The organism is Corynebacterium sp. MC3 (genome assembly GCF_900099485.1).
In the GTDB taxonomy this organism is placed as follows: domain Bacteria; phylum Actinomycetota; class Actinomycetes; order Mycobacteriales; family Mycobacteriaceae; genus Corynebacterium; species Corynebacterium pseudogenitalium.
Genome location: NZ_LT622809.1, coordinates 1 through 57,671 on the forward strand (window position 1 = coordinate 1; position 57,671 = coordinate 57,671).

The following is a 57,671-nucleotide window of genomic DNA, read 5'->3' on the forward strand; positions in this document are numbered from 1 at the left end:
GCCGCCGGGGAGGTACCACTGACCTGATCGCATCTGCTCCATCGAATACATACCAGCCAGGGTACCGGGGTGTGTAGCCCCTACGGCCCTGCCTGCCGCTCGGCTTACCGCCCCCGCCCGTCGAAAAAGTTCCCCCGAGAACCGTGATGCGGGGAACGATCTTCATGGACAGGCGTCGCGAACTGGGGAAACGGCAGCGTCGGTCGACCGGAGTGGGCTCGAAATCCAAAATGGTTCCCGAGCGCGGGAACTTTTTCAAAGAGTATCGGTGCGAGCCGAGAAGGGACAGAGCATTGAGGGGTTTCGGTTGACAGGGGGACATGTCAGGGGGACAATGAGTACAACACAAAACATGGTGTTGTGATGTGTTGTTGTGTTGCAAAATAGAACCACCCTCCAGGGTGTTTGAGGACCTGGAGGGTGGCGAGGGACACACTACATGAGAGCATTCTGAAGGAGCGGCCAAACTGCTTCAGAAGCGCGGGTGAATCCAACGGTTAGCGCAAGTAACCACACCCACGGGATGCGAAGATTGAATTTCCATCTTCGCATCCCTTTCTCTTTAGTTTTCTGTGTCTCTCAATTTGGGGCTTAAGGGACATTTTGTGTGTTTTTACGGCGTGTCGCGATAAGGGACATTTTGTGTGTGTTTAGCTGCGTCCAGCCCACCCTTTTCTCACGCCTAAGCTGGGGTTCCACTGATGATCAATGCCGGTATCGAGGCTTAAGGGACATTTTGTGTGTAACTAGCCGCGTCCAGCCCACCCTCTTCTCACGCCTAAGCTGGGTTCCACTGATGATCAATGCCGGTATCGAATTCTTTCGGCCCGTCGACCTCTTCCCGTCGACCTACTCCGGTTTACCAACGCAGGTCAGCGCAAAATCGGCAAAATAGCCCCAAAATCATCCAAATCACCGCTGACCTGGGTTGGTCGACGCAATGAGGTCGACCGGAACCCCCGATACCTCTATGCGACCAGAATTGTGCACGTCAAGGGCTTTGCTCGTCCCCCTGGCTATATGCGACCGCCCAACGCACAGGCGGCTGGTTCTAGTCCCCCCGCACACAAACAATCGGACACCCTCTGCCCGGTATGCGCCTGCTCGCGCGCGCAAGCCGCACACTTGGCGAATACCTAGGCCGCGCCGGATGGCCGCCCTCGGACCGCGACGCTGCGGCTGGCGAGGGAGCGGACCAGGGTCAGACCGAGGAGAGCGCCCTTGCCTTGATCTGGTCGAACTCCTGCTGGGTAATCGCTCCCGAGTCGAGAAGGGCCTTCGCCGAGGCGATCTCATCGGTCGGGCTCGATCCGGCGGAGCCGCCGGCGACGGACTTGATGTACTCATCCTGCCGCTGCTGGAGCTCCTGGCGCGCCTCGACCGCGCGGTCGGTCATCCCCCGACCTCGAACAAGCAGGTACGCGAGCATTCCGATGAACGGCAGCGCGAGGATGAACACCACCCACAGCGCCTTCGCGAAGCCGCCGAGGTCCTTGCTGCGGAAGAGATCTCCGAAGATCCACCACAGGGACATGAGCCATGCGAAGAAGATGAAGAACTCGAACATGGCGAGTAGGAATGAGCCGTTGTCGTCGAACATTTGCTGACTTCCTCCTGACTGGATGGACGCTGGCCGAGCGGTCCACGCGGACCCCAGCGCACGACGGTTAGGAACAAGGACGTGCCCGGGCCGTCGCCGAACCATGTTAGCAGCTTTTCCTCACCAAGCGTAGTAGCCGGGTTGCGACGCGCTGACCGGGTTGGGCTGGTGAAGACGGGCCTGGGACTCCACGATTCGTAGCGACCAAGCAACGGATCGAGAGGAGTCCCAGGTGAGTGTTGAGGCTACCGTCCTGTCCGCTGCGATGCTCGGCATCTCGGGGTTGGTGGTGCTTGCCGTCGGTGAGTACGGCGGTGAGCTGGAGCTGTTGGTGGAGACCTCCGAGTCGGTGACCGGGTGCCCGCGGTGCGGGGTGGTCGCGGTGGCCCACGGCCGGCGTGAGCATCTGGTGCGTGACATCCCCTCGGCGGGGCGGCCGGTGCTGCTGGTGTGGCGCAAGCGGCTGTGGCGGTGCGCCGAACCGGCGTGCCCGCAACGTACCCGGTCAGTACACCTAATAAAGCGACGTCAGTACGTTCGCTAATGCTCGAGCTGATCTTTCATCGCTCGTACCTCTTGGCTGCCAGCGTGGTCACTTATTCGCAACCGCCCACCGTGCGTTCTCTACACCCCTCACCGTTGCACTCATGTGAGACATTTGAACGCGCTGTGGCCTTATCCGTCCCCGCGGATTGCTCCTCGCCTGTCATTCCTGAAGGGTGTCAGGAAGTTTGTGTGTGAGGCTCTGATCTAGAAGGAGTTTCACCGATAATGACTACGGTGTCACCGAAGAAAACCATGACCCGGCGAGGGTCAACGAGATCAGCGAGAAGCTGATGGAAAATTCTGAAATCGCCAGCTTGATTAGCGAGCTGTCGAGCTCCGCTGATGATGCAAGCGAGCTGGTCAAAGGCCTGCTGCAAGCATCAATCAACGCTGGCCTTAAGGCGGAGATGGATGCGCACTTGGGCTACGGCCATTCCGACCGCAAAGCGAAATCCCAGGTCGAAACCGCACAGGAGAATAATCACCGTAACGGGTCGTACACCAAGACCGTCAATTCTGGCTACGGCGCAGTTGAGGTGACCGTGCCCAGGGATCGTGCCGGCACGTTTACTCCCCGGATGGTGCCCAAGGGTGCACGTCGGCTCACAGAGCTCGACGACATGATTATCTCGCTCTACGCCGGTGGGATGACCGTGCGCGATATCCAGCATCACCTCGCGACCACCCTTGGGGTGGATATGAGCCCGGATACGATCAGCACCATTACCGATGCGGTGTTAGACGAGGTCATGATCTGGCAAAACCGCCAGCTCGACGAGTTTTACCCGGTGATCTTCCTCGACGCGCTACGCGTGAAAATCCGTGACGGCCACCGCGTGGTCAACAAGGCTTGCTACATGGCGGTTGGTGTCGACATGGACGGCATCAAGCACATCCTGGGACTGTGGATCGCCGACAATGAAGGAGCCGCATTCTGGGCATCGGTGTGTGCGGATCTGGCTAACCGCGGTGTCCAAGACGTGTTCATTGTGTGCTGCGACGGGCTCAAAGGCTTGCCGGAAGCCGTGGAGGCAACCTGGCCGAATTCCATGGTACAGACCTGTATTGTGCACCTGATTCGGGCTGCGAACCGGTGGGTGTCCTACCAGGACCGCAAAGCAGTCTCCCGCGCGCTGCGTGAGGTCTACACAGCCGCTAACGAGGACACCGCACGTGCCAGCCTGGATGCTTTCGAGGCCAGTGAACTGGGCCGGAAATACCCCCAGTCGGTCAAAGTCTGGCGCGACGCCTGGGAGCGGTTCGTGCCGTTTCTGCAGTTTCCGCCGGCGGCACGCCGGGTGCTCTACACCACCAATTCAATCGAGTCGCTGAATGCTGAACTGCGTAAAGCTACCCGCAACAGGGGCCAATTCCCGAACGATACTGCCGCACTAAAGACGCTGTGGCTGATGATCTGCAACATCGAACAAGCGTGCCGCCCAGCGAGCGAAGAAAGCAAAGCGCGACATTGAGTGCAACGGCTATATTGAAGGAGCGAAAGCCACCGGGTGGAAACAAGCCATCAACCAACTAGCCGTGGCTTACCCCGACCGATTCGCGGACTACTTGTAAACCACCCCCCTAGAGCACTCGATCTCGCTGGGGTCCCTGCGCTACCCGCAGACTTCATACCACACACCAGACGTCATTTGGTGTTGGTTTCTCGAAACGGGCGAATGGAACTGTTTTGAAAACCATATCTGGTTGTTGTCCGAGGTCATCCCAGGAAACCAGATAGATTTATACACACAAAATGTCTCTTAAGCCCAATTTGGAGCATGAAGCAACCCATAGGATTCCTCCTTATCAGGCGCCGCCCCATAGGGTCCTTCCGCAGGTGAGGGACGAAATCCCACGGAGAGGCGCAGGTGAATAAACTCCTGCGGACAGTGAAGTACTCACATGAATGGGTACGCACTGCAGGTGAGAGTATAACCCTGAGATTTGAAAAAGCAGGACGATCACCCAAACGCCCAGGCACGCCGAGCCCGCACGAGCACTACACTGCCAACCATGACAGAGACAACGAAAGTAGCCGTAGTAACGGGAGGCTCCGCCGGGATCGGGGAGGCGTGTGCGCGGGCGCTCGCCGCGGACGGTTGGAAGGTGTACGTGGCGGCGCGCCGGGTGGAGCACTGCCAGGCCATCGCAGAAGAGATCGGGGGCGTGGCGGTGCGCCTTGATGTGACGGATGAGGTGAGTGTGGGGGAGTTGGCGTCGATAATTGAGGGGCCGGTTGGGCTGCTGGTGAATAATGCGGGCGGCGCGAAGGGCCTCGACCTGCTTCGCGACGCGAACCCCGCCGACTGGCAGTGGATGTACGAGACGAACGTGCTCGGCACCATGCGGGTGACGAAGGCCCTGTACCCGCACCTGCTGGAGGCGTCCGGTCTGGTGGTGAACATTGGGTCCGTGGCGGCGACTGACGCGTACAAGGGCGGCAGCGGCTATAACGCGGCGAAGTACGGGCTGCGCGGGATCACGCGGGCGCTGCGACGGGAGGAGGCGGAGAACAACATCCGTGTTACGGAGATTGACCCTGGCCGGGTGAAGACGGACTTCTCCCTGAACCGTTTCGCGGGCGATGCCGAGCGTGCGTACGCGGTGTACGAGGGCAAGTTGAACTTGACCGCGGAGGACATCGCGGAGGCGGTGCGCTGGGTGGCGAGTTTGCCGCCGCACGTGAACATCGATACGTTGTCGATTATGCCGACTGACCAGGCTGAACGCTAAGTGTCGGGGGCGTGGCTTAGACTGGCTGCATGATTCTAAGCACTACTAATTCCGTCGATGGGGGCACCATCGCTGAGTACATGCGCATCGTGGGCGGCGAGGCGATCGTCGGCATGAATGTGTTCAAGGATTTCGCGGCGGGCATTCGCAACATTGTGGGTGGTCGCGCCGCCGCGTGGGAGGCCGACGTCGTGCGCGCCCGCGAGGAGGCCCTGAACGAGCTGTGGCATCGCGCCGCGGAGATGGGGGCTGACGCGGTGGTTGGCGTGAAGGTGGACTACGAGTCCATGGGCGCTGACGGCGGCATGATGTTGGTGTCCGCGGTGGGCACTGCGGTCAAGCTTGCTCCGCCGGTGGTGTAATCATGGCGTTTGATGTGGTGATTTCGGGGGAGAGCATTAAGCTCGGTCAGTTTTTGAAGGTGGCCAACCTTGTGGAGTCCGGCGGGCACGCCAAGGAGCTCATCAACGCCGGCGAGGTCAGTGTCAATGGGGAGGTGGTGCGTGCGCGCGGGCACCTGCTTTTCGACGCCGACTCCGTCACCGTCGGCACCCAAACGGCAACCGTGAGCACCGGCGGGGATGACGGCGACTACTTCGATGAGCGCACCGCGAACGACGATTTCGATCCGGAAAAGTGGAGGAACATGTAAATGCCTGCGTTTCAGGGAACACCAGGGATGCCGTACTGGCAGGACTGCTTGACCAAAGACGTGCAGAAGTCCGCGTACTTCTACTCGAAGGTGCTCGGGTGGGAAGTTACGGGCGAGACGTACCGGGTTGCCCGCAAGGACGGGCTGCCGGTGGCGGGCTTCGTGCCGTCGAAGCAGGAGCGGGACCTGTGGGTGACGTACTTCATGGACGCGGACGGCTCGATTGAGTCACGCGTGGAGCCGCTGGGGGGCAAGGTGCTGAGCTCCCAGGAGGTGGACTTCGGTGTGATGACGGTGTGTGCCGACCCATCCGGTGGTCTGTTCGGCTTGATGCGCCCGGCGGGGGAGGACGCCTTCGTTGCCGCTGGTGAGCCGGGTGTTTCGGTGTGGTACGAGTGCGTGGCGCCGGATGAGGCCACCGTGGACTTCTACGGGGAGCTGTTCGATTGGGAGCTGCGCAAAGAAAGCGGCTACTACATTGCGCTGCAGGAGGGCGCGGCGTTCTTGGGCCTGCGTCTGGACCCGCGGCTGCAGCAGCACGGCCTTGCGGCGGTCTGGCACTCCTACTTCGGCGTCAAGGACGTTGATGCGGCATCCCACGCGGTGCGCATGGGTGGCGGCCAGGTGTTGGCTGGCCCGACGCTCAGCCCGTTCGGCCCGATGCTTGGGGCGAAGGACGCCACCGGCGCCAACGTGTACCTGTGTGAGGTGCCGGAGCCGGTCGGTGAGGACGTCAGTGAAGCGGACTCCATCCTGGACCTCTAGGGCGCGAAACGAAGCGGAAGCACTGTGTTGAAGAAGTGGATTGCTGCGCTGCTGGTGTGCGCGCTGATGCCCGCGTTGCAGGGGTTTCACGTGAACCCCGGCTACACGCGGGAGCGCACTGCGCTGGCGGTGGTGCACCCGGACGGCCGGGTGTCGATCTCCCCGGCGGGCGAAGAGCCACGCGCCGCGCTGTCCCTGGCCAAGCTCTACCTGGGGTACTGGGTGCTCTACAACGGCACGAAGGAGGAGAAGGCGCAAGTTGAGGAGATGGTGCGGGTGTCCAACGACGCGATCGCCGAGGCGCTCGACGCTCGCTACCCGCAGGCCATCGACGAGATTGCTGCCGACTTCGAGCTGGAGCGCACGCAGCGCGTCGGCGCGTGGGGTACCACGTTGACGTCGGCGAGGGACGTGGCCACCTTCATCGCGGCGATCCTGTGGGACCCAGCGGCGGAGCCGCTGCTGGAAGGGATGCGTCGGCAGTCGTTGGTAGCCAATGATGGGTTTGGCCAGCAGTTCGGCACCGCGCGTCTGCGCGGCGTGCAGGGTTCCAAGATGGGCTGGGCCAACGAGGCCACCACAGCGACCGCCTCTGTCTCCTGGGGCACCACGCTGGATGAGACGTGGGCGGTGGCGGCGCTGACGAACGGCAGCGCCTACCACAACACCGTGGATGTGCGGCGCGGCATTGTGCAGCGCCACGACGCCACGCCCGCGTCAGCCTTCGGCCACAGCAAGTCCGGAAAGAAACTCCGCGGCATCGAGGACCTTGCGCCGGTGCTGGGCCGGGGTAGCGATTACCCCGGTGGAGACGTACTCTTTCACTTCCGCCCCCTCGACTGAGGGCTGCTCCCACGCGGCGTCGGAGGCGCGTTGCAGCAGCACCTTCGCTTCGCCGACCTCGATCGTTGTAGCAGCGTCAGTGGGGAAGGTGAGCACGTAGGCGTCCGCGCCCGCAGGCAGCAGCCCGCAGGAGGAGCCGGTGCCCCACACGGCAACCATGTCTGCGCCTTCCTGGCGTGCGGCATGCACGGCGGAGGCGACGCCAGTCGGGTCGTCTACGTCGTAGGCGCGGGCACCGGCCTGCTCAGCGCAGGCGGCAACCTCGGGGCGCCAGGCGAACTCGCGGGCATCCGCTGGCCCGTCGTAGCAAGACACCACCCACACGCCGCCCTTTGCGGGCGCCTTCGATGAGGTGAACACCTGGCCCAGCGGGGCGTCCTCGACGGAGACGTCCCCGGTCAACGCCACGCCCGGCATCTGGTGATCCACTGCGGAGCCCAGCATTAGCATCGCGGCGTGCGTAATCCGGTCCGGAAGCAACGCCAGGTACTGCGGGGAGTCCTCGTAGGACGCCTCGATGTAGGACACCAGCTGCGCGAGCTGCTCGGACTCCGGCAGGGTGCGCTCCACGCCACCGACCTGGAACTCCTCGGAACCCTGCTCGTTGAGCGGGTAGTGCGCGCCCTCCGCGCCGGGCTGAAGCGACGATTCCTCTACCATATTTTGACCCTTTCCTCCGGGGCGATCCACATCGGGGAGCCGGGCTCCACGTCGAAGGCCTCGTAAAACTCGTCAACGTTGGAGGCGATGACGTTGCAGCGGAACTCGTTCGGCGAGTGCGGGTCAATCGCCAGCAGCTGCGTCGCCATCTCCGGCCGCGCCTTCGAACGCCACACGCGGGCCCACGCCAGGAAGAGCTCCTTCAGGTTCGGCTCGACGTTGTTGTCGGCGCAGTACAGCTGGTACGCCACTACCGCGATACCAAGGCCGCCCAGGTCGCCGATATTCTCGCCGAGCGTGAACTCGCCGTTGACCCCCGCCACGTCCTGGCCCTCCAGCACAGAAGGCACCAGACCCTGGAACTGCTCCACCAGCTTCGCGGTGCGTTCCTCGAAGTGGGCGCGGTCCTCGTCGGTCCACCAGGAGTTGAGGTTGCCGTGGCCGTCGTAACGCGAGCCCTGGTCGTCGAAACCGTGGCCGATCTCGTGGCCAATCACCGCGCCGATCGCGCCGAAGTTGCGCGCCGGGTCCGCCTCCGGGTCGAAGAACGGCGGCTGCAGGATCGCGGCAGGGAAGGTGATGTCGTTGACCACTGGGTTGTAGAACGCGTTGACGGTCTGCGGGGTGGTCACCCACTCGGAGCGGTCCGAAGGCTTGCCGATCTTGCCCAGCTGGTAGTCATGCTCGAAGGCGGCGCCGCGGCGCACGTTGGCCACCAGCTGCTCACCGGAAGGGTCAAAGGTCAGGCCCTCGTAGCTGCGCCAGGTTTCCGGGTAGCCGATCTTCGCCTGGAACAGGCGCAGCTTCTCCAGGGCGCGCTCGCGGGTGGCGGGTGTCATCCACGGCAGGTTGCTGATGCGCTGCTCGTAGGCGCGCACGAGGTAGTCCACCAGGGAGAGCATCTGCTCCTTCGACTTGGCGGGGAAGTGGCGCGCCACATACTCCTTGCCGATCTCCTCGCCCACCAGCGACTCCACCAGCCCCACGCCGCGCTTCCAGCGGTCGCGCTGCTGCGTCGCGCCGGAGAGCACCGTGCCGTAAAACTCGAAGTTCGCCCGCCCGATCTCCTCGGTGAGCACGCTTGCGCGCGAGCGCAGCACGGTCCACGCCGCCCACAGTTGCCAGTCGGCGAGGGTTTCGGGGCGAAGCATCGTCGCTAAGTCCTCGGTGAAGGAGGGCATCATGTTGATCACGCGGCCGTCGCGAAGCCCGGCGCCGCGCAGCATCGTCACAATTATCGACGGCAACTCCGCCAACTCCACCGGGTTGTAGGTAGCCATCGCGTCCCGGCTGCGCACCACATCCCAGTGGCTGGCCGCCACCTGGGTCTCCAGGTTCATGATGCGCTGCGCCGCCACCTCAGGCGTAAGCCCCAGCAGGTACGCCGGGTCCAAAAACGCCAGCATGCGGGCCACGTGCTTCTGGTAGGTGGCGCGGGTCTCCGCGTGGGCGTCCTCCCGGTAGTAGGCCTCGTCCGGCAGGCCAAGGCCGGATTGGACAAGGTAGGGCACGCTGTCCTCGCCCTGGGAGTCCTTTTCAACCCAAAAGGCCAGGGGGGAGCCGACACCCGTGCGGTCGAGCACGCCCAGGTTGTGGGCGAACTCCTCGATATCTTTCACCGCGATCAGGTCCAGGTCCGGCTGCAGGGGCGCGGTTCCTGCGGCGTTGATGGCGTCGGTGTCCATGAAGGAGGCGAACAGGTCGCTGGTCTCCGAGACGATCGCGTGGACGTCCTCCTCCGCCTTGTCGCGCAGGGCGTAGAAGGAGCCGTCGATGCCGCGGTCGGCCGGGATCTCGTGGGAGTCGACCCACTCGCCGTTTACGTGATGAAAAAGATCATGCATGCCCACAACTCTAACGTGTGCGCCAGACATGCGCGTCGGCGGGACTAGCGGTGGTTGGCGATCCAATTCGCAGCCTCATGCTGCTGCGCCAGCGTGTAGGACCCGTGCGCACCGATCGAGTGGATGATGCTGCTCGTCCGGCCGTCGTTCGCGCGCGCGATGTCAATCACCCAGCGGGGCATCTCGCCGCTGCTCAGGTTGACGTCCATCGCCGGGTCGACGATCTCGCGCTGATCCTCCGCCGGGGCGCACACGATGTCGCCGGTGTTGCAGATCTCCAGCACGCGCTCACCGAGGTCGCCATAGCCGCCCTCGAGCTCACCGAGCGCGCCGCGCACGTGTGGCGACGTCCCCGCAGAGAGCGCCGCGCCGTTGCCGCCTTGGTACGGGGTGGAAAACAGCGCGGCCGAGGCAACGCGTTCCTTCGCGATCGGGCCGCGGTCGTGCGCGATGTTATTGAGCATCCGCGACACAATATCCGCGCCGAGGGAGTAGCCGGTGAAGCTGAATCGCGCGTTCGGGCAGGCGTTCGCGATGCCAGTGACGGCCTTCTTCGTCTCCGCGTAGCCGCGGTTCGACGCCGTCCGGTACTGTGTGGTGGCGAACGGCGCGGCGTCGTACGCGATCCACAGCGGCTGAATCTGCCCGCCCGTAAACAGCTGGGTAAGCACGCCCGTGAGCCACACGTTGCCACCATGCGGCAGGTTGCGCGGTAGCCCCGGCATCGTATTGACGCCCCCGGGGACCGCGATCAAGTACTCCGACTTGCATCCCTGGGACTTCAGCAGGCTCGGCAGCCGGAACGACGGTGCGATCGGCGCCGGCAGCTGCAGCTGTTGTGCAGACGCAGGTGCCGCCGCACCAACCGCGACAAGGGCGGCGGTAGCGACGGCAACAAGGACGGAGCGGAGGGATGAGAAAGCGCGCATGGCGCCTCATCTTAGCTGTTAGACCTCCCGAATCTTCATCGGGCCTGGGGTCCACCACCCTGAACGGGTGACCTCCTCGAGTTGGATCTCCGCGAGCGCTGGCACCTCACCAATGGAGTTCGTGCGCAGCTGGTAGCGCGACAGGGAACCCCAGTCGCGCTGCCAGTCGCCCTTCATATACCCCGGCACCTGGTAGGAGTAGTTCACGGCCTCCGCGGTGGACAGCGCACCGCCGCCCAGGAAGTCCATGAAGCCGGACAGCTGCTGCTTACCCGGTGCGTCAGGCATGATGCGGAACTCCGGAATCTCGGTCACGCCGGCGAAGTGGTTGAACGTGCGCTGGCACGGGTACTGGAAGGCCACCGACCAGTCGAGCAGGCCCGGGGTGTCCGAGTCGAACATCTTGTTCAGCGGCTGCAGCGTCGGGTTGCGCAGCGGGGTGACGGCCATCCAGTCGTCCTCCGCAAGGGAGGCGTCCTCGGCGACGAGGCGCACCACGTTCGCCTCCTCAGGCAGGTCCGCGATGGGGTAGCGCAGGTTGCGCCACTTCGGTGTCGGCCCCTGGTCCAGCATTTCTGCCTCGCCCAGGGTCTTTATCGAGCCGTCGTCGCTGCGCACGCCGTACTCCAGCACCAGCTCGGCACCTTCCTTCTCGACGCCATTAATGTCGTGGTGCGCGATCTTGCCAGCCACGGACGTGACCAGCAGGGGGGCGTCGTCACGCTTCTGTGGCAGCTCGAACCAGGTGGTTTCCAGGTAGGCCGTGCGCGTCGCGCGCTCGTCGTATGTGCCCAGCAGCGGGATGCGGTTGAAGTCCAGGTTGAACGGCAGGCGCACCGTCGACCCGTTGACACCACGCAGCGTGAATGGGCGGTTGCCCTCGACGCTGCGTGCATCCGAGGAGAGCTCAGGCTCCTCGTTTGCATCGGACTGGACGGTCTCGATGGCGGTGTCGTCGCCCGATTTCGTATCCGTGGTGTCGGCGTTGTCGTCCGCGATCGTGGCAGGCACGCCGTCCGGGTAGAACGCGCGGTTCACCCCGGAGTCCAGCGAGCGGCCCAGCGGCACCCCGTCGACAGGGGTGAGGAAGGAATCGTTCGTGTCGGTCTCAAGCAGAATCTCGCTGCCGAGGGCGCAGATGTCACCCTTGAACGTCTTCACGTTGCCCATGCCCACCGAGTAGTTCGGGGTCTGCTCCGCAAACGCCTTCACGAAGGTGAGGCACGAAAACGCCACCATGAGTACCGCGGCGACGGCGATCGGCGCGGCCATCACGCCGCTGTGTATAAGAGACAGGCTCATGATGCGCTGCGCCGCCACAAAGTCATCTTTAAGGACTGTCTCTTGAACACATCAGGATGTATATAAGAGACAGGAATCAGGGCGCGGCCGCAGCCACTGGACGACGCCCACCAAGGCAATCACCAGCGTAATTCCGAGCAAAACAGTGTTCGCCTCGATGCCCTTCACCTGTGGGTTCTTGTCCCACCACGGCACGCCGAAGGAGGACACGTACCACCAGGCGTTCCAGCCCGCCAGACTCAGGGACACCAGGAAGAGCACCGCGGCGATCGCAAAGGAGCGGTTGCGCGCCGACTGCAGCGCAAAGTGAGACAGCACCACCGCGCCGAGTGCTGCGACCACACCGCCGATACCCGCGTAAATACCGAAGTGGTGCGTCCACTTCGTCGGGGTGAACATCAGGAAGAACGTGGACAGCCCGATGATCAGCATCAGGCGCTGCGTCGGCTTCGCAGGCGTGCCTGGGATCGCGCCGTGGCGTGCCATCGAAAACAGGATGAGGACTACGCAGAAGGCGAAGACCAGCATCGGGAAGCGGCGCGACAGCGAGCCGTCGACAGCTTCCTGGAACAGCGTGCCGTAGCGCACCCACTCCGAGTACCAGGACAGCGCCGGGCCGACCTCGCCGCGCACCTTGGTGGCCTCCAACACCGTCGCCAGCGTCTGGTCCTTGAACACCGGCACCATCACGGCGAAGCCCGCCGCCAGAAACGCCGCTATGTACGCGATGCCCGGGGCAATCGCGCGTCGCTTGTTCATGATGCGGAACACCTCAGGCAGGCAGATCAGGAACACGCCCACCGCCGCCAGGCCCGTCGGGCCGCAGGCCCTGTCTCTTCTACACCTCTCACCGAGGATAAGCGGCACCCGTAAACCCCGAACCACCACCGACAGCCCGCGGATGATGAACAGGGAGAAAAGCGGCGGGGGGACCCCCGTCCCCGGGGCGGGCAGGAGGTGGTTCGGGGTGCGGCTACCCATCTAGAGGTCAAAAAAGAGGGGGATAGGAGCCGGGCCGCCACCACCGTGCCCAGCGCCGCCGGGGCCAGCCGCTTCGTCGCGATTGTGCGCTCAAACAGCGCCCACGTCAGCGTCAACCCCATCGCGATAATCGGCTCCGGGCGGGTGCCGTTGTTGTACGGCAGCCAGAACGCCAGGAACACAAACGCTGCAGTCCAGTACGCCATGCGGCGGTCCGCGATGACCGCGCCGAAGCGCGGCAGCAGCTCGCGGGAAATCAGCCACCACACCAAGATGGCGGCCAGCAGCGTCGGCAGGCGCATCCACATCGACGCCGTCGTCACCTTCGCCAACAACGCCAACACGTCATAGAACGGGGAACCGAACGGCGCCTCGGGCACGCCGTACCAGCGGTAATAGTTCGCCATGTAGTCCGAGTCGTTCGAGACCCGCGCCATCGTCAGCAGGAAGCCGTCATCCGAGGTGTTCGCGCCGAACACGTGCCAGAACCCCAGCACCGCCAGCACCACCGCGTCCAGCGGCTTGAACGTGCGCCAACGACGGTTGAACAGCGGGATACGACGCCCATCCAGCTGATCCAGGCGCCACAGCCCCCACAGGCTCACCGCCATCGCGGCCAGCCCCAGCCACATCGCCAGCGACTTCACCAGGGTCGGGCTGGACGTAAAGCGAGAGTTGATCTCGATGTTGGCGGCGAGCCCGGCGTCAATAAGCTGCGCCGACGACTCCTCCTTCAGCTCCGAGTACAACCCACTGAGCTGCGGGCGATAATCATCCTCGAGGACCTCCTCGAAGCTGGTGCCCGGCACCGAAATTTCCGCCTGCTCATCCGTGATGTGCACCCGCAGCTGCTTGTCCGGGCCGATACCCGCCAGCTCGCCGGGGCTCAACTCGAAGAGCACCTTATTAATCGAGCTGACCACCAACCCGCCATCCGGCGCGGACACAAACATGCCACGGTCGGTCGCCTCCTCCGAGGACGCAGGCAGCGTCGACACAATGATGTTCTGGCCTTCACGCAGGTGACGCGTCGCCTCCAGCGGCACCGTCATGTCAATCTCCTGCGGCGCCAGCGAAATCAGCGGGGCATTCACCGACCCCACCGAGCCGCCTTGCGGCCACTGCACTGACGACTGCACCTGCGTCACAGGCAGCAGCGGCGTCAGCAGCAGCAACACGAAGGCGATGAAGCCGGACACGACGGTCGCAGCCACCAGCTGGCGCGGGGCGCGCCGAGGTTGTTGCGCGCCGGGCGTGCTCGCCGCACTCTGTGGGTTCGCAGGGTTCACGGGATTCACGGATGTCTCAGTTGTCACAGGGGCATACTCTACTTCTCAGGCGTGGCGGCATTGCGAACCACCACGACAAACGGACCAATCTGCTTCGCGTCCCACGTCTCGCGGGGGAACGCCTTCGGGTTAAAGAACAGGCCTTCGTAGCGCACGTTCGGCTCGCTCGGGAAGATGTTGTGGCCGATGTGCGTCTTCCACGCCACATCCCGGTTCTCGGTGGCGTCGGCGCGCGGGTCATCGCTCATGGTTCCGCGGAAAATGAATGCCTGCGGCGCCGTCCACTTCGTGTCCTGCATCGCTGCGTCGAGCTTCTCGGGGGCGTCGAAGGAGAGCTTCGCCCACTGCGAAAGCGCCTCGTTGCGCAGGTGGAACTCGCCCAACGGGTTGGCGTAATGGCTGGTGAACGCGTTGAAGCCGTGGTAGGGCTTGAACGCCATGAAGTTGATTTCATCCGTGTACACCACGGTCTCCCCAGGGGTGTAGCCGTGGGACTGGATGAACTCGTCGATCTCGCCGTAGTAGCGGCCCGGGTCCGGCGGGAAGCGGTCGGCGCGCTCGCCGAAGCCGTCCGTATCCGAGTACGCCTGGTCAATGTGCGCCTCGTTGAGTGCCGGGATGCGCTGCACGAACGAGAGCGTGCCCGCAGCCACCACGATGATGAGCACCGCGGTGATCACGCGCTGCGTGCGCTCCTTGAAGTGGCCCGGGTAGTAATAATCGACGCCAGCAGTGCGCAAGTCCGCCACCGCGAAGATACCCACGGTGGAAAACAGCAGCATCAGCAGCACCTCGATGCGGAAGCCCAGCAGGGACGTGCCCAGCAGCGACGCAAACATCGAGACGATCACCCAGGTGTAGCAGACCACCACCATCACAGCTAACGACGCCACCTCAGGCACATGCAGGCGCCCAACCATGAAGATCAGGCCCAACACCGACAGCACGCCGATGATGGACAGGGAGAAGAACGGCAGCGGGATCACCGTGCCCTGGGCGGGCAGGAAGTGGTTCGCGGTGTGGCGCACGTCGAAACCGCCGAAGGCCGACTCGTACAGGTACGGCGCCCAACCAATCGCCGCGATGCACAGCGCACCCACCCCGGAAGCCAAAAGGTGCACGACGGGGCCGCGCGCGAACTTGCGGCGGAACCATAACAGCACCGCGATCACCACAACGGTCAGCGCGGCGATCGCAGTAAACAGGGTGTAGAACATGGCGGAAACGCCCAGGTAGAGCGCCAGCACCACCGTGGCTTGCCAGGAGCCCGTCAGTGCCTTGTACGCGGTGACAGCGGCCGCGGGGGCGAAGAGGGCGACGATCGCCGCGTAGGGCTCGTCAGGAGTCTCGGTGAGCACGATGCCCGTCGATACGAGCGCGATCAGCGTGGATACCGGCAGGGAGCCGCACAGCTTCCGCCAAATCGGTACCAGCGCGCACGCCGCGGCAGCCAGGGATACCAGCGCCCACGGCTGGTATACCTCCCAGCCTTCCATGCCCAGCAGGTGCGCGAGGCGCCCGCCGAGCCAGAACCACCCAATCGGGTAGAAGGTAGGCAGGTCCAGGTAGTTCATGTCCTGGTTGGTGGCCACCTCGGTCATCCGGCTCAAGAACTGGGTACGGAACCCCTGATCCACCTGGATGCCGTCCAGCCACAGGCGTGTCGACGCCAGCGGGATCCCCAGCGCCGTAATCACCAGACCAGCCGGGGCCAGCCCGCAGACAGCCTGGCACAGCACGCGCACCGGCCGCGACAGGCGCTTCCGCACCCACGCCCAGCACGCCAACGCCGCGCACAGAATCACAACGAAAGAGCCGCCCGTGGATAGAGCGCGCGTCACCATCGAGGTATTAAACGCAGGCAGCGACGTGGAGTGCAGCACGTACCACACCGCCAACGTCACCACCGCCGCGCTGGTACCGGCCGCAAGCATGCGCAAGACCGCCGACGTCCATGACACAGCGTCAGGCTCGTAGTCGACGGTCTTGAACTCCAGCGTGGGTTGGATGGATGTATCTGTCATGCACTCAGTTTGGCACATCGCAGCGCATCCACCACGTTCCCCGCCGGGAATTAGAAGTTGAGCTTGCGCATAATCCCTGCCGGGATGTGCTGCAGCACCAATGAAATCGGGCCGAACAGCTTGTGCACAAACACGCTTGGCTCGCCCTTCAACGCAGCCTCAACGGCAGTCTGCGCCACCTCTTCCTTATCGACGGTCAGCGGAGCCTCCTCCAACCCATCCGTCATCTTGGTACGTACCTGGCCTGGGCGAACCACAGTCACCTTCACGCCGGAGTCACGAAGCGCCTCACCCAACTGGAGGTAGAAGGCATCCATGCCAGACTTCGACGCGCCGTACACAAAGTTGGAGCGACGCACGCGCTGGCCCGCAACGGAGCTCATCGCGATGATGGTGCCGTGGCCCTGGCGCTTCATCTCCTGGCCCAACAGCACGCCGACGGACACGAACGCGGTGTAGTTCACCTGCGCCGACTCCACGGCTGCCGCCTGGTCCTGCCACAGCTGCTCCTGGTCACCCAGGGTGCCGAAGGCAACCACGGCGACGTCAACATCGCCACCGGAGAACGCCTGCTTGATCACGTCCGGGTGAGACGCGAAATCGGTCGCGTCGAAGTCCAGGACCTCAACGGAGCCTGCACCTGCGTTGGTGATCTCGGCAACGGCGGCGTCGATACGCGGGGAGCTCTTGCGAGCCGCGAGGGTGACATTCGGATTGCCGCCGCGGGTGACGAACTCGCGCACGATGGCGAGACCGATGTCCGAGGTGCCACCCACGAGCAGAATGTTTTGCGCTTGGCCTACTGCATTCAACATGTGAAAAATCTCCTTCAGGTAGTTCAGCTAGTTCAGCTCGAGGCGGCGGGACATGTCGGAAGCGAAGACGCCGGTCGGGTCGATCTCGCGGCGGGTCTTCAGCCAGCCCTCCAGACCTGGGTACATCTTGTGGAACTTCTCTGCCGACGTACGGGACTCCTTCGCCAGGTAGAGACGGCCGCCGAACTCCATCACCTGGTCATCCAGGCGGTCCAGGAACTCGTTGAGGCCCGGGCGGATCGGGAAGTCCACGCAGACGTTCCAACCCTTCATCGGGTAGGACAGCGGCGCGCGGTTGCCCTCGCCGAACAGCTTGAACACGTTCAGCGCCGTGTAGTGGCCGGAGGACTGGATCTGGTAGATGATGTCCTTGAACGGCTCCACAGCGGTCGTCGGCACCACGAACTGGTACTGCAGGAAGCCCGCGCTGCCGTAGCCGCGGTTCCACTCACCAATCAGGTCGAGCGGCTGGTAGAACTGCGTCAGGTTCTTGATGTCGTTCTTGCTCGGGGCGCCCATCATGTAATAGGCCTCGCCGATGGCGGACAGCGTCAGCTTGTTCATGGTCCACGACGGGAAGATGTCCGGCACCGTCATCAGCTGAGGCGCCTTGAAACGCAGCGGGTCCTTCGCCAGCTTCGGCGCGTACTCCTCCAGCTGCGCCAGCGTCGCCAGCGAGCCACGGGAGATGGTGGAGCGGCCCGTCTTCGGCGGCGCGGAGATGGCGTCGAACCACGCGGAGGAGTAGGTGTAGTTGACCTCGGAACCATCCGAGTGCAGCGCGATCGTCTCATCCAGGGTGCTGGTGCGCTCCGTGTCAGACAGGAAGTACGCGGTCTCCGTTTTGGTCATCTGGATGCGTGCGCGCAGGATGATGCCGGTCAGGCCCATGCCGCCGACCGTCGCCCAGAACAGCGTGCCGTCCGGGTCGTCCGCGCTGCCTTCCGGCTCGAGGTGCAGGACGCGGCCGTCCGCCACCAGCAGCTCCATGGAGACCACGTGGTCGCCGAAGGAACCAGCGGAGTGGTGGTTCTTACCGTGGATGTCCGGACCGATCGCGCCACCGATGGTGACCTGGCGGGTGCCCGGCAGGACCGGAACCCACAGGCCGTACGGCAGGGCCGCCTTCATCAGCTGGTCCAGGTTGACGCCCGAGTCCACGTCGACGATGCCGGTCTCCGGATCAATCGAGTGGATCTTGTTCAGCTCGTTGATGTCGATGACCAGGCCGCCACCGTTCTGTGCTGGGTCGCCGTAGGAGCGGCCCAGACCACGGGCGATGACGCCGCGGCGAGCGTGCTCAGGCAGGCTCTCGTTATCCTGCGCGACCTGTGCGACGGCTTGCTTGATGACCTCCACGTCAGGCGTGGACAGCACATGCGCAGTCGACGGAGCCGTGCGGCCCCAGCCGTAGAGTGACTTAAGATTGGTGTGTAGTTCCATCTCTTTCGCTTCTTCTTGTCGTCGTTGCTTCGCCGAAGTGCGAAGACATTCGGTTCGAGTCTAAATGATGTAAGTCGAAAAACCTATAAAAACATCAAACTAAAGGTCCATAAGCTCCCTGATTTCTGCAGGAAGCTCCTCCTGCGACGTAATTTCCGGCTTCCCCGCAGCCTTATGCTCCCGCAGCAGCTCATAGATGCGCCCACGCGACATCGAATCCACAAACGGCAGCTCCTCCGCGAACAGCCTCACCATGTAATCGGACAGCGGCACCTCGACGCGCTGCGCCGCCTCATGAATCTCCTCATGCTTAGTCATGCTTTTCACCCTACTAGTAGCATTGGACACCATGACTGACACGATTCAATCACTTGTCGACGAGCCCACCATCGACTACAACGCCCTCGACGACACCTTCGGCGGCCAGTGCATCCAAGCCGCCTACATCCTCGCCGCCGCCTCCGTCCCCGACTTCACCACGCGCAAAGCGCTGGCCTGGACCCTCCTCGGCGCCGCCAACCTCGCGACCATTGCCGCCTTCAACGCCTTCGACGAGGACCCACGCAACGACCTCACCGCCGTCCTCGAATCCGAACAGGGCGAAGCCGAATCCATCGCCACCACCTGGTTCACCATCGGCGGCATCGCCGTGGCAGCCGTCGGCGCCTTCGCCGCCGGGGTGCAGGCGCAAAAGAAACTGGCAGGCTGGCTGGGCCGGAGGGGCGTCGCAAAGCCCAACGTGGCGATCGGTACCGTCGCAGCCCTCGCGTACCTCGGGGCGAAACAACTGTGAGCGCGATGAAGCAGCAAGCGCTGCCATTCCTCATCATCGGCATCGGCTGCGCCGTCATCGACTTCGGCATCACCTACACCCTCACCGAAGCCGTTGACCTCCAACGAGACTTCGCGAAAATGATCGGCTGGGTCTTCGGCACCGCCACCGCCTACGTGCTCAACTCGCGCTACGCCTTCAAATCCGAAGTCAGCGCGAAGAAGGCAGGCGCCGTCTTCGCGCTCTACGCCTGTACATTCGCCGTCCAAGTCCTGCTCTACAAGTGGACCGAACCGCCACTCATCGCGCTCGGACTCCACAACCCATGGAAAGACGGCATCAGCTTCGTCATCGCCCAAGGCGTTGCCACCGTGACCAACTTCGTCCTCCAAAGCAAAGTCATCTTTAAGGACGCCTAAAGTCCTCCCGCGCCCCCATCCGCAGCAGACGCAGCCACTGCAGGAAGCCCTTCGGATCCTTCTTCTCCACCAGGAAGAACCACCCGAAGCGCACCACTTCCTGCAGCTTCATCTTCTTCATCCCCTGCTGATTAATGATGTAACCGCGATTCCTATACGTGAAATACCTTTTCGACTCATTATCCGGCCACTGCGCATGCGCCCTGCCACCCATAATCGGGTGGAACTCGCCCGACCCATCCGGGTGCAAATACTTCGTGGTCAGCGCCGTGCCATACCGCAGCCCCGACTGCGACAAACGCCGGTGATACTCCACCTCATCACCCCGAATAAACAGGCGATAATCCGGCACACCAATCCGCTCCATCGCCTCCGCCGAAATCAACGCCCCATTAAATAAGGACGCATAATCCGGCAAGAACGAGCCTTCCAGCTCAGCCGTCGTCCGCTTCCACTCCAAGCCCTGACGCAGGGGAAACGCCAACTTCGCCGGATCCCCAATATTCGCCACGACCGGGCTCACCTCATGCAGCCGGTGCTGCTCCGCCACGCGATACAGCTCCTCCAACACGCCGTGGTCCGCCGGGCGGCCATCGTCGTCCGCGCACCAAATCGCGTCCGCCCCCAACGCCAGCGCCGTCAAAAAGCCATACGCGAACCCGCCAGCACCACCCAGATTCGTCTTCGACGGCAAATACACCGCTCGATCCCCAGCCAACTCCTGCAGCAGTTCCTGAACAGCCTGCTCAGCGCCGTTATCCACCACGATCACCCACTGCACCGGGTGCGTCTGGTTCACCACCTGCTCCAGGGAATGCCGCAGCATCTCGACACGCTTATGCGTCACAATCACCGCCGCCGTCGAACCACTACTTTTCAGGTGTGCCGTTCCAGTTCCAGTCATGCCTCATATTGTGCACCATCGGCGGGGCGGGGTGGTGGTGCGTCGGGGAGCGCGTGGTTTTCGTTCCGGTCGAGGTGTACAAGGAGTGCGACGCTGGTCGCCAGAAATCGGCCGGGCTGGATGAAAATGCGCGACCTGCATCGCACGCTTCTAACCTTGGAGGGGAAACGGGAGGGCAGGCCGCCAAACGGTCATTCGAAAACTGGCAAAAACTGCAAAGTGTAGTAGGTGGATTGTAGTAATCCTCGAAAATTATTGCGAAAAGGGGATTGCTACAATCCTGTTACTCCCATTTGGGTTTCAGAGAAGCTCCGGCCAGCGAAAACCGACCGAAACCGGGCCGAACCAGCCCGGCGCCTACTCCGCCTGGAACCGCGTGACTAGGTCGTCGACGTACTGGCCGGCTTCGGGCCCTTCGTAGGCGCCCACGACCTCGGAGACCAGGCCGGCTTTCCTGATTTCGCCTTTGTCCACCCACAGGGCGGTGTTGCACAACTGTGCCAGGAAGTCGTTGGAGTGGGAGGCGAAGACGAGGATGCCGGAGCGCTCGACGAGTTCGGCCAACCGGACGCGGGCTTTGGCCATGAAGGCGGAGTCAACGGCGCCGATGCCTTCGTCGAGGAGCAGGATTTCGGGTTCGATGGAGGTGACCACGCCCAGGGCTAGGCGAACGCGCATGCCGGTGGAGTAGGTGCGCAGGGGCATGGAGAGGTAGTCGCCGAGTTCGGAGAATTCGGCGATTTCGTCCATCTTGGCTTTCATCTGTTTGCGGGTCTGGCCGAGGAAGAGGCCGCGGATGATGATGTTTTCGTAGCCGGAGATCTCCGGGTCCATGCCGACGCCGAGGTCGAAGACGGGGGCGACGCGGCCGCGGACGTCGGCGACGCCGCGGGTTGGTTCGTAGATGCCGGAGAGCAAACGTAGCAACGTGGATTTGCCGGCGCCGTTGTGGCCGACTAGTCCCACGCGGTCGCCTTCGCGCAGGTGGAGGTTGATGTCCTTGAGTGCTTCGACGACCACGGTGTTGGAGGCATTCTTGCCGATCTTGCCACCGGCGGAGGACATGACTGCCTTTTTGAGTGAGCGGGATTTGGCGTCGAAAATTGGGAAGTCGACGCAGGCGTTGTAGGTGTCGATGGAAACCATGTGTGACTCCTTCTCCTTAGACCCAGTACGGCACGCGGAAGCGCATTTGGCGCATGGCGAGCAGGGCGAGCAGCAGGCCGATGATGGTGCAGACGCCGACGACGATCCAGTGGTAGCCGGCGAGTTCTTGGCCGATCATGGGGGCGCGCACGATCTCGAGGTAGTGGTAGAGGGGGTTGATTTCGGCGAGCATGGCTCGCTTAGCGACGTCGCCGCCTTGCTCCTTGAGCGTGTGGGTGGTCCAGACGATCGGGGTGACGTAGAACAGCAGCTGCACGAGCGCTTCCAGAAGCGGGGCGACGTCGCGGAATCGGGTGGCGATGATGCCGAAGAGCATGGTCACCCACACCCCGTTGACCACGAGGAGCGCCATCGCCGGGATGGCGAGCAGGACTTGCCAGCCGAGGTCAATGCGGAAGGCGATGACCAGGATCACCCAGATGACCAGGTTGTGCGCCAGGAAGAGGAGTTGGCGCCACACGAGTCGGTATACGTGGACCGACAGCGCCGACGGCAGCTGTTTGATCAGACCTTCGTTTTCGATGAAGACTTCCGCGCCGTCTTTGATGCAGCCAGAGATGAATCCCCAGACGATGAAGCCGACGGTGACGTGTGGGAGGAATTCGCGCACGCTGATTTGGAACAGCATGGAGTAGAGCAGCCCGAGGGCGAGCGCCATCACGCCGGTGGCGATGGTGATCCAGAGCGGTCCGAGGGTGGAGCGTCGGTAGCGCTGTTTGATGTCCTGCCAGCCTAGTTGGAGCCAGAGTTCGTGCTGGCCCCATCCGCGGATGAGGTCGCGGAATGCCAGCTTCAGTGTTTTCGACTGTGATTTCGGAGCGTCGTCGTGGTGTGGCTCGGAGGTCATCCTTGCGACGTCGTTTCGGAGCTGGTTTGTATTGTGCACGGTTCATACCCTAGCTTGCGTGTGCGTTGAGCGGTGTTTTGGCAGCATGCTGCGGGTGGGGTGCGCTGCGGTGTTCGGGCGTGCATAATGATTGGAAGTGTTGCCTGGAGGAGGTCGTGGTGTCGTTGCAGTCGTATGACGTTGCTAGTGTGCGTGGGCTGTACACCTCCCTTTCTGACGGCTGGACCTACATGAATGCGCACGACTGCCCGCAGATTCCGGAGCGGGTGTCGGCGGCGGTTGCGCGTTCGTTCCGAATGTCGACGGCGGTTGCGCGCCCGGAGCCGCGGGTCGGCTCGCATGCTCGCCCGACTGTCGGTGTGCCCGAGGGGCAAAGTTTTCTTTTCGACGCCCGCTCCGCCATCGCCGACCTGTGCAACGTTTCGCCCGAGCGTGTGGTGTTGGGGCCGTCGCTTCCGGTGCTGTATTCAGCGTTGGTGTTGGCGATGCGCCCGCTGTTTCGGCACCGTTCGTCGGTGGTGGCGTGCAATGCGGATCGTCCGGTGTTGACGGACGCGTTGGCGCGCTGCGCGGAGGATGCGCAGCTGCGTTGGGCGCAGACTGATCTGGCGACTGGCGATGTGCCTGCCTGGCAGTTCGGTGAGTTGGTGGACGGCTCGACGCGCCTGGTGGCGGTCCCTGCTGCGCATGAGGTGCTGGGGTCTGTGGTCCGCGTGGCGGACATTGCGGACACGGTGCGGGATCGTTCCCGCGCGTGGGTGCTCGCGGACGTCTCGGCGTACGCGCCGTATTACCTGATGGACTTCGATAGTTTCGGCGCGGACATTTTGGGCATTGACGTCGCGGAGCTGGGTGGCCCGCAGGTGGCGGCGCTGGTGTTCCGGGATGAGGCGATGTTCGGAAGGCTGGATATGTCGGCGTTGCAGCTCGACGTATCGACGGGCCTCGCCGGCGGGGTGTCCGCCATCGTCGACCACTACGCGCGCCTGGTGGAGGAGCCGGGGCGCCGCAAGACGCGCCGCAACCGGCTGGAGTTCTCGATGGGGCTGACGCAGCGCTACATGCGCGGCCTGCGCGACGACCTGCACACCTTCCTGGGCACGTTGCCGTCGGTGCACATCGTGGGTGTGTCCGGCGAGGCCGCCGAGGGCTCGCGCATGGAGCACACCCCGCGCCTGGTCTTCGGAGTGCACGGCGTGCCGGCAGAGACGGTGCACCAGCGGCTGTTCGCCAACGGCATCGTATCGACGCCCGCCCCGACCACCCCGCTGCTGCAGGACATGGGTGTCGCCGAGATGGGCGGCGCGGTCGCCGTCGGGCTGGGTCCGTTCAATACGGAAGTGGACATCGAGCAGCTGATCCGCACCGTGGCCTCCCTGGCCTAAGCGGTTTCGACCTCCAGGACTACCTTGCCGGTGTGCTCGCCGGAGTTGAGGTAGGAGTGGGCGCAGCGGGCGTCGATAAGCGGGAAGGTCCGGGAGATGTTCGGTGTGATGTGGCCTGCTTCAATGAGTGGCCACACGTGCTCCACCGTGCTTGCCACGATGGCTGCCTTCATTGGGCGCGGGCGGGCGCGCAGCGTGGTCGCGTGGACGGATTGGCGGCGCGTGAGCATGCGGCCCAGGCTCAGCGTGCCCTTCGGCCCGCCTTGTAGCCCAATGACGACGAGCCTGCCGTCCACCGCCAGCGACTTGATGTTGGCCTCCAGGTAGGAGCCGCCGATGACGTCCAGGATGATGTCCGCCCAGCCGGCGAGCTCCTCCTCGAAGCGCTGCTCCTTGTAATTGATGAGCCTGTCCGCGCCGAGCTGCCTGCAGTACTCGAGCTTCTCGGCGCTCCCCGCGGTCACGGCGACTTCGCAGCCCATGGCTTTGCACAGCTGGATGGCGAAGGAGCCGATGCCGCCCGCCCCGCCGTGGATGAGCACCTTGTCCCCGGACTGCAACCCGGCGACCATCCCTAGGTTCGACCACACCGTGGCGGCCGCCTCCACAACGCCGGCGGTCTCCGTGAGAGTGAGGTTGGTCGGCTTCGGCGTGAGCTGGCCCTCCGGCCACACCTCAATGTGTATAAGAGACCAGGTCCAGGGCAATCCCCAGCATCTCGCCACGCTTATGCGTCCCAACCCCCCCCGCCGCCGAACCAACACTTTTCCGGGGTGCCCCTCCCGCTCCAGTCTCGCCCCCTACTGTGCACCATCCGGGGGGCCCTCGCCCGGCTGGCGGCCGGTCGTGCCCGGGTCGGCGATGGTGCCCGCGCACTCCAACCCCATAATTTCCGACTCACCCTTCGGCGGCGGGTACATCCCCTTCGCCTGCATCAAGTCCCCGCGATTCACACCCGCGGCGTGCACTTTCACCAGTACTTCGCCCTCCTTCAGCTCCGGGAGGGGAACGGTTGTCAGTTCGAGTGCCTGCGGATCCGAGGTATCAGTCTGGACGATGGCCTGCATAGTCTTCGTGTTCTGTGTGTTCTGTGTGCTCATACCGGGCCAGCGTACTGAATTTTCGCGTTCAGCAAGGGGGTGCTGTAGAATCACGCAACATTGGAGACGTGGCAGAGCGGCCGAATGCACTGGTCTTGAAAACCAGCGAGGGTCACACCTCCAGGGGTTCAAATCCCCTCGTCTCCGCAAGTGAAGGCCCCTTACCGGTTGGTGAGGGGCCTTCGTTTTGTTCCCCGTTCGTGGTGTGTGTACTATGGGCGAAGGTCTGGAGACGTGCCAGAGCGGCCGAATGGGGCTCCCTGCTAAGGAGTTGCCCTCTTTGCGGAGGGCCGCAGGTTCAAATCCTGTCGTCTCCGCCACGCGCCCGTGGCTCAACGGATAGAGCATCTGACTACGGATCAGAAGGTTGGGGGTTCGAATCCCTCCGGGCGCACCAGATCAAACCCCAGTCCACTGTGTGGGCTGGGGTTTGTTGCTTCCCTATTTGTTGCACAGGCAGGATGGGGCGACACCAAATTCCCTCCCACGAGGCTCGCGACCTGGGGAAATGCTAAGCCGCCTTCCCGAAATGCTGGAATTTGGTGCGCAACACCTTTCCTCGAACACCAAATTCCCTCCCGCGCTGGAGGCGACCTGGGAAAACGCCGAGCGCCTTCGCGCGAATTGGCGAATCTGGTGCGCGCGCATATGCGGGCCGGTAGCGTCGTGCGTACACACACGCACCGAAAGGAATCGCACTATGCAACTGATGACACTTCGCCAACCCGGCGGAACCACGACCGCCGCGCGCCGCACCGGGGAAACGACCGCAGTCAAGATTGGCTTTCAAGATGTCGGCGAGCTCCTCGCCCAAGAAAACTGGCAGGAGCTTGCCGCGGCAGACGGGGAGCAGGTCACCTTCCAGGACAAGGATCTCGCGCCAGTTGTGCCTCGCCCGGGCAAGGTCATTTGTGTCGGCCTGAACTACGCGAACCACATCAAGGAAATGGGTCGTGAGCTGCCGAAAGTCCCGACGCTGTTCATTAAGTTTGCTGACGCCCTCACCGGCCCCTACGACGATGTGAACGTTCCCGAATGGGCCAGGGGCGCCCTGGACTGGGAGGGGGAGTTGGCGGTTGTGATTGGGAAGAGGGCGCGTCGAGTAGTAGAGGCGGACGCGGCTGATTACATCGCGGGCTACGCGGTGGCCAATGATTACACGATGCGCGACTACCAGTACTCCACTCTGCAGTGGCACCAGGGCAAGTCCCTGGAGAAGTCCGCGGGGTTCGGGCCGTGGCTGACCACTCGCGACGAGTGGGCGGGTGCGGGGCAACTCACGACGCGCCTCAACGGCGAGGTGGTGCAGAACGATTCGACGTCTGACCTGGTGTTCACGCCGGAGTTTCTGATTGAGTACATTTCGCACATTTACCCGCTGAACCCCGGCGACACCATCTTGACTGGTACGCCGGGCGGGGTTGGGCATGCGCGCGACCCGAAGCGTTATGTGGGCGACGGGGACGTCGTCACGATTGAGATTGAGGGGTTGGGGCGCATCTCGAACCGCACTGTGTTCGAGTAGCGCCCGGCGCCCTTACTTCGCTGGGGTGGTGGGGACGACTGGCGCGGTGGTGGTCACTGAGCCGGTCGGCTGCTGGCCCTGGTTGCCGGAGCTGCCGACGGTGATGTCGATGTCCTTGACGTTCGGGATGCAGCTGCGCAGGCCGGCGATCGCCAGCAGGGTCACCACGACGCCGACCAGGCCGCCGCCGACCGCAGTCAGCGTGTTTGCGTCGACGTTGAGGGAGCGGGCGGTGTCGCGGAGTGCGCGGTCAATCGAGTTCTTATCGACGCCCGCAGCCTGAATACCGAGCTGGTTCGACAGTGCAACCGGGATTGCGGCCAGCAGCGGAAGGCCGAGGCCGACCAGGGTTGCGATGCAGCGTGGGTCGGAGATGCCGCCCTCTGCGCCGACGCGTGCGTTCAGGTTCGAGGAGCCGCCATTGCCAGCGCCCTGGCCCTGGCCTTTGTCGCCCTGGCCGCCGCCCTTGGAGGAGCCGCCGCCGGAGCTGAGCGGGATGCCCTGCACGTTCGGGTTCGCGTTATCGGAGACCTTGATGTCTGGGTTGCCGTTGTTGTTGCCGTTGTCCGAAACGTTGACGGTCGGGTTCGCGTTCCCCGTGACCACGACGGTCGCCTTAGCGTTGTCGGAGACCTTGATGTCCGGGTTGCCGTTGTTGTTGCCGTTGTCCGAAACGTTGACGGTCGGGTTCGCGTTGTTGGTCACAACAACGTTCGGGTTGCCGTTGTTCGACGCGTTGTCCGAAACGTTGACGGTCGGGTTCGCGTTGTTGGTCACAACAACGGACGCCTTCGCATTATCCGAGATCTTGATGTCCGGGTTGCCATTATTGGACGCGTTGTTGTTCGCGTTATCGGTGATGTTGACCGTCGGGTTCGCGTTGTTGGTCACAACAACGTTTGGGTTGCCGTTGTTGTTGCCGTTGTCGGAAATGTTCACGGTCGGGTTGGCGTTGCCCGTGATGGTGACGTTGCCGTTGTCGTGGACCTTGGCGTTATCCGTGACAACGACGCTGACCTGCGGGTTACCGTTGTTGGAACCGTTGTCGGAGATGTTGACGGTCGGGTTCGCGTTGCCGGTGACGGTGACATGGCCGTTGTTGTTGCCGTTGTTTTCGATGCGGATCGCGCCGTCTTCAACCTTGACGATGCCCTCGAGCGCGCCCTTCAGGCTGCCGAGCAGCCCGCCGCCCGAGCCGCCCTTGCCGTCCTCGCCAGAGCCGCCGGAGCCACCGCCGCCGAGGAGGCCGCCGAGCAAGTTACCGATAGCGCCGCCGATGCCACCGGTGCCGCCGCCGATCAGGCCGCCCAGGATCGGGCCGAGGACGCCACCGATACCCTTCGCGATTTCCCCGCCAGTGGTCTGCGGGTTGGTGGCATTGATGCGGATGGTGCGCTCGACGGTGGAGGTGCCGTCGCTAATTTTGACTGGCAGGTCGAATACGCCCGGGGTGAAGGTGGCAGGTGCGTTGACCTGCACTTCGCCGTTGAGGTTGGTGAAGGACCAGAGCGGGTACTTCGCGCCGCTGCGCTCAATCGTGACGTTCTCCGGCAGGGTGAGGCCCGGAACCGGCTTCACGCGCTGCTTCTCGAAGTCGACTGAGTAGATCTTGCTGAAGTCCGGCAGGTCGCTTTCCCACTCGGCGGGAGGCATGGTGTCGGTGAGCTTGACCTTCAGGGTGCCGGAGTACGGCTCGCCTTTCTTCGGCGTGATGGTGACCGGAATATCCGCGCTACCAGCCTTGATGGCGTTGTTGAAGGTGATCTTGTTCCACGGCTTCCCGATGGTCAGGTTGCCCTCCGCATCGACGGTCACCGGCCAGCGCGTGGTGCTGTCCCAGTAGGTCGACGCGATCTTGTCGCCGGGCTCGAGCTTGGCGTCCGGCACAGGCACTGTTTCTTTGTTCCAGAAGTTCTCGGCCTCGTAGGTCTTGTCGAAGTCAAACTTCGGCGCCTCAGGGGCTGGGGCTTCCTCGCTTGTCGACGGCCCCTCCGACTCTGCTGGTGCCTCCGGTTCGGAAGACTCGGCTGGTGCCTCCGGCTCGGAGGACTCAGACGGCGCCTCGGACTCAGCCGTGGTGGTTTCCGGCGTGGTGGATTCTGCCGGGGTCGTCTCCGGCGTGGTGGTTTCCTCCGCTGGCTTCTCGTCCTTGACGGCGATCTTCAGCGTGGCTTCGTACGGCTCCCCGGCGATCGGGGTGACCTTGATCGGGATCTCGATGGTCTTTCCGACCTTGCTGCTGAACGCCAAGCCATCGCTCGGGCGCCCAACGGTCAGGACGCCGAGGTCGTCGACGGTGACTTTCCAGCGGTACGTGCCGATCGTCGTCCAGCTGTAGTAGGTCTCTACCTTGTCGCCGGGGTTCAGGGCGAGGTCTTTGAGCTGGACCGTTTTGGCGTCCCAGAAGTTGACCTCTTCGGGCGTGTCGAAGTCCGAGGGCTGCGAGGCCACTGTCTGGGCGTGGGCTGCGGGGAGGTCGGACGTCGAGACGCTGACGAATGGGGCGACCAGCGCGATCGAAAGCGCACCGGCGGCGATAGAGATGCGCTTTGTGCGCGTGCTGTATGCCATAAACTTGTCCTTTGCTCAAGAGCGGAAACGCTGCACTGGACCTGCAGCACAGGTATGTCACAGATGGATATCGTTTCTGTTCAGTAAAACTTAACATTCCCACCCCCGCCCAAGGCGAGGAATGTAAAGGGATAGGCAAAACATGCAGGTAGTTCGGTGGTCGAAAGGTGTGCTATTCCACCTCCGGGGGTAAGTACGGCTACGCTTGCAGTGCTTGACTTGGCCAATCGTGGTGAGGTGAAAGGACGTGGAGATGAAGATCAATGACCCCGAGCAGCTCTACGAGCTCGAGCGTCGGCTAGAGGACCACGATCCTGAAATTGAGGAGCTCTCCGAGCTTCAGGAGCAGCTGAAGCACGTCCGCCTCAAGGACATCATCGCGATGATTGAGCGCACCGATGTCACGAACGGCGCGAAGATCCTGCGCCTGCTGTCGCCGGAGCGCTCTGCGGTCGTCTTCGACGTCCTGGACCCGGCGCACCAGGCAGACATGGTCACCGCACTTGGAGACGAAGCCGTCGTCGGCTTCTTCGACGCCCTCGGCGCCGAGGACCGCGTGGCCCTCCTCGACGAGCTTCCTCCCGAGGTCGCCGCCCGCCTCATGCACGAGCTCGACGAGGATGACCAGCGCGTCACCAACGTCGTCCTCGGCTACGAGAAGGGCACCGTCGGCCGCACCATGTCGCCGGAGGTGCCGCTGGTCACGCCAGAGATGACGGTCAAGGAGGTCGTCGATAATCTCCGTGAGAACGTCGACAGTCTGGAGACGATCTACACCGTCCCCGTCACGGATGTGCACCGCACGCTCGTAGGCATCGTTTCTTTACGACGCCTCTTCCAATCCAACGCCAACCAACCCGTTTCCGAGGTCATGCGGGAAGCGCAGTACGCCTACGCCTCCGACGAGGCAGAGGACACCGCGCGCTGGTTCCTGGCGTCGAACCTGCTGGCGTTGCCGGTCGTCGATAATGAGCACCACCTGGTGGGCATATTCACATACGACGAGGCTCACGACATCGTCGAGGAAGCAGACAGTGAGGACACAGCCCGCCTGGGTGCGTCCGAGTCCCTGAAGCGCCCGTACCTCTCAACGCCCGTGCAGGCCCTGGTCAAGAGCCGTATCGTCTGGCTGCTGGTGCTTGCGGTCTCCGCGATCCTGACGGTGCAGGTGCTCGGTATCTTCGAGGACACGCTTGAGAAGGCCGTCGTGTTGTCCTTATTCATCCCGCTGCTGACGGGTACCGGCGGTAACACCGGCAACCAGGCCGCCACCACCGTGACTCGCGCGCTCGCGCTCAATGACGTCCGTAACCGCGACGTGGCTAAGGTGGCGTGGCGCGAAATGCGGGTGGGTATGCTTCTCGGTGCCGTGCTCGGAACGTTGGGGTTTGTGCTGGCAGGGCTGGTGTTCGGGCAGTCGGTGGGCATTGTCATTGGGTTGACGCTGCTGCTCGTATGCACGATGGCCGCAACCGTGGGCGGTGTGATGCCAATCATCGCTAAGACCATTGGCGCTGACCCGGCCGTGTTCTCCAACCCGTTCATCTCTACGTTCTGTGATGCCACCGGTCTGATTATCTACTTCTTTATTGCGAAGGCGGTTCTGGGCATCTAACAGGCGTTTTGCTGCACTCGCAGTTTCGGTGTAGAGTCTCTTTCGTTGCTTACAAGGCAGCAAAACACCGCGCCCGTGGCTCAACGGATAGAGCATCTGACTACGGATCAGAAGGTTGGGGGTTCGAATCCCTCCGGGCGCACCACATACAACCCCAGTCCACCGCGTGTGGGCTGGGGTTTCTGCTTTATTCTTTGAGGCGGTGCCAAAAGACGCACCCCTTGAAGTCTAGTCCTTTGCTGACCTGTGCGTATATTGGTCACGTTTTCTCGGATTGCGTCTCTTGGCACTCATTTCCTCATTGGCCATCAGTGAACTGGGGAAACAAAAAAAGGGGGACCCGCTGCTCTCAGCTTTTGCAAGGTTTGCCCGGTGTGTGTTGGGGGTGCCTCATTGATTTGGACTAAGGGCGCAGGTCGGAGGGGGCGTCGATAGTTGGAGCGGTGCGAAGAGCGGATTTGCGATTCTTGCGCTGCGTATATGTAGCTCTTAGCTTGAGCTGACGGTGGTAAACGACGTATATTTGTACAGATTACTTAGGAGAAGTCTGTGCGCTCGCTCCTAGGCTTCGAATTTCTCTCAATAACGTACGAATCAGGAGACCATAATGACCGGAAACGGTAAGTCCGGACGCGGGCTGTTTTCCAGCATTCGCAAAGCGGCCGTTGCTACGGCGACCGCTTTCTCTTTAGCTATCGGTGGGATGGCCGTCCCGGCGGTGAGCGACCACGCCGCCGAGGTGGCGCTGCCGTCGGCGTCGGCAACTGTTATCACTGATTTGCCCATTCAGCAGGCAAAAGTGACTAAAAAGGGGCAGCGAAAAATTTCGTGGGCGATACAGTCTGTAGGGTCGGCGCGATATCCAATCCCTATCTCCGGGATTTTTACAATCACTCCTTGGCTGGAGTCCAAAAAGCCGATCGTGCCGATCGGTAAGGTAAAAGTCCAGATCAAGCAGGGTGCTGAAGTTGTTGAGACTCTAGGCGAGTTTGATTTTCCGATCACCTCTGACGGGAAGTCCTATAAGCTTGATCTCTCCTCCAAGTGCACCACCTCTTCGCCTTGTTACCTCCCACAGTCTGACGTCCACTCATTGTGGATTGAGTCTGCGAACGATCTCGATCGAAAGCTCTTGGGAAACTTCGAGCAAGGTCGCCTTCAGGGAGGCTTTGGGCACCGTGAAGCTGAGGAAAAGAAACCAGAAGCCCCCAAACAAGGTTGGGTAGCGGGCCTTGTACAGGTACCGAATGGCTACTCGGCCTCCGATGTTGACCTGAAGATTGATGGGCGCCCAGTTCAAGTTGGTGGCAACGGCTGGTTTGTGAGCGAGAAGTTCAATGCTGGGACGTACGGCTGGGAAGCTCGCCTGAACGATAAGACTTCAACGTCAAGCGGTAGCGTTACAATCAGTGCTGACCAGCAGTCCTACCTCAATATCAAACTTGAGGAGCGCAAGGGGACCGTTTTGGTCCATATGCACGATCGTCATGGCTACCCGCTGTGGAACACGGGAGGTAGCCTGCAGATCAAACGTACCGACCTTGGCCCGAGTAACGGAGCTTCAATTGACCATGGGAATTGGTCGTCGACTGAACTAACCGGAAGCTACGGCGACTACCAAATTTGGTACAGCGGCTCGGATGAGTACTTCCCTACATCAGCACAGTCGTTCAATATCCCAGGGAACCGGCCAAGTGAAATCAGGTTCTACCTGCAGCGCAAGGAGGTAAGCGGTAGGGTTTACCTGCCGTCTGGTTACTCGTTCAATGCTGCGCAGGGGCTTACCCTCACAGTGTTTGACCAAAACAAACGCGAGGTCCGGAAGGTATCTCTCCTGGACTCTGGGGATTACAAGATTCAGGGTCTGGACAATGGAAGCTACCGCTTCCAGCTCTCTGGTGACTACATCAATACCGTTTCACGAACGGTGAATATTAGTAACCGTACGATCGACGGAGTTGACTTCCGACCAACGTTGAAAGAGGCCCGCGCTAAGGTAGAGATCCAGGTCCCAAGCAACGAGAACTTTGATGGCGGAAAGATTCGCCTGAAATACAACAATCAGACTTGGGGTGACTACCCATACAAGAATCAAGCAGGATACGACCTCGGTGTTGTCAACCCAGGTGAGGTATCCGTCCAGCTGATCGACCGGAACGGAAAGGTCGTAGGCAGCGGTTATGAGTTCGTGCTTCCAGGCGAAACTAAGATTGTGCGCGCCACAGTGTCCAAGACGCTGGCTTCCTACCAGGGCGTGGTGCTTGACCAGTTCGATAAGCCAATTTCTGGTGCCACGGTCTCTGTAAACGGCAAGAGCGTGAAGACGGACGGTCGCGGCCAGTTCGTTGTTGCAGGCGTGAAGCCCACTGCGACAGTTCAGGTCAAGGTCGATGCAATTGATAACTACACCTACGAACTGAATACGTCAGTGCCTGTCAATAAGACTGAAGGCGGCAAAACCTACGATCTTCCTGACCCGCTGAAGCCGAACTTTATGACGAAGGAACTCCTTCTCCAGTTCCTCGGCGGTGAAGAGGGCGCTGCGGGCGTGACGTGGGAAGTCGCTCCGAGCCCGAACCATAAGAAGGCAAACGGGGCTGAAGGACGTAAGGGCGTCACTGATAAGAACGGCTTTGTCCAGCAGGTGCTGTACCCAGGCACCTACGATCTCAAGCTGACTTCTCCGAAGGGCGACCTGGGCGACAAGTACACGTTCGAGAATGCTCCTCGAACCGTCACGATTGATCCCAAGAATGGCATGCAAGTCCAGGAGATCACGCTGAAGAAGAACCCAGGCGAGATCAACGGTCGCGTCATCTACGACGATGGCAAGCCAGTGGTGAATGCCGAAGTTCGAGTTGGCAATGAGACGGTTCGTACGAACTGGAACGGCTACTACACCTTTAACAGGGTCGCGGCTGGTACTGACTCGGTAACCGTTGCTGCCGCAGGTGACGGCACCTACGCAGAGGCCTCGCAGAAGTTCTCCGCGCTCAAGGCAGCGGAGAGGAAGACTGTCGAAGACATCAAGGTCGACCGAGCAACCTCCCGCATTGAAGGCACCGTCCGCATCGACGGGAAGCCTGCTTCGGGTGGTGTCTCGGTGGAAGCAAAGGGCCAGAACGGCGCGTACATCGACTTCGGTGGCGTTGACTCGAGCGGTAAGTTCTCCTTTGCAAATACCGGTTCCGCGAAGCTGCTGCCAGGTAAGTACGAGGTCACGGTCCGAAACTCGGGTGATGGCCGCTTCGACGAGACGACCAAGTCTGTCACCGTCAAGCCTGGAGAGGCTGCAAAGGTTGAGTTTGACCTCAAGGAAAATCGCGCTCCAATTGTCGCGACCGTCCGTAATGAGGCCGGCGAGCTAGTCAGTGGCGCAAAGCTGACTCTCAAGGACGTTGACACTACCTGGACCGAAGGCGAGCGCGGCGTGTACACCTCGGGCAACCTGCCTGCTGGTGAGTACATCGTCCAGGTTGAGGCAAACGACACTCATGGTTCGACGCAGGGTAAGGTCACCGTGAGGTGGGCTGCAGGTGGCCGCGCTAACTACATCGTCACGCGTAACCCGGGCACCGTCACGATTAACGTCACTGACGATGCAGGGCAGCCAGTAAACGGTGTGAAGGTACGGCTTAAGGGCACGCAGTCTGACGCTTACAAGACGCAAATCAACAAGGACTTGACCACCGCAAACGGCAAGGTCGCTTTCGATAAGGTTCCAGTCGGTACCTACAAGGTCACCATTGACGACTCTGCAGCATACGACGAGGCCCAGGGTATTGAGCTCAAGGTCGATGCAGCGGGCAACGTCGTTCGCGATGTGAAGCTGCGTCGTAAAGATGCATCCATGACGGTCCACGTCATGGATGAGAAGAGCCGTGCTATCTCGTCACCAGTCATCAAGCTGATTGATGAAAACGGTGCAGAGACCAAGGGCACCGGTGACGTGAACGGCAAGGTCGAGTTCAACGAGCTGCGCCCAGGTACTTACACGATTGAGGTTGAGCCGACGGATCGCCACAAGGGTGGATCGAAGTCCGGCGTCACCATCAAGCCTGGCACCACAGCAGCTGATAACAAGGAATTCGTCAGGGTGACCAACGAGTCCGCGACGGTGATCGGTACCGTCGTCGACGAAAACAAGCAGCCAGTTGCTGGCGCCACCGTCAAGGTGACGAACGAAGGCACGCAAGAAGTCACGACTGACAAGGACGGCAAGTTCGTCGTCGAGGGCCTCAGCGAAGGCAACGCAACCTTTGAGGTCCCGAAGACTAGCGAGTACACCGGTAACAACCTCACCGTGAACGGTCTGCTGCCAGGTGATCAGAAAGAGATCACCATCGAGGTCACCCGAGACCTTAAGCGCCTCAACGGCTCCGTGCTTGACGACGGCGGCAATGCCATCGAAGGCGTCGAAGCACAGTTGATCCAGAACGGTGAGGTAGTAAAGACCCAGACCACCGATAAGTCCGGTAGCTTTGCATTCGACAAGATGGAGCCGGGTACCTACACGGTGAAGGTCGAGGAGACTGACACCCACCTCGCTGGTGAGAGCGAAAGCTTCGAGGTCGTGCTTGGCCAGGGTACGGATCCTGTCCAGGTCTCATTGCAGCGCAAGCCAGGCAGCATGAAGGGCAAGGTCGAATTCTCGAACAACAAGGTTGTCGACGGCGCCGAGATCCGACTGGTACCGGAGTCCGGCGATCCAATTGATCTGGAATTCAACAACGAAGGCAACATTGCCGTGCCAGAGCTGCCAGCAGGTACGTACAATGTTGAGGTCAAGTCCCCGGACAACTACAAGCGCGTAAGCGTTCCGCCACTGACGGTCTACCCAGGCAAGGAAGCTGACTTGGGCGTGATTAAGTTCACCGCCGAGATCGGCGACGTTGCAGGCACTGTCCGTGACGAGAACGGCGAGCCTGTTGGCAAGGTCAAGATCAAGCTGCAGCGAGCAGGCCAGCAGCCAATCGAATCTGAATCTGCCGAAGACGGCACGTTCTCCTTCACCAAGGTCCCGGTGGGCGATTATACGGTTGACGTTGTGCAGCCGGAGAAGTTCAAGTCGGTTCGCGGTCTGACCGCCACGGTGAAGCCTGCCGAGGAAACGGCTCTTGACATCACCCTCGAGACGAAGCCGACGAAGGGCACCATCAAGGGCAACGTTGAGGACGAGGCCGGTGAACCGGTTGCGAACGTTGGTATCTCGCTCGAGCCGACCTCCGGCAAGGGCAACACCATCGACGTCAAGGTCGCCGAAGACGGCACATTTGACGACGCCACCATCCCAGCAGGCTCCTACAGTCTCAAGGTGACCCAGCCTGTTGGCTACGAACCGGTGGACAGCATCCCGGTCAAGATCGACGCCGGTAAGGAGCGTGTCGTCCCGACCATCACGCTGAAGAAGAGCGAGGTGGAGGCCGAAACCGGTAGCTTCATCGGTGGTGTCTACGACAAGGCGACGAATGCTCCGCTGCCGCAGACCGGCCTGGTTCTTGTTGGCGACGCTGGACGCTACCCGGTGGCTATTAACGCTGACGGTTCGTTCCGTCGCAACGGCATCCCAACCGGTAACTACCAGTTGAAGATCGCGCAGCCGGAGGGCTACCTCGAGCGCGCGGACATCACCGTTGTCATCGAGACGGGCCTGGACAACTATGCCCAGGACATCAAACTGGAGAGGATCCCAGTTGAGAACACCCCGACCACGGGTACCCTGCAGGGCAACGTGCTCGGCGTGAGCGAGGGCAAGCCAGTCGAGCAGATTGCTGGCGCGAAGGTGAACATCCTCCGCCTCGGTGGCGGATCTACGCAGGTCACCACGAACGATTCGGGTATCTTCACCGCTTCCGGTCTCGAGCCGGGCGAGTACGTCGTCCAGGTGGAGGCACCGGAGGGCTTCAATACGCCGCGTTACCAGCGTGTCGTTGTCGAGGCTGGCAAGACGAACGGCGACCTGCGGGTCTATCTTGAGCGTAAGCCGACGCCGAACCCGAAGCCAGGTGCAGCACCAGGCACGATCAGCGGCTGGCTCCTTGATGACGGCAACTACCCAATCAAGGGCGGCACGGTTCGCATCAAGGGCACCGCAAAGAATAAGGACGGCAGCCCACGCCTTGACGAGGACGGCAAGCCTATCGAGACACTTCCAGCGGTGAAGATTGGCAAGGACGGCTACTTCACCACGGATCGCCTTGAGCCAGGTGAGTACACCATTGAGCTCGACGTCCCAGATGGCTGGCCAAAGCCGAAGGACTGGCCGAAGAAGGTCACTGTCACTGAGGACAAGGCGATCGAGCTTGGCCTTGTCAGCATCAAGGCACCGCGAAGCAACGTCGAAGGTGTTGTTGACGACGGCTCCGGCAACCCAGTCGAGGGCGTCATCGTGACCGCGACCGACCCGCGTGGTGATACCAGCGTGGTCGCCACCGACAAGAATGGTAAGTTCGTCTTCGATAAGGCGCTGCCGGGTACCTCCACCATCGAGGTGTTCACCCCGCAGGGTATCCAGAACGTAGACCCAATGTATGTGCCGGTCAAGCCTGGCCAGGACGTTGCAATCCCGGGCGTCCACCTGACGGAGAAGCAGCTCAAGCTGAGCAAGCGTGTCCGCGGGTACGATGCCGACGATATGGACAGCGCCCCGATCCTCCCTGAGGACTGGGACCTGATCTACGGCTTCGTGATCACCAACGAGACCGACGAGATCATCAAGAACATCACCCTGGATGACCCATTCCTGGGAGATGCCAAGATCACCTGGCCTGAGGGCTGGGATAAGCCAGAGAATCGCACCTTGGAGCCGGGCGAGCACGTGTTTGCCTCCGCGAAGATTCCGCCGCAGAAGGACATGTCCGTTGTGAACAACATCGCGACGGCCCGCGGTACGGGCAGCAAGGGACAGATGGTGGCGTCGACACCTGATAACGCAGTGGCAAGAATTGGTTCTGCCTCTGTGGAGAAGAAGGTCAACGCACGGTTCGGTGTGGATAAGAACAAGCCAGTGTCCCTCGATGTGGATGAAGACATGTACTTCACCTACGAGATCATGAACCGCGGCGCCGCACCGATGTACAACGTCACCCTGACGGACGAGGTCTGCGAGTGGAATGAAGGCACGAGTGAAGACGATTCCAACGACTGCAAGCCGATGGAAATCGACCTGCCGAGCGACTGGAACCGCACCCTGCTGCCAGGCGAGCGCGTCTTCCTCACCGCTGCGCTACCGCCGCTGAAGCCAGGCACCCGTCACCACAACAAGGCGCTGGTGAAGGCCGACCTTGACCAGCCTCGTCGTAGCCCGGGTATTGAGGAAGAGAAGGGCATCTACGAGGAGGACCCACCGTCAATCCTGACGGTTACCCCGAACAAGAACTCGTGGGGTAACGCACACGTGATTGTGTCTGAGGGCAAGACCCCGAAGGGCTACATCGATGGTGTGCTCAGCGGCCTGCCGGCTGGCCTGCTCACGGAGGCGAAGGTTGAGCTCATCTCGGAGGACAACAAGACCTCCCTGAGCGCAACCGTCGACGGTAACGGAAAGTTTGCCTACGGCAACGTCACGCCAGGCAAGTACAAGCTGCGCGTGACCAACCCGTCTGAGGACGTCATGAAGATCGCTGGCGAGTACGGCATCCCGACCGAGAAGGCAGCAAAGGGTGGGAAGATCACCACCAAGCTGTTCGAGGTCGAAGCAGAACAGCCGACGGACCTCAGCATCCAGCTGGTGAAGGCGGAAGTTCCGAAGGAAGGCAGCTCCCTTGGGCGCTGCATCACGGAGACCTCGTCTGCCTCGAACCCGGCGATGTACCTCATCCCGCTCGGCCTGCTGGTCGGCGCGATGGCGGGCAGCCTGGTCATCTACGAGGACCAGTTCAACGCCGTGGTCAAGCAGTTCAACCAGGCGATGCCGCAGCTCGCAATCGAGCGTCCGGCGTGGATGAACCAGATCAGCCGACAGCTAGAGCAGCTGCACCCAGCAGCGGGTCCGGCAGTGCTGGCCATCATCCTGGTCGCGGTCGGTGCCATCGCGGTGGGCCTTGCTTACGCAGCCTGCGAAGCTGGTGCTGACGGCTCCAGCAAGGGAGAAAGCTCCAGCAAGAAAGAGCAGACCCCTAGCAAGGAAAAGGTCTCCTAGCCCAAAGCGCTAAGGACGAGCGAAAAGCAACCCGCCACCACGAAAATGGTGGCGGGTTGCTGCTTGAGAAGTACCACATCGTTTTGTACATTGAATGGTGGATTACTGGGTTTGCAGCCCCGCAACCTATACGAGAGGGAACAATGAAAATTTCGAAGACCGCCGGTTACTACGGCCGCTTGGCGATGGCGTCCGCACTCGCCGGGACATTCACACTCGTCCCAGTGGCAGCGAACGCTGACACCACGACCGAGACGCCCACCCAGGCGCCCGTCACCACGACAGCAACCGCTCCTTCGAGCATTGCTTCCTCCAGCGTGACGCCGAGCGCCAGCGCCACCCCAACCGTGAGCGTTGCTCCGTCCGTCGCGGGTGCGCCAGCAGTGGCGACGACGCCAGCGAAGGCGAAGAAGGCGTCGACAAGCGATAAGCCGGGAACCGGCACGAGCGGTGTAGAGCTCGAGTCCGGTGCGTGGACGTACACGGCGGTGGCGGGGCACCCAACCGACGGCAGCGTCTACGCGCTGTCCACCGCGCCACAGGAGAACCACCTGCTGAAGATCGATCCGGCGACGGGCAACGTCGAGGATCTTGGGGCTGCACGCGTCGAGCACGGCGCACTTCCTACCGACATCACCACGGCAACCATTACCTCTCATGGTCGCCTGATTGTGTCGGAGGAGCTGGCCAAGGACGGCGACAGCTACTACGCCATCGACCTGGACAAGCTGAGCGCGACCACCACCCCGGTGTTCACCGAGCACAAGGTGTCGGTGGATACCTTCAGCAAGCCGAAGGACTTCAAGGCACCCGGTGCGTGGGGCACGGCTTCCAAGAAGGTCGACCCGAAGGGGGAGTACCTGCACGCATACGCTGAAACCCTCGACGGCAAGCCAGCGCTGTGGACCCTGAACACCGACACCGACAAGCTCAGCGTGACCACGTTGAAGGTGGCGCGTGGCGTGAAGACCGAGGGCATCGACCGTCTGGGTGAGGTTGCCTACGCAGTGACCAAGGACACCGACGTCTTCGTTGCTGGCGACAAGGACGGCAACACCGTCGAGTTCAAGCCGACGCAGCTGAAGATCGGCCCTGGCGACGAGCTCGTGGCCACGTTCTCCCAGGACGGCGACGACACGCTCAGCGAGGTACTCGGCACCGACAAGAAGTTCGGGTTCACCGCCATCAAGCACGCTGGTGAGGAGTCGGACACGAAGACGCCGTCCGCGGAGTCGGACAAGCCTGCGGAGAACACGGATGAAAAGACGGCTGCATCTGATTCGCCTGCGTCCGAGTCCACGGTGACGGAGACGCCGAAGCCTACTGAGCCAACGACCCCGGAGACGTCGACGCCTGCAACGACAACGACTCAGACCACGACCACTAAGAAGGAAGAGGCCACCGAGCAGCGCACGCTCGAGGTCGAGATCTACGCCGGCACTGGTGAAAAGAAGAAGCCGGTCGAGGGCGCACGCCTGGTCGTCCCGAGCCTGGACAACCTCGAACTCGAAGGCGCAACCGACGCCGACGGCTACCTGTCTACCACCCTGCCAGCAGAGCTCAACGACAAGAGCTTCACGGTCCGTCTCGCAGAGGCGCCGGAAGGGTTTAAGAACAAGTCCATCCAGATCAAGAAGGACGACCTGGTCAAGGAAATCACCCTGAACAAGGACACCCGCGCAACGAGCACGATGTCCAAGCCGCAGGAGATCCTTGAGGTATTCAAGGAAGTCAAGCCACTGCTCGGCGCGTTCGGTGCCCTTGCGGGTGCAGGCGCGGGAGCTGCAGTTTCGAAGTCGACAAGCTCGAAGACTTCGACGACCTCGACGTTCTCTAACTCGAAGAGCTCCGGCACCGTGTCCACCGGACGCACGACCAGCGCAACGTCCCGCAGCACGGCAGCGTCCCGTTCCACGGCGAAGAGCACCAGCAAGCGCAGCTCCAGCAAGTCCTCCTCGACGACCACGTCGACCCGCAGCGGGGACCTCGCCGATACCGGTACCCCGATGTCCGGCGTGATCACGCTCGGCATCGTGCTGTTCCTGATCGGTGGCGCGTACGTCTTCATGGGACGTCGCCGCGACGCATAAAGCGCATTAGCAGTACAGAGTAAAGGCCCGAAGGGAGTGATCCCCTCGGGCCTTTGCCGTATCCAACAAACGCGAGTTAGAACACCTCGACGCGTCCGCCCAGAGACTCGATCTGGCGCAGCTGCTTCACCCAGCCTGGCGCGCCCGGGTGCAGGCGCATCACAGGGCGCGAAGAAATCTTCACCGGTGACACCGACTCACGTCGCGCGCCCGAACGTGCCAGCATACGGGTGTGCGCCCGGTGGCCGTTGTCGGCGAGGCGCTTCATGGAAGGAGCGTCGGCGGAGAGGGCGGAGCGGGCGTCGGCAAGCAGTTCGGTGAACTCGTCAATGATGTGCACGAGGCTCTCCGCGTTGGTTTCGCACATGTTGCGGACCAGCGACGGGTCCGTGCCCGCGACGCGCGTGGCGCCCTTGAATGAGCCAGCCGCCAGCGACTGCGCCAGCGTGCCGCCGCGATCCCCGACCACGGAGAGCGCCTCCGCGATGACGTGCGGCAGGTGGGACACGCGGGCCACTGCCTCGTCGTGGCGCTTCACTGACACCGGCACGGCCTCAGCGCCCGTCACCGCGACCAGGTTGCACACGTCAGCGAACAGGCTCGCCCACGTCTGCGGCACCTTGTCGACGCTCTCCGCGTAGTCATACGTCACCACCCACGCCGCGCGCTGGAACAACCCTTCTTGGGACGCCGACCAGCCGGAAAACTCGGTGCCGGCCATCGGGTGCCCGCCAACGTAGCGTTCCTCAAGACCGCGCTCCAGCACGAGGTCGTACACCGGCTGCTTCACGCTGACCACGTCTGTAATGCCGCAGCTCGGGGCGTGCTCCGCGATGGCGTCCAGGACGGTCGCCACCGCATCCATCGGTACCGCGATCACGATCAGGGCCTGCTGCGCCTCTGCCTTCTGCAGTGCGGCCTCGAGGTCGTTGGTGACGTCGAAACCATCTTTTTGCGCAGCCCTCGTGCCCGCATTCGAGTGCGTGTAGCCGAACGCATCGTGGCCGGCCGCGGTGAGGTCGCGAATGATGGAGCCACCGATCAACCCCAGCCCAACAATGCAGACGGGAGGCAGGTGGCGCGAAGAATGTAGGAATGAGGCAGTCACGGTTTCACATTCTAGTGACAAATTCACTGCGTGCAGGCTAATGTCGTGAGACATGGCACAGGAATTTCCAGACGGGTACGCAGTGACAGTCGCCCAGCACGACGGCGCATGGTCCGTGCACCGCTACAACGACAGCTTCGACTCGCTGGAAGACACCATCGCCGCAGTACGCCGCCTCCGCAGCGAAGGCCCGGCGTTTGCGCTGCTCAACGTCGAAAATGAGTACGTTGTGGTGCTGCGCCCAGGCCCAAACAGGGCACGCATCCTCCTTAGCGACGCCCCCATCGCCGTCGACGACGACTACGCCGCCGACGCCCTCGAAGAAGCCGGCTGCGACATCCCCGACATCGACCTCGACGACACCGACAGCTGGGCCGACGGCGACTTCGACATCCTCGCCGACCTCGGCCTCACCGAAGAACGCCTCAGCCTGCTCCTCGACGCCGACGAAGAACCCGCCGACCTCATCGACGACATCGCCGACGCCCTCGGCTTCGCCGACGAGCTCCACGAGGCACTGCGGTAACGTTGGCCTTCGCAAGCTGGCAGCGGCGCGCCACCGCCCGCATGCAACAAGCGCTCGACCTCGCGGCAACGACCCCGCCCGGCGACGTGCCCGTCGGCGCCCTCGTCTTCGACGCTGACGGCGAGGTGATTGGCCGCGGCGTCAACCGGCGCGAACAACGCCAAGACCCCACCGCCCACGCCGAGGTTGAAGCGATCCGGGACGCCGCGCGCACCCTCGGGACCTGGCGCCTTGACGGTTGCGAGCTCGTCGTCACCTTGGAACCCTGCACCATGTGTGCCGGGGCCCTGCTCGGCGCCCGCATCGACTCGCTCATCTTCGGCGCCTTCGAGCCCAAAACCGGCGCCGTTGGCTCCCTGTTTGACGCCCTCCGCGACCCTCACCACCTCCACCAGATCCAAGTCCGCGGCGGGATCATGGAGCCCGAAAACGCCGCCCTCCTCGCCGACTTTTTCCGGGGCCTGCGCTAATACTTAACCGAATTGTTACAGCGCCGTCCTGCCAAAGTGGCTACCATGGGGAACCGTTAGCTTAAATACGAAACGAAAAGGAGCAATCTCATGGCTTTTGAAGGAGCAGCAGACAAGCTGAAGGGCACCGCTAAGGAAGCAGCTGGCAAGCTTTCCGACGACAAGTCCCTCGAGAACGAAGGCAAGGCAAACCAGCTCATTGGCGACGCAAAGGACAAGGTCAACGAGGCAGCCGACTCCGTCAAGGACAAGGCAAACGAAGTTGCCGCCAAGGTCGAGGACAAGCTGAACGACTAGTCCACGCCTTGATTTGGTTGCTCGGGCAATAACCGTTACTCTGGTTTGCGGTAGCGTGTCCGAGCGGCCGAAGGTACTCGCCTCGAAAGCGAGTGAGGGTAAAACCTCCGCGGGTTCAAATCCCGCCGCTACCGCCAATTAAAAACAACGCACTCTGGGTTCGCCTGGGGTGCGTTGTTTTGGTTTTGGGGGGCCCGAGTGCGCGAGTGCACGCGTGGGGATTGAGGGTGTGAATCCCACTGTCGTGGGTTTGATGAGGTAGTCGATGTTGCGGAAGCTTTGGCATCGGCGTGCGTTGTGCTCCGTACGTTGTTTCAAAAACGGGTTTCATCAAACGGAACAAAACCTGGGACACTTCATATCCCACCCCAGGCCTAATGACTTGGGTGCAGCGGCAACGCTCATCCGATTTAGGCAGAGTCGTTGCAGGATCCAGTGGGTCACCTGGTCCGTGGTCTTTGAATTGTCGGGCGCGCAGGCAAGGCCAGCACGGAAGATCTTCTGCAAGCAACGCTTGTTGGTGCACCGGTAGCGTGGAAGGCGCACATGAAGTTGTTGGGTGGCCGACGATGGGCAGATCGACCAGGCTGCGGATGACGTGGTCGCGGAATACTCCAGGCTGCCCGCAGGTAGGGCATTCATTGATCGGCTCGACGGGTTCGGCTTCAATAACAGTGACGTCACCGTTTTCTGTGGCACCGGTGATAGTAGTTCCTAGTTTTGCGGTGCGGCAGATGGTATCGACGATGACATTTCCGTTAGGCTGCACAGTAGGTCCTTAGTTTTGTACGGATGGATTAGATACCTTTTTCCTACAAAGCCAAGGACCCCAATATCTTGTGCCACGCCCGAACCCCCGGCGAACTAATCAATGCACTCTAAAACCGGAAGAGCCCTTTTAGTACTACTGGTGGATTTCGGTTTTGGTGGGGATTAACGCCGCCGGCTTCGGTTTTTCCGTTGAGGAGGTCGTTGACTACTTCCCGATGGTGAAATGGGTCGATGGTGAGGTAGAGAGGAACCAGTCACCTGGAAGAGATCGATCCAGTCGTTGGTGTGCAATCTGGGAGGTAGGGTCGCGGGGTCGATTCCTCGCGAGCGCAACCATGATTGTGTTTCTGAACGTGATGAAAACAACCCTGCCCTTCGGAGAATTTCCCCTATCCCGCGTCCCCGGGCAGTGAAAACGGTGTGCACCATCGCCTGAAAGGCTTTGCGCTGCTCTATCGGAATCTTCGGGTCACCCACCCGGCGGATCACTAAGATCCCCCCGTCAACGTTTGGCTGTGGCCGGAAAGCAGTCCTTGGTACCCGAGAACCCAGGTGAAATGTGAACCATGGGGACCACTGAGCCGTCATCATCGTGCTTGCGCCTACCCCGGCCCGGCGGCGAGCGACTTCCCACTGCATGAGGAGTACAGCGTCAGTCCATGCTGGCGCATGCAGCAACTTTCGAAGAATGGCAGTGGTGAGGTGAAAGGGAATGTTTCCCACAATGACGCAGGGAGTGGCGGGTAACCGGAAGTTAAGGAAATCATCATGGACCACTTCGACCGCCGCCGAGGAGGTTTCTTGTGTGATTTTGGCAGCTAGTTTTGCGTCCACTTCAACTGCCGTTATCGCCCTCCCCAAGTGGGCCATCGGGTGAGTGAGGGCACCGCTTCCTGGTCCGATCTCAATGATGGGGCCGGAGGTTTGTTTCACAAGGTCGATGATGGAGTTGATGATCTTGTGGTTGGTGAGAAAATTTTGGCCATGCTCGTGACGGCCGTGTCCGTATGCAGACATCAGGTGTGCTCCTTGGATTTGAAAGGGAGCCGGGCATGACAAATAGCCGCCCGGCTAAAGGACCGGAGCGGTTTTTAACCTACGGGGTAGGAAACCGCCTTAGCGGTTGGTGCGCAACCGCAAGAAAGCGGTACCTGAAATCAACATGGGTCTAATTATATCCATTAAAGGGTTAAGGGTCAAAATGTGTGTCTGGCTCGGCGTGTCGCGGGGGTTAGATTTGGCCTTTTTGAATGCCGATTGAGTGGGTGTAGTCGGTGTCGATAGCGTTGTCGTAGAGGGCTGGGCGTCCTGTTTCGTGGTCGGCTTGGTTCTCGGTTTGGGTCAGGGTGGATACTTTGGCGAGTTGGCCCTGGCCCCAGTCGGACTGCCTGGCGATTCGTACTGGATCGTCAGGCAGTTCCGTTTTTAAGTAGAGCCACCAATCCAGCATGCGGCGTTGTCGTTCGCCTGATCTGCCGCGGTGGGTTCTGGCGAGCAGTTTGAGCTGGGCGTTGATGCCGCCTTCTAAGCTGTTGGTGGTGGATTTGATCCGCTCGGGCGCAAGGACTCCTGCTGGCGGGTTGAGGTAGACAAACAGCATCTCGGACCGCCAAAGATGGTTGAGGCTGTTGTAGGCCTTGCGCACGTTGTGGTGGGTCCACACGCGGGTCCATGCACCTGTTTTGGGGTCTTTGATCATGGTTTTCTCGTTCATCCATTCCCGGTAGATCGTTGAAAACTCGTGTAGTTGCACACCCCACGCGGCGGCTTCATCCAGTGTGGTGATCCGGGTCAGTTTCAGCGCAAGTCGGTAGATGGTGCGCCCGGCATCGGTGCGTGGGTTGGTGGTGGTGTAGCGGCGGACCACGCGTTGGGCGTGGACGAGGCAGCGTTGAATTTTCGTAGTCGGCCAGCACTTTTTGATTGCGCTGTATGCGCCTTGGCCGCCGTCGATGACGGCGATGAGTGGGGCTTCGATGCGTTCAAGCAGCAGTTGGTAGTCGCGGGTGGTTTCGTGTTTGCACCAGTGCCAGGCGATCACGTGGTCGATGGTCGCCGCGACGATCAGGCAGCCACCGGCGGTGTAGGTGCCATCGAGAAATACCTGGTCGTAGATCCGCTTGTGGTGGCCGGCGGTGGGGTCAGGCACATCAACGAGCCAGCACCACTTGAAGCGCCGCTTCATGGTGGCGCGGCTAACACCGTTTCGTTTGGCTAGGTCGTCGAGTGATATTGCGGTGGTGCAATGCTCGATGAACTGGGTGAACACTGCCGCGTTGGTGATGTCGTTTCGACGTTTGACGCTGGAGGCGCCGCATTGTTTGCAGCGCCATCTGGTGGTGCCTTTGCTGGTGGTGCCGTTGCGTTTCATTTCACCGCCGCAGTGGCAGCGTGGTTGGTTCTTCGACATTGCGACACCACACCACGCCGCGCATAGCACATCACGGCTGCCACACCGAGGATTTCCCGTCGGGGGCTAGATATATGCTTCCGGAGCATATACTTTCCGGAAACCTACAGGTCAATCCGTGAAAATCCGCGATTCCGGACACACTTTTTGACCCTTAACCCCGAGTGCCAAAGGACGCAATTCGCAAAACGAGCATTTGTATTCCCGCAGGCCAAAAAAGGGCTAGAATTATTGCGTTGCGTCTTTTGGCACTCGCTCCTTTGTATGTGCACCACATTCCCGGATTTGGGGTGGGGTCGGTGTGTTTCCCCAGGTTGTCTAAGGCGGGCAACTTTTTCGCTTGGTCAAACCGGTGACCTGGGTATGAAGGGAAATCGAGTCCAGCAAGGGTTCGCCTATAAGATGGCCTGGTAACGTGCCGCGGCTTGGTGGCACCAACAATCGAGAAGCGACAGTGAGGACGTAAACACCGTGGCGAAGATGCTGTTTCGGCTTGGGCGCTGGTCATTTCTGCATAAGTGGAAGGTGATCGTGGCGTGGCTGTTGCTGCTCGGCGCCACGGCGGCGGGGGCGTTTTCGCTGATGAAGCCGTTTACGTCGGAGTTTCCGATCTCGGGGACGCCCGGCATCGAAGCACTCGAGGACATGGAGCGGCACTTCCCGGGTGAAGGGAACGTGGCGACGGCGCCCGGGGTGAATTTGGTGTTTGCGGCGCCGGAGGGGCGTCGATTAGATGAGCCGGAGTTCATGGCGGGGATGGACGCGACGGTCGGCTACATCGAGGAGCACCTGGAGGGGCTGACGGGGACGGACAGGTTTGGCAACCCGGTGAATGTGAACCGGGAGCTGGGGGAGATGATCGTCGGGCAGATGACGCAGATGGGCCTGCCTGAGGAGCAGGCGAAGCAGGACGCGTACTACCTGCGGATGGTGTCGGACGATGGCCGGATTGGGTACACCACGTTCGAGTTTGGCGCGGAGTCTTCGATGTCGGTGTCGGAGGAAGAGCGCGCCGTGGTGAATGAGGCGCTGGAGATCGGCCGGGAGGCTGGCCTGCAGGTTGAGGCCGGTGGTGCCGGGTTCGGGGATCCGATCCAGATTAAGACGACGTCGGAAATGGTGGGGCTCGCGGTGGCGTTTGTGGTGCTGATTGTGACGTTTGGGTCCTTGGTGGCGTCGACAATGCCGATTGTGAGCGCTGTTGTGGGGGTGGGCATTGGTGTGCTGGCGGTGCTGATCACGACGCATTGGGTGGAGCTCAACGAGGTCACGCCGGTGCTGGCGGTGATGATCGGCCTGGCTGTCGGTATTGACTACGCGCTGTTCATCCTGTCGCGGTACAGGCAGGAGCGGCAGACGCTGGACGCGCCGGAGGCGGCGGGCCTGGCGGTGGGCACGGCCGGTTCTTCGGTGGTGTTCGCGGGGACGACGGTGTTCACGGCGCTGGTGGCGCTGTCCCTGGCCGGGATTGAGTTTTTGACGTGGATGGGCTTGGCGGCTGCGCTGACGGTGCTCATCGCGGTGCTGGTGGCGTTGACGCTGCTCCCGGCGCTGTTGGGCGTGTGGGGTGAGCGTTCCTTTGGTGGGAAGTTGCCGTGGTTCGCGGGCAACCCTGGCCCGGGTAAGCGGCCTGGCCGCGACTTGTCGGCGAAGTCGGTGGGCCGGTCCTGGGTGAACGTGGTGCGCAGGTTCCCGGTGCTGGTGATGACGGTGGTCGTGCTGGGGCTGGGTGCGCTGGCGTCACCCTTGCTGCAGCTGGAGATGGCGTTGCCGTCGGATACGACGTCGAACTTGGACACGACGCAGCGCAAGTCGGCGGACCTGATGGCGGAGGGCTTCGGCCCGGGGGTCAACGCGCCGTTCCTCCTGGTTGTCGACGCCACCTCCGTCAACCCGGACGCGGAGATGCTGCAGCCGTACATGGCGATGATGCCGGACGAGGCTGGCGGGCGCGCGCAGAAGGCGGCGCTGGCGTCGTTTATGTATGCGGTGCAGGAGGCCAACAGCGTCAACGGGATCGAGCACGCGCAGCTGGTAGGCGCGAACGAGGACCTGACGGCGGCCCGGATCCTGGCCACCCCGAAGGGCGGTCCGGAGGAGGAGTACACGCTGGAGGTGGCGCATGCGCTGCGCGCGAACAATGTCCAGGTGGAGGATGCGACGGGGACGTCGATAGGCCTGACGGGCCTTACCGCTGTGCAGATGGACATCACGGAGGAGCTTGAGGCGGCGATGCCGCTCTACCTCGCGATCGTGGTTGGGCTGGCGATCATCCTGCTGATCCTGGTGTTCCGCTCCATCCTGGTGCCGGTGGTGGCGGGCCTTGGCTTCCTGCTGTCGGTCGGTGCGGCGTTCGGTATGACGGTGGGCCTGTTCCAGCTCGGCTGGGGTGGACTTGTGAACACCCCCGGCCCAATCCTGTCGTTTATGCCGATCTTCCTGATCGGCGTCACGTTTGGCCTGGCCATGGACTACCAGGTCTTCCTGGTCACCCGCATCCGCGAGCGCTACCTGAAGCTGCGCCGCGCCGGCGACCCGGAGGCGGAAATCAAGGCGGTGCGCGAGTCCACCGTCGAGGGCTTCGTGCAGGGCGCGCGCGTGGTCACGGCCGCAGCAGTCATCATGATTGCGGTGTTCGTGGCGTTCATCGACCAGCCGTTGCCATTCATCCAAATCTTTGGCTTTACGCTCGGCGCCGCCGTATTTTTCGACGCCTTCTTCGTCCGCATGGCGCTCGTCCCCGCTACGATGTTCATCCTGGGCCGTTCCACCTGGTGGATGCCGAAGTGGCTGGACAAGGTGCTGCCGGAAGTTGACGTGGAGGGCACCGAACTCGAAGCCGAATTCCACCCCGAATCACTGGAGCACGCATGACCGACGACCTTTCCTTCGACCTGAACACCACCCTGTATGACGCGCCGGGTAAGCATGGGCGCACGGGTGTGATCCATACGCCGCACGGCCCGATCCAGACCCCCGCGTTCATCCCGGTGGCCACGAAGGCCACGGTGAAGACGCTCACCCCGGAGCAGATCCACCAGACCGGTGCGCAGGCGATCCTGTCCAACGCCTACCACCTGTACCTTCAGCCGGGTCCCGACATCGTCGATGAGGCCGGGGGCGTCGCCGCCTTCGAGAATTGGGACGGCCCGACCTACACGGACTCGGGTGGCTTCCAGGTGATGAGCCTGGGCGTCGGCTTCAAGAAGGTCTTGGCCATGGACACCGCCGGGCTCACCGACAAAGACATCCGGGCCGAGAAGCGTAAGCGCATGGCGATGGTCGACGAAGACGGCGTCGACTTCAAGTCTGTCATCGACGGTTCCAAGCACCGCTTCACCCCCGAGGTGAGCATGCAGATCCAACACCAGCTCGGCGCCGACATCATGTTCGCCTTCGACGAGCTCACCACCCTCGTGGATACCCGCGACTACCAGGAGCGTTCCGTGGAGCGCACCCACCGCTGGGCGAAGCGCTGCCTCGACGAGCACCACCGCCTCACCGAGGCGCGCACGCACCGCCCGAAGCAGTCACTGTGGGGCGTGGTGCAGGGCGCCCAGTACGAAGATTTACGACGCCACGCCACCCGCGGACTGCTCGACCTCGACCGGGAGGCGCGCGAGGCCGGCCGACGCGGCTTCGGCGGGTTCGGCATCGGCGGCGCCCTTGAGAAGGAAAACCTCGGCACCATCGTCGGCTGGGTCACTGACGAGCTGCCCGTGGACAAGCCGCGCCACCTGCTGGGCATCTCCGAGCCGGACGACATCTTCACCGCCGTCGAAGCCGGCGCCGACACGTTCGACTGCGTCGCGCCGACGCGGCTTGGTCGCCGCGGTGGCGTCTATACGCTGGACGGACGCATGAACCTGATGAACGCCCGGTTCAAGCGGGACTTCTCCGGCGTCGACGAGGAGTTCGGCGGCTACGTCTCCGAGAACTACTCGCGCGCCTACATCCACCACCTGCTCAAGGCCAAGGAGTTCTTGGCGGGGACGCTGTGCACCATGCACAACCTGGAGTTCATGATCCGCCTGGTGGACAACATCCGCCACGCCATCGATGCCGGGGAGTACGAGGCGTTCCGCGACGAGTTTATGGGCAGGTACTACGCGGGGAAGTAGGTGTTTCTGGGGGCTAGAGGCTCTTATAGGCGTTAAGCTAGAGCGCATTTCGGGGGACAAGGGGGTATATTGTCTGATCAACTTTGGCGTGTCGAGGTTTTCGATGGTGGAAACTTTCATCGTTTTTACAAACGCCTGGATGAAGTGGAACGAGCAGTCACGGACGCAGCAGTCCAGTATGTCTTAGCGCCGCTGGGGATTCGCATCTGTGAAAGCGAATGGGGCAAAAGCCTTGGTAGGGGGCTGTTTGAACTTCGAATAAGAAGAAGCATCGACACAATTCTTCGCGAGCATGGGCCCTCGGGAGCAGCTGATCGGGTGCCAAAACGTTGGTGGAAGAAACGCGTATTGATCCGTGTCTACTGCACTTTTCACGGCGATAAGATCGTTCTGTTGCTGGGTGGGTACAACAAACTGCGTGCGCCAAGTAGCAAGCAAGAACAGAAGGAGATTCGAGCTGCAAGGGCTGCGTTGGAGCAGTGGAAGCGTGACCAACCCTCTTGATCTTATGTGCTGTAACACATAAGATCAGGGGTATTGAATCAGCAGATGAAAGGTGTGGGAATGGGGACTACAGCATTTGAAGAATTCGTAAAACCGTATCGGGAAGCAGCTTCACCAGCTGCTGAGATCGTGCGAGATGCTGCTGCTCGTGCGTTTGCTTCCGAGATTGCAGACCGAAGGGCAGTGGGTGCTGCCCTGATGGCAGCGAGGAAAGAACGTGACGCAACGCAGCAAGAGGTTGCAGATTCCGCTGGGATCCAGCAAGCCGAGTTGAGCCGCATTGAAAACGGGCTTGGTAACCCGACTGTTGACACTTTGCTCAAAGTGCTTGCGGCCCTTGATCTCAGATTGGTGTTCGAGCCAGCTCCTAGCGCTGGCTCTGGGCGTTAGCTTCGCAGCTCCGCATGCAGTTCCTGCTCGCGGCGGCGTACCCACGCGATGGTCGGGTACGTGATCGGGAGTAGGACGACTTCGAGCAGGGTCTTCCATAGGAAGCCCACGACGACGTAGTTGATGAACTGACCCGGCGTTTCGATGCCGATGACCGCCGCTGCGATGGCGCAGAACAGGAGGGTATCGGCGAACTCGCCGACGATGGTGGAGCCGATGAGGCGTGCCCACAGGCGGTCGTGTCCGAACCGGTCTTTCATTTTCTGCAACACCCACGCGTTGAGCAGCTGGCCTGCGATGTAGCCGGCCAGGGACGCCATGACGATGCGCGGCATGAGGCCGAGGATCGTCGAGAAGGGTTCTTGCATGTCGTAGAAGTCGGCGCCGGGGAGCCAGATGGCGATGTAGAAGGACACGACGGCCAGGATGGCGATGCCGAATCCGGTGAAGATCGCCCGGCGGGCGGCTTTGAATCCGTAGACTTCGGCGAGCACGTCGCCGAGGACGTATGCAAGTGGGAAGAGGAAAAAGGCGCCGTCGGTGATGAATGGTCCGAGGGCGACTCCCTTCTGTGCTGTGATGTTGGAAATGAGGAAGACGGCGCAGAACACAGATACCAGTACAGGGTAAAGCGATCGCGCAAAAGTTTCTTGGTTTGTCACGGCTACATATCCTATACACATGAATGCTGGACGGTATGCACCTTCTCCGAGTGGGGATCTCCATTTTGGCAATCTGCGGACGGCGCTGCTGGCCTGGCTGTTTGCGCGACAGAGTGGGCGGCGTTTTTGGTTGCGGGTGGAGGATGTTGATTCGGAGCGTTCGTCGGAGGCGGCGGGGCGTCGTCAAATAGAGGACTTGTTGGCGTTGGGTCTTGATTTTGATCCGCCGGTGGTGTGGCAGTCGCAGCGTTCGGCGTTGTATGAGGCGGCGTTGTCGCAGCTCCCGGTGTATGAGTGTTATTGCACGCGCCGCGAGATTCGGGAGGCGGCGAGTGCGCCGCATGCGCAGCCTGGGATGTACCCGGGCACGTGCAGGGATTTGGATGAGGAGCACCGAGCTTTTCGACGCCACCAGCTTTCGCAGCAGGGCCGTATGCCTGCCCTTCGCCTGCGTGCCGATGTGCGGGAGTGGACGGTTCGTGACTTCTTTGCCGGCGAGGTGACCGGGCCTGTCGATGATGTGGTGGTGCGCCGCGGTGGCAACCATGCGCAGGCGCAGGCGGGGGACTGGGCGTATAACTTGGCGGTGGTCGTCGACGACGTGGACCAGGGGGTTGACCAGGTGGTTCGTGGGGATGATTTGTTGATGTCGGCGCCCGCGCAGGCGTACATGACGCACTTGTTGGGCGGGCAGGAACCCGAGTATGTGCACGTGCCGCTGGTGCTCAACGCGGAGGGCAAGCGGCTGGCGAAGCGCGACGGGGCGGTGACGTTTGCGGAGATGTCGCAGCGCGTTGGGGCGGACGGGGTAGTGCGGGCGCTGGCGGAATCGGTCGGGTGCGCGGGTGCCGGGACTGTGCAGGAGATCCTCGCGCGCTTTGATCCTGAGAAGCTTTCCGGGGATCCATTCGTCTGGACAAATACACCCGCGCGGGGGTAATCGCAGGTCGAATTACATGCATGTTGGAGAACGACTTCGGCGACAACTGTGCAGGTCCTAGCGTTCGCTGAAAATAAACTGTCAAAAGTACTTGAAACTTCTTAAAAACCGTTCATGATGAATGGATAACTACAGATAACACACAGTTGCCTTTGAGGGGAGTTCAAGAACATGCGAAATCCGAGAATGTCAGCCACTGTGGTGGCGCTGGCGCTGGGGGCGTCGGCGCTCGTAGTGCCACAGGTGGACGCGCAGAGCGCCGAGGAGAACCGATGCCACGACGTGCTGAGTGCGAACACCTTGTTCCCGCACCAGCACATTGGCGGCGTGAGTACTCCGAGCGAGGGCTCGTTTGAACCGGGCACCCGCGCCGTTGTCAACGAGCAGGGACAGGTCGAGGTGTACTACTGGGTCAGCCTCCACGGCGATGGCGAGCACGCCGTGGACTCGATGATTTCCGAGCTGCGCATGAACCAGACCCGCATCTCCGATTTTGAGGAGACCTTCACCCTTTCAGCGGTACAGGCGGGGGAGACTATCCCGGGAGCGGTGCGTTCCGGCGAGGATAGCACCACCAATATGGACCTGAAGGTCACCGGCACCGCGCACGTTGAGCCGGTCGAGCTGCACCTTTCGGAAGGCTCCCCGGTGGTGTCCGCGAAGGTCACCCTCGAGGACGTGAAGGACATCAAAGAAGGCGAGACACGCACGTTCGCGTGGGTCGCCCGAAGCGTAGGCAACGGCTACGAGAACTTCCCGAACCGCCTGGGCTTCGAAGCCCGCAACATCGCCGAGGTTGACCTGCTGCCGGTCCCGGCAGAGAACGCGCAGTGCTTCCCGCTGCAGGCGGCTCAGGACGAGGTGCCGGTTGTCACCGCGAACGGCAAGGAGTTTGCGACGAACATCCAGGTCACCAACGGTGCTGGGGAAGATTACGCTCGCGTGATTGCTGTCGTGACGCGAAACGGTAAGGCTGTCGAGGGCGCGAATGCGCGCGTCGATAGGGATGGCCGCGTGCATGTCACCCTGCCTGTCGGCGGGACCGGCGAAATCGACAATGACAAGCCTGAAGCGCTCCAGGTTGAGGTGTACGCCACCCCGCGCGACGGCTCCGACCAGCTCAACCTGCAGAAGTACAAGGACAACGCCAAGATCGGCGAAACGTTCCAGCTGAAGACCCAGCAGTGGGCCCCAAGCTACGGCAACGAGAAGACCTCCCCGGGCAAGACGGCAACCGTCGCGCTGAAGCCGGGCAGCCCGAAGTACCCTGACGGCACCACCTTCGAGGTCATCGGCGCTACCCCAAGCAGTGAGGCCCGCCCATGGGACGTCACCCTGGAAGAGGGCAGCAACGCGCTCAAGGTCACCGCGCCGATCAGCGCGCGCCTGGAAGACACCGTGACCGTGCAGGTCAAGGCCACCTACCCAGACGGATCCCACGACGTGCTGGAGTCCGTGGTCGGCGTTGACACGACCCTGGCGCAGGAGCACACCCCTGGCTACGACGTGGTGATTACCCGCCCATCCGTCACAGTGACGCTGCCGCAGGTCCGTGACCAGGAGCTGCCGGCCGACACGACCTTCAAGATCGCCCCTGACCAGCAGCTCGGTGATTGGACGGTGGGCGTCGATAAGCGCACCGGCGAGATCACCGCAACGCCGCCGGCGAACGCCCGCGACGGCGAAACGAAGACCATCAACGTCGAGGTGACCTTCCCAGACGGCTCCACCAAGGTCGTACCGGGCACCGTCATCGTCAGCGCGCCGCCGCAGGCACAGAACCCAGACGCGTACTACCTGGCGGACACCACCCGCCCAGGTGTCGAGGTCACCGTGGGCGCCCCAGAGTTCAGCGCTGATGCGCCGAAGGGCACCACGTTCACCATCCACGACGCCTACGAGGCACCGAAGGGCTGGAAGGTCAACGTCGGTGAGGACGGCTCCGTCACCGCGACCCCGCCGGCCGATGCCAAGCCAGGCGACCGCATTGTCGTGCCTGTCCAGATCACCTACCCGGATGGTTCCTCGATCACCCGCCCAGCAGTCGTCGTAGTTGTTGACGACGCCCCCAAGGGCACCAACGACGTCCAGTTCCCACCGAAGCCGACCAAGCCGGGCACCGTCGTAGTTGTCACCCCGAAGGGTGGCACCGAGGGCTCCACCTACGTTGTCGAGCAGAAGGACATCCCCGAAGGCTGGACCATCAACATCGACGAAAACACCGGTGTCGCGCACGTCACCCCGCCTGCCGACGCCAAGCCAGGCGACTTCGGCGTGATTAACGTACAGGTCACCGACCCGAACGGCAACAGCATCACGCGCCCAATCGTCGTGACCGTCATCGATGACCCGGCCGCACCCGTCGACCCGAACCCGGCCACCCCGTCCGCCCCGACCAGAACTACGCCCCGAAGCAGACCAAGCCGAACCAGACCGTGACCGTCAACCCGACGCCACGCGCGCCGGGCGGCACCACCTTCGTCATCTCGCCTGAATACAAGGCGCCGAAGGGCTGGAAGGTCACCGTCGGTGAGGACGGCAGCGTCACCGCCACCCCACCTGCCGACGCCAAGTCCGGCGACTACACCGTCGTCCCAGTCGACATCACCTACCCAGGCGGCCAGAAGGTAACGCGCCCAGCAACCATCCTGGTTGTTGACGACGCCGACACCCCCGAAGGCCAGCCACCAGTCGACTACAACCCTGGCCGTACCAAGGGCGGCGTCACCGTTGTCGTGCCGCCAAGCACGCAGCCTGACGGCGCGACCTTCAAGATCGTCGACGGCTGGAAGGCGCCGGAAGGCTGGAGCGTCACCATCAACGACGGCGGCTCCGTCTCCGTCACGCCACCTGCCGACGCCAAGCCAGGCGAGCAGGTCGTCGTCCCAGTAGAGGTCACCTACCCGGACGGCAAGACCGTCACCCGCCCGGCCGTCGTTACCGTCACTGGTGATAGCCCGTCAACCTCCGCAGGTAACACCCCTCCGACCATTGAGGTCAAACCAGGCACATCGCACGTTGAGGTCCACGTGCCAGGTGCCAACATCGGCGACCTCAAACTCCCCGACGGCTGGACCGCTCAGCGCGAGGGCGACAAGGTCATCATCGTCCCGCCAGCTGAGCGAACCCCGGACCCCAAGGGCTTCGACATCACGATCCCAGGCCGCGAGGGCGACGTCACCGTCCACGTCGTTGTCCAGGGCGAACAAGACCAGCCGAAGACCCCAGGCAAGAGCTCGACCGATGACCTGCAGCGCTGCTTCGCCGACATGTCCTCCCACGGCGGGCCACTCCTGTGGCTCATCCCGCTCGGGTTGGCAGTCGCCGTCGGCGCGCCACTCATCGCCGCAATGGGCCCAGAGATCAGCGCCTCCGCACGCCGTGTCTCCGAGCAGATGAACATCCCGAACCCGTTCGGCAACTTCGGCGACAACCGACCTGACTTCCTGAAGCAGCTCGACGTTGAAGCCGCCCGCCTGAACGCCAAGTTCGGCCCGCAGGCCACCGAAGCCCTCGGCGCCATCGCAGCGGTCACGCTCGGCATTGGTGCCCTGGCCGGCCTGCTCTCCCTGTGTGCCCCAGGCGAGAACGGCGCAGCCAACAAGATCCAGCAGAGCTCCAACGAGGGCTCCTCGCTCGGCGACTTCCTCGGCCGGAAGCCATCGACCAAGGCAACTGCTACCACCACGGCGGCAGCTCCCACGACCTCGGCTGAGCCGACCACCCCTAAGGAGAAGTAGCTCCTCTGTATAAAACCCCGCGACCTGCGAGTTGGGTCGCGGGGTTTTGCGCATGCTGGACCCGCGCACCAAATTCCCTCATACGGTCGGCGCGACCTGGGGAAATGCTTTGGCGACTTTTCAAACGCTTTATGTCAAGTGGTTGTGAACATGGTTGGGTGTTAGATCGTGATGGGTTGTGGGGGCGGGGCGGTTTGGGTAGTGGTGCGGATGATGCTGACTTCTGCCGGAATGCCTGTGCCAGCTGCGGTGTTCGGAAGTTGAGTGATGATGCCTTCGCGTAGCGCGTTTCGCATCCCCTCCTCGCGTTGGTGTTGCAGTTTGTCCCAGGTGCCGTCGAGGATTGCTTGTGGTGGGTAGTAGTTGATTCCACTGTGGGGAGTGGCGTTATAGACCGGCACCCATTCGTTGAGCCAGTTTTTGGCGTGGCCGAGTGTGGCAAACGTTTTCGGGTAGTAGGTCCTGCCTTTCATGGTGTGGAATACCGACTCGGTATGCGGATTGTCGTTGCTGGTGTGAGGCCGGTTAAATGAGCGGGCCACACCGTGTTTGGCGAAGAGTTTGCCGAGGCGTTTGCTTGTCATCGCACTGCCGTTATCAGAGTGCACGGTTTTCACGTGGGGAAAACGAGTCAGGATGTCGTCAAACATTGCTGCTGCTACGTGGCTGTTTTCGCGTTCTGCTACGACGCAGCCAACGATTGCGCGGGAGTACAGGTCAATGACCGTGTGGCATGCAAAGTTTTGTCCGACGTATTGTCCAGGCAAGAAG

Annotated in this window: 43 protein-coding genes, 5 tRNA genes and 3 pseudogenes (1 of these 51 running past the window's edge); 28 read left to right on the forward strand and 23 right to left on the reverse strand. The window is 62.1% G+C overall.

The annotated features are described in order from the left end of the window. Positions 1 to 1,201 precede the first annotated feature (1,201 nt). The gene (locus BQ4436_RS00260) at positions 1,202 to 1,600 is read right to left on the reverse strand and encodes an SHOCT domain-containing protein (RefSeq protein ID WP_070477224.1); all 399 of its coding nucleotides are present in this window, start codon (positions 1,598 to 1,600) and stop codon (positions 1,202 to 1,204) included. 232 nt (positions 1,601 to 1,832) lie between these two features. On the opposite strand from BQ4436_RS00260, the gene BQ4436_RS00265 reads away from it, so the two are divergent. The 6 genes and pseudogenes from BQ4436_RS00265 to BQ4436_RS00290 all read left to right on the forward strand — a co-directional run bounded on the left by BQ4436_RS00265 (position 1,833) and on the right by BQ4436_RS00290 (position 6,296). Beyond that, positions 1,833 to 2,144 (forward strand): transposase family protein, encoded by a 312-nt coding sequence (locus BQ4436_RS00265; protein ID WP_070363309.1) that lies wholly within the window; start codon positions 1,833 to 1,835, stop codon positions 2,142 to 2,144. 227 nt (positions 2,145 to 2,371) lie between these two features. Then, a pseudogene (locus tag BQ4436_RS00270) lies at positions 2,372 to 3,718 on the forward strand (IS256 family transposase). A 441-nt stretch (positions 3,719 to 4,159) separates the two neighbouring features. Next, positions 4,160 to 4,879: an SDR family oxidoreductase gene (locus BQ4436_RS00275; RefSeq protein ID WP_070363308.1), complete on the forward strand. Its 720-nt coding sequence runs from the start codon at positions 4,160 to 4,162 to the stop codon at positions 4,877 to 4,879. Between the two features lie 29 nt (positions 4,880 to 4,908). Further along, positions 4,909 to 5,241: a heavy metal-binding domain-containing protein gene (locus BQ4436_RS00280; RefSeq protein WP_070363307.1), complete on the forward strand. Its 333-nt coding sequence runs from the start codon at positions 4,909 to 4,911 to the stop codon at positions 5,239 to 5,241. 2 nt (positions 5,242 to 5,243) lie between these two features. Then, positions 5,244 to 5,531, forward strand: coding sequence for an RNA-binding S4 domain-containing protein (locus BQ4436_RS00285; RefSeq protein ID WP_070477226.1), 288 nt, complete (start codon positions 5,244 to 5,246; stop codon positions 5,529 to 5,531). Beyond that, positions 5,532 to 6,296 carry a VOC family protein gene (locus tag BQ4436_RS00290; protein ID WP_070975123.1) on the forward strand — a complete coding sequence of 255 codons (765 nt, stop codon included), beginning with the start codon at positions 5,532 to 5,534 and terminating at the stop codon, positions 6,294 to 6,296. Positions 6,297 to 7,013: 717 nt separating this feature from the next. Here the strand turns inward: BQ4436_RS00290 and BQ4436_RS11375 are convergent. From BQ4436_RS11375 to BQ4436_RS00340, 10 genes are all read right to left on the reverse strand, one after another. After that, complete coding sequence (locus BQ4436_RS11375) at positions 7,014 to 7,799, reverse strand: hypothetical protein (RefSeq protein ID WP_083329355.1); 786 nt, start codon at positions 7,797 to 7,799, stop codon at positions 7,014 to 7,016. Next, complete coding sequence (locus BQ4436_RS00300) at positions 7,793 to 9,643, reverse strand: M13 family metallopeptidase (protein ID WP_070975195.1); 1,851 nt, start codon at positions 9,641 to 9,643, stop codon at positions 7,793 to 7,795. Before BQ4436_RS00300 ends, BQ4436_RS11375 begins: the two co-directional genes overlap by 7 nt. 44 nt (positions 9,644 to 9,687) lie before the next feature. Beyond that, positions 9,688 to 10,572, reverse strand: coding sequence for a cutinase family protein (locus BQ4436_RS00305; RefSeq protein WP_070363303.1), 885 nt, complete (start codon positions 10,570 to 10,572; stop codon positions 9,688 to 9,690). A gap of 18 nt (positions 10,573 to 10,590) precedes the next feature. Continuing rightward, positions 10,591 to 11,892 (reverse strand): arabinosyltransferase C-terminal domain-containing protein, encoded by a 1,302-nt coding sequence (locus BQ4436_RS12080; protein WP_070975125.1) that lies wholly within the window; start codon positions 11,890 to 11,892, stop codon positions 10,591 to 10,593. A 33-nt stretch (positions 11,893 to 11,925) separates the two neighbouring features. Beyond that, positions 11,926 to 12,762 carry an arabinosyltransferase domain-containing protein gene (locus BQ4436_RS12085; protein WP_255366068.1) on the reverse strand — a complete coding sequence of 279 codons (837 nt, stop codon included), beginning with the start codon at positions 12,760 to 12,762 and terminating at the stop codon, positions 11,926 to 11,928. Then, positions 12,660 to 14,171 (reverse strand): arabinosyltransferase domain-containing protein, encoded by a 1,512-nt coding sequence (locus tag BQ4436_RS00320; protein ID WP_083329356.1) that lies wholly within the window; start codon positions 14,169 to 14,171, stop codon positions 12,660 to 12,662. Before BQ4436_RS00320 ends, BQ4436_RS12085 begins: the two co-directional genes overlap by 103 nt. 11 nt (positions 14,172 to 14,182) lie before the next feature. Next, a complete protein-coding gene (locus BQ4436_RS00325) occupies positions 14,183 to 16,168 on the reverse strand; it encodes a galactan 5-O-arabinofuranosyltransferase (RefSeq protein WP_070975128.1) in 1,986 nt (661 codons plus the stop codon). A 50-nt stretch (positions 16,169 to 16,218) separates the two neighbouring features. Next, positions 16,219 to 16,983 carry a decaprenylphospho-beta-D-erythro-pentofuranosid-2-ulose 2-reductase gene (locus BQ4436_RS00330; protein ID WP_070975129.1) on the reverse strand — a complete coding sequence of 255 codons (765 nt, stop codon included), beginning with the start codon at positions 16,981 to 16,983 and terminating at the stop codon, positions 16,219 to 16,221. A gap of 27 nt (positions 16,984 to 17,010) precedes the next feature. Further along, positions 17,011 to 18,426 (reverse strand): FAD-binding oxidoreductase, encoded by a 1,416-nt coding sequence (locus tag BQ4436_RS00335; RefSeq protein ID WP_070477238.1) that lies wholly within the window; start codon positions 18,424 to 18,426, stop codon positions 17,011 to 17,013. Between the two features lie 99 nt (positions 18,427 to 18,525). Further along, on the reverse strand, positions 18,526 to 18,744 hold the full coding sequence (locus BQ4436_RS00340; RefSeq protein ID WP_070363299.1) for a hypothetical protein: 219 nt from the start codon (positions 18,742 to 18,744) through the stop codon (positions 18,526 to 18,528). 31 nt (positions 18,745 to 18,775) lie between these two features. On the opposite strand from BQ4436_RS00340, the gene BQ4436_RS00345 reads away from it, so the two are divergent. Then, positions 18,776 to 19,219, forward strand: coding sequence for a hypothetical protein (locus tag BQ4436_RS00345; RefSeq protein ID WP_070363624.1), 444 nt, complete (start codon positions 18,776 to 18,778; stop codon positions 19,217 to 19,219). A gap of 5 nt (positions 19,220 to 19,224) precedes the next feature. Further along, positions 19,225 to 19,617, forward strand: a complete 393-nt coding sequence (locus tag BQ4436_RS00350) for a GtrA family protein (RefSeq protein WP_070975130.1) — start codon at positions 19,225 to 19,227, stop codon at positions 19,615 to 19,617. Here the strand turns inward: BQ4436_RS00350 and BQ4436_RS00355 are convergent. The 3 genes from BQ4436_RS00355 to BQ4436_RS00365 form a co-directional block, all read right to left on the reverse strand. Further along, the gene (locus BQ4436_RS00355) at positions 19,604 to 20,521 is read right to left on the reverse strand and encodes a galactofuranosyltransferase GlfT1 (RefSeq protein WP_070477240.1); all 918 of its coding nucleotides are present in this window, start codon (positions 20,519 to 20,521) and stop codon (positions 19,604 to 19,606) included. The two genes, BQ4436_RS00350 and BQ4436_RS00355, sit on opposite strands and share 14 nt — an antisense overlap. 357 nt (positions 20,522 to 20,878) lie before the next feature. After that, positions 20,879 to 21,667: a galactan export ABC transporter ATP-binding subunit Wzt/RfbE gene (locus BQ4436_RS00360; RefSeq protein WP_070363296.1), complete on the reverse strand. Its 789-nt coding sequence runs from the start codon at positions 21,665 to 21,667 to the stop codon at positions 20,879 to 20,881. A gap of 16 nt (positions 21,668 to 21,683) precedes the next feature. Then, positions 21,684 to 22,535, reverse strand: a complete 852-nt coding sequence (locus BQ4436_RS00365; RefSeq protein ID WP_083329357.1) for a galactan export ABC transporter permease subunit Wzm/RfbD — start codon at positions 22,533 to 22,535, stop codon at positions 21,684 to 21,686. Positions 22,536 to 22,654: 119 nt separating this feature from the next. Between BQ4436_RS00365 and BQ4436_RS00370 the strand changes: the two genes are divergently transcribed. After that, entirely contained in the window at positions 22,655 to 23,920 is a 1,266-nt protein-coding gene (locus BQ4436_RS00370; protein ID WP_255366069.1) for an aminotransferase class V-fold PLP-dependent enzyme, read from the forward strand. Here BQ4436_RS00370 and BQ4436_RS12585 read toward each other — a convergent pair. Further along, positions 23,917 to 24,987, reverse strand: a pseudogene (locus BQ4436_RS12585) (NAD(P)H-quinone oxidoreductase). The gene BQ4436_RS00370 and the pseudogene BQ4436_RS12585 overlap by 4 nt on opposite strands. A 95-nt stretch (positions 24,988 to 25,082) precedes the next feature. Between BQ4436_RS12585 and BQ4436_RS00385 the strand changes: the two are divergent. From BQ4436_RS00385 to BQ4436_RS00400, 4 genes are all read left to right on the forward strand, one after another. Further along, positions 25,083 to 25,167, forward strand: a tRNA-Ser gene (locus BQ4436_RS00385). Positions 25,168 to 25,248: 81 nt separating this feature from the next. Then, positions 25,249 to 25,340: transfer RNA gene (locus BQ4436_RS00390), tRNA-Ser, on the forward strand. A gap of 1 nt (position 25,341) precedes the next feature. Further along, a tRNA-Arg gene (locus tag BQ4436_RS00395) sits at positions 25,342 to 25,417 on the forward strand. A 303-nt stretch (positions 25,418 to 25,720) separates the two neighbouring features. Next, entirely contained in the window at positions 25,721 to 26,545 is an 825-nt protein-coding gene (locus BQ4436_RS00400; RefSeq protein ID WP_070975133.1) for a fumarylacetoacetate hydrolase family protein, read from the forward strand. 12 nt (positions 26,546 to 26,557) lie between these two features. Here the strand turns inward: BQ4436_RS00400 and BQ4436_RS00405 are convergent, their stop codons facing one another. Further along, positions 26,558 to 29,116 carry a hypothetical protein gene (locus BQ4436_RS00405; protein ID WP_070975134.1) on the reverse strand — a complete coding sequence of 853 codons (2,559 nt, stop codon included), beginning with the start codon at positions 29,114 to 29,116 and terminating at the stop codon, positions 26,558 to 26,560. 253 nt (positions 29,117 to 29,369) lie between these two features. Here BQ4436_RS00405 and mgtE point away from each other — a divergent pair, with 253 nt between their 5' ends. The 4 genes from mgtE to BQ4436_RS00425 all read left to right on the forward strand — a co-directional run bounded on the left by mgtE (position 29,370) and on the right by BQ4436_RS00425 (position 40,961). Continuing rightward, a complete protein-coding gene (gene mgtE / locus BQ4436_RS00410; RefSeq protein WP_070975135.1) occupies positions 29,370 to 30,731 on the forward strand; it encodes a magnesium transporter in 1,362 nt (453 codons plus the stop codon). A 69-nt stretch (positions 30,732 to 30,800) separates the two neighbouring features. Continuing rightward, positions 30,801 to 30,876: transfer RNA gene (locus BQ4436_RS00415), tRNA-Arg, on the forward strand. 462 nt (positions 30,877 to 31,338) lie between these two features. Then, positions 31,339 to 38,871 carry a carboxypeptidase regulatory-like domain-containing protein gene (locus tag BQ4436_RS00420; protein ID WP_070975136.1) on the forward strand — a complete coding sequence of 2,511 codons (7,533 nt, stop codon included), beginning with the start codon at positions 31,339 to 31,341 and terminating at the stop codon, positions 38,869 to 38,871. Positions 38,872 to 39,014: 143 nt separating this feature from the next. Further along, on the forward strand, positions 39,015 to 40,961 hold the full coding sequence (locus BQ4436_RS00425; RefSeq protein ID WP_070975137.1) for a hypothetical protein: 1,947 nt from the start codon (positions 39,015 to 39,017) through the stop codon (positions 40,959 to 40,961). A gap of 76 nt (positions 40,962 to 41,037) precedes the next feature. Here the strand turns inward: BQ4436_RS00425 and BQ4436_RS00430 are convergent, their stop codons facing one another. Beyond that, positions 41,038 to 42,069: a prephenate dehydrogenase gene (locus tag BQ4436_RS00430; RefSeq protein WP_255366070.1), complete on the reverse strand. Its 1,032-nt coding sequence runs from the start codon at positions 42,067 to 42,069 to the stop codon at positions 41,038 to 41,040. 52 nt (positions 42,070 to 42,121) lie between these two features. On the opposite strand from BQ4436_RS00430, the gene BQ4436_RS00435 reads away from it, so the two are divergent. The 4 genes from BQ4436_RS00435 to BQ4436_RS00450 all read left to right on the forward strand — a co-directional run bounded on the left by BQ4436_RS00435 (position 42,122) and on the right by BQ4436_RS00450 (position 43,499). Next, positions 42,122 to 42,595 (forward strand): tRNA adenosine deaminase-associated protein, encoded by a 474-nt coding sequence (locus BQ4436_RS00435; protein WP_070975138.1) that lies wholly within the window; start codon positions 42,122 to 42,124, stop codon positions 42,593 to 42,595. Positions 42,596 to 42,636: 41 nt separating this feature from the next. Further along, positions 42,637 to 43,065, forward strand: coding sequence for a nucleoside deaminase (locus tag BQ4436_RS00440; RefSeq protein ID WP_070975198.1), 429 nt, complete (start codon positions 42,637 to 42,639; stop codon positions 43,063 to 43,065). A 90-nt stretch (positions 43,066 to 43,155) separates the two neighbouring features. Then, a complete protein-coding gene (locus BQ4436_RS00445) occupies positions 43,156 to 43,362 on the forward strand; it encodes a CsbD family protein (protein ID WP_070363288.1) in 207 nt (68 codons plus the stop codon). Between the two features lie 49 nt (positions 43,363 to 43,411). Further along, a tRNA-Ser gene (locus BQ4436_RS00450) sits at positions 43,412 to 43,499 on the forward strand. 214 nt (positions 43,500 to 43,713) lie between these two features. On the opposite strand, the pseudogene BQ4436_RS12340 reads toward BQ4436_RS00450, so the two are convergent. The 4 genes and pseudogenes from BQ4436_RS12340 to BQ4436_RS00460 all read right to left on the reverse strand — a co-directional run. Beyond that, positions 43,714 to 44,131: pseudogene (locus BQ4436_RS12340) on the reverse strand (transposase family protein); the annotation flags it as partial. Positions 44,132 to 44,295: 164 nt separating this feature from the next. Further along, positions 44,296 to 45,150 carry a 23S ribosomal RNA methyltransferase Erm gene (gene erm, locus BQ4436_RS00455; RefSeq protein WP_005390949.1) on the reverse strand — a complete coding sequence of 285 codons (855 nt, stop codon included), beginning with the start codon at positions 45,148 to 45,150 and terminating at the stop codon, positions 44,296 to 44,298. Between the two features lie 99 nt (positions 45,151 to 45,249). Continuing rightward, complete coding sequence (locus BQ4436_RS12590; protein ID WP_071569110.1) at positions 45,250 to 45,315, reverse strand: erythromycin resistance leader peptide; 66 nt, start codon at positions 45,313 to 45,315, stop codon at positions 45,250 to 45,252. Positions 45,316 to 45,364: 49 nt separating this feature from the next. Next, complete coding sequence (locus BQ4436_RS00460; RefSeq protein WP_005323424.1) at positions 45,365 to 46,543, reverse strand: IS256-like element IS1249 family transposase; 1,179 nt, start codon at positions 46,541 to 46,543, stop codon at positions 45,365 to 45,367. A gap of 471 nt (positions 46,544 to 47,014) precedes the next feature. Here BQ4436_RS00460 and BQ4436_RS00465 point away from each other — a divergent pair, with 471 nt between their 5' ends. The 4 genes from BQ4436_RS00465 to BQ4436_RS11390 all read left to right on the forward strand — a co-directional run bounded on the left by BQ4436_RS00465 (position 47,015) and on the right by BQ4436_RS11390 (position 51,558). Next, complete coding sequence (locus tag BQ4436_RS00465; RefSeq protein ID WP_070975139.1) at positions 47,015 to 49,417, forward strand: MMPL family transporter; 2,403 nt, start codon at positions 47,015 to 47,017, stop codon at positions 49,415 to 49,417. Next, on the forward strand, positions 49,414 to 50,664 hold the full coding sequence (gene tgt / locus BQ4436_RS00470) for a tRNA guanosine(34) transglycosylase Tgt (protein ID WP_070477262.1): 1,251 nt from the start codon (positions 49,414 to 49,416) through the stop codon (positions 50,662 to 50,664). The genes BQ4436_RS00465 and tgt overlap by 4 nt, the downstream gene beginning before the upstream one ends. 69 nt (positions 50,665 to 50,733) lie before the next feature. Next, positions 50,734 to 51,168 carry a type II toxin-antitoxin system RelE/ParE family toxin gene (locus tag BQ4436_RS11805; protein ID WP_141742150.1) on the forward strand — a complete coding sequence of 145 codons (435 nt, stop codon included), beginning with the start codon at positions 50,734 to 50,736 and terminating at the stop codon, positions 51,166 to 51,168. A 60-nt stretch (positions 51,169 to 51,228) separates the two neighbouring features. After that, positions 51,229 to 51,558, forward strand: coding sequence for a helix-turn-helix domain-containing protein (locus BQ4436_RS11390; RefSeq protein ID WP_168161602.1), 330 nt, complete (start codon positions 51,229 to 51,231; stop codon positions 51,556 to 51,558). Here the strand turns inward: BQ4436_RS11390 and BQ4436_RS00480 are convergent. Next, positions 51,555 to 52,241: a queuosine precursor transporter gene (locus BQ4436_RS00480; protein ID WP_070477264.1), complete on the reverse strand. Its 687-nt coding sequence runs from the start codon at positions 52,239 to 52,241 to the stop codon at positions 51,555 to 51,557. The two genes, BQ4436_RS11390 and BQ4436_RS00480, sit on opposite strands and share 4 nt — an antisense overlap. Between BQ4436_RS00480 and gluQRS the strand changes: the two genes are divergently transcribed. The 3 genes from gluQRS (at position 52,240) to BQ4436_RS00495 (ending at position 56,900) form a co-directional block, all read left to right on the forward strand. Beyond that, the gene (gluQRS, locus tag BQ4436_RS00485; RefSeq protein ID WP_070975140.1) at positions 52,240 to 53,160 is read left to right on the forward strand and encodes a tRNA glutamyl-Q(34) synthetase GluQRS; all 921 of its coding nucleotides are present in this window, start codon (positions 52,240 to 52,242) and stop codon (positions 53,158 to 53,160) included. The genes BQ4436_RS00480 and gluQRS overlap by 2 nt on opposite strands. Positions 53,161 to 53,331: 171 nt before the next feature. Then, positions 53,332 to 55,599, forward strand: coding sequence for a YPDG domain-containing protein (locus tag BQ4436_RS00490; RefSeq protein ID WP_143000738.1), 2,268 nt, complete (start codon positions 53,332 to 53,334; stop codon positions 55,597 to 55,599). Continuing rightward, a complete protein-coding gene (locus BQ4436_RS00495) occupies positions 55,596 to 56,900 on the forward strand; it encodes a YPDG domain-containing protein (RefSeq protein WP_070975142.1) in 1,305 nt (434 codons plus the stop codon). Before BQ4436_RS00490 ends, BQ4436_RS00495 begins: the two co-directional genes overlap by 4 nt. 161 nt (positions 56,901 to 57,061) lie before the next feature. Here the strand turns inward: BQ4436_RS00495 and BQ4436_RS00500 are convergent, their stop codons facing one another. Then, positions 57,062 to 57,671, reverse strand: the 3' portion of a protein-coding gene (locus tag BQ4436_RS00500) for an IS3 family transposase (protein ID WP_070975143.1). 365 nt of this gene lie beyond the right edge of the window; the window shows 610 of its 975 coding nt (coding positions 366-975); the start codon falls outside the window, past its right edge; the stop codon is at positions 57,062 to 57,064.

Excerpts from the sequence above, each read along its gene's own strand:
- BQ4436_RS00260 (WP_070477224.1), bottom strand. The coding sequence starts at position 1,600 with ATGTTCGACGACAACGGCTCATTCCTACTCGCCATGTTCGAGTTCTTC.
- BQ4436_RS00275 (WP_070363308.1), top strand. The coding sequence starts at position 4,160 with ATGACAGAGACAACGAAAGTAGCCGTAGTAACGGGAGGCTCCGCCGGG.
- BQ4436_RS00280 (WP_070363307.1), top strand. The coding sequence starts at position 4,909 with ATGATTCTAAGCACTACTAATTCCGTCGATGGGGGCACCATCGCTGAG.
- BQ4436_RS00285 (WP_070477226.1), top strand. The coding sequence starts at position 5,244 with ATGGCGTTTGATGTGGTGATTTCGGGGGAGAGCATTAAGCTCGGTCAG.
- BQ4436_RS00290 (WP_070975123.1), top strand. The coding sequence starts at position 5,532 with ATGCCTGCGTTTCAGGGAACACCAGGGATGCCGTACTGGCAGGACTGC.
- BQ4436_RS11375 (WP_083329355.1), bottom strand. The coding sequence starts at position 7,799 with ATGGTAGAGGAATCGTCGCTTCAGCCCGGCGCGGAGGGCGCGCACTAC.
- BQ4436_RS00300 (WP_070975195.1), bottom strand. The coding sequence starts at position 9,643 with ATGCATGATCTTTTTCATCACGTAAACGGCGAGTGGGTCGACTCCCAC.
- BQ4436_RS00305 (WP_070363303.1), bottom strand. The coding sequence starts at position 10,572 with ATGCGCGCTTTCTCATCCCTCCGCTCCGTCCTTGTTGCCGTCGCTACC.
- BQ4436_RS00325 (WP_070975128.1), bottom strand. The coding sequence starts at position 16,168 with ATGACAGATACATCCATCCAACCCACGCTGGAGTTCAAGACCGTCGAC.
- BQ4436_RS00330 (WP_070975129.1), bottom strand. The coding sequence starts at position 16,983 with ATGTTGAATGCAGTAGGCCAAGCGCAAAACATTCTGCTCGTGGGTGGC.
- BQ4436_RS00335 (WP_070477238.1), bottom strand. The coding sequence starts at position 18,426 with ATGGAACTACACACCAATCTTAAGTCACTCTACGGCTGGGGCCGCACG.
- BQ4436_RS00340 (WP_070363299.1), bottom strand. The coding sequence starts at position 18,744 with ATGACTAAGCATGAGGAGATTCATGAGGCGGCGCAGCGCGTCGAGGTG.
- BQ4436_RS00345 (WP_070363624.1), top strand. The coding sequence starts at position 18,776 with ATGACTGACACGATTCAATCACTTGTCGACGAGCCCACCATCGACTAC.
- BQ4436_RS00350 (WP_070975130.1), top strand. The coding sequence starts at position 19,225 with ATGAAGCAGCAAGCGCTGCCATTCCTCATCATCGGCATCGGCTGCGCC.
- BQ4436_RS00355 (WP_070477240.1), bottom strand. The coding sequence starts at position 20,521 with ATGACTGGAACTGGAACGGCACACCTGAAAAGTAGTGGTTCGACGGCG.
- BQ4436_RS00360 (WP_070363296.1), bottom strand. The coding sequence starts at position 21,667 with ATGGTTTCCATCGACACCTACAACGCCTGCGTCGACTTCCCAATTTTC.
- BQ4436_RS00365 (WP_083329357.1), bottom strand. The coding sequence starts at position 22,535 with ATGACCTCCGAGCCACACCACGACGACGCTCCGAAATCACAGTCGAAA.
- BQ4436_RS00400 (WP_070975133.1), top strand. The coding sequence starts at position 25,721 with ATGCAACTGATGACACTTCGCCAACCCGGCGGAACCACGACCGCCGCG.
- BQ4436_RS00405 (WP_070975134.1), bottom strand. The coding sequence starts at position 29,116 with ATGGCATACAGCACGCGCACAAAGCGCATCTCTATCGCCGCCGGTGCG.
- mgtE (WP_070975135.1), top strand. The coding sequence starts at position 29,370 with ATGAAGATCAATGACCCCGAGCAGCTCTACGAGCTCGAGCGTCGGCTA.
- BQ4436_RS00420 (WP_070975136.1), top strand. The coding sequence starts at position 31,339 with ATGACCGGAAACGGTAAGTCCGGACGCGGGCTGTTTTCCAGCATTCGC.
- BQ4436_RS00425 (WP_070975137.1), top strand. The coding sequence starts at position 39,015 with ATGAAAATTTCGAAGACCGCCGGTTACTACGGCCGCTTGGCGATGGCG.
- BQ4436_RS00435 (WP_070975138.1), top strand. The coding sequence starts at position 42,122 with ATGGCACAGGAATTTCCAGACGGGTACGCAGTGACAGTCGCCCAGCAC.
- BQ4436_RS00440 (WP_070975198.1), top strand. The coding sequence starts at position 42,637 with ATGCAACAAGCGCTCGACCTCGCGGCAACGACCCCGCCCGGCGACGTG.
- BQ4436_RS00445 (WP_070363288.1), top strand. The coding sequence starts at position 43,156 with ATGGCTTTTGAAGGAGCAGCAGACAAGCTGAAGGGCACCGCTAAGGAA.
- erm (WP_005390949.1), bottom strand. The coding sequence starts at position 45,150 with ATGTCTGCATACGGACACGGCCGTCACGAGCATGGCCAAAATTTTCTC.
- BQ4436_RS00460 (WP_005323424.1), bottom strand. The coding sequence starts at position 46,543 with ATGTCGAAGAACCAACCACGCTGCCACTGCGGCGGTGAAATGAAACGC.
- tgt (WP_070477262.1), top strand. The coding sequence starts at position 49,414 with ATGACCGACGACCTTTCCTTCGACCTGAACACCACCCTGTATGACGCG.
- BQ4436_RS11390 (WP_168161602.1), top strand. The coding sequence starts at position 51,229 with ATGGGGACTACAGCATTTGAAGAATTCGTAAAACCGTATCGGGAAGCA.
- gluQRS (WP_070975140.1), top strand. The coding sequence starts at position 52,240 with ATGAATGCTGGACGGTATGCACCTTCTCCGAGTGGGGATCTCCATTTT.
- BQ4436_RS00480 (WP_070477264.1), bottom strand. The coding sequence starts at position 52,241 with ATGTGTATAGGATATGTAGCCGTGACAAACCAAGAAACTTTTGCGCGA.
- BQ4436_RS00490 (WP_143000738.1), top strand. The coding sequence starts at position 53,332 with ATGCGAAATCCGAGAATGTCAGCCACTGTGGTGGCGCTGGCGCTGGGG.